At 72.2% G+C, this 57,052-nt stretch carries 52 protein-coding genes (1 of these 52 cut by a window edge); 31 read left to right on the plus strand and 21 right to left on the minus strand.

Translation table 11 applies throughout. From position 1 onward, the window contains the following. Positions 1-525, minus strand: a 525-nt coding sequence (locus IF89_RS0130170) for a GNAT family N-acetyltransferase (protein ID WP_063831367.1), incomplete at its 3' end; no start/stop codon positions are given. A gap of 38 nt (positions 526-563) precedes the next feature. Between IF89_RS0130170 and IF89_RS0130175 the strand changes: the two genes are divergently transcribed. Beyond that, positions 564-1,367: an exodeoxyribonuclease III gene (locus tag IF89_RS0130175; protein ID WP_030774828.1), complete on the plus strand. Its 804-nt coding sequence runs from the start codon at positions 564-566 to the stop codon at positions 1,365-1,367. Here the strand turns inward: IF89_RS0130175 and IF89_RS0130180 are convergent. Next, positions 1,349-2,023 (minus strand): MerR family transcriptional regulator, encoded by a 675-nt coding sequence (locus tag IF89_RS0130180; protein WP_030774830.1) that lies wholly within the window; start codon positions 2,021-2,023, stop codon positions 1,349-1,351. The genes IF89_RS0130175 and IF89_RS0130180 overlap by 19 nt on opposite strands. A gap of 184 nt (positions 2,024-2,207) precedes the next feature. Here IF89_RS0130180 and IF89_RS0130185 point away from each other — a divergent pair, with 184 nt between their 5' ends. The 3 genes from IF89_RS0130185 to IF89_RS0130195 are packed head-to-tail and all read left to right on the plus strand — an operon-like array spanning position 2,208 to position 5,652. Continuing rightward, the gene (locus IF89_RS0130185; protein WP_043194607.1) at positions 2,208-3,839 is read left to right on the plus strand and encodes a flavin-containing monooxygenase; all 1,632 of its coding nucleotides are present in this window, start codon (positions 2,208-2,210) and stop codon (positions 3,837-3,839) included. After that, positions 3,836-4,771, plus strand: coding sequence for an alpha/beta fold hydrolase (locus tag IF89_RS0130190; RefSeq protein WP_030774833.1), 936 nt, complete (start codon positions 3,836-3,838; stop codon positions 4,769-4,771). Before IF89_RS0130185 ends, IF89_RS0130190 begins: the two co-directional genes overlap by 4 nt. After that, entirely contained in the window at positions 4,768-5,652 is an 885-nt protein-coding gene (locus IF89_RS0130195; protein ID WP_030774834.1) for an SDR family oxidoreductase, read from the plus strand. Before IF89_RS0130190 ends, IF89_RS0130195 begins: the two co-directional genes overlap by 4 nt. Before the next feature lie 76 nt (positions 5,653-5,728). Here IF89_RS0130195 and IF89_RS0130200 read toward each other — a convergent pair whose 3' ends face one another. Next, complete coding sequence (locus IF89_RS0130200) at positions 5,729-8,998, minus strand: S41 family peptidase (RefSeq protein WP_030774836.1); 3,270 nt, start codon at positions 8,996-8,998, stop codon at positions 5,729-5,731. Positions 8,999-9,149: 151 nt separating this feature from the next. Between IF89_RS0130200 and IF89_RS0130205 the strand changes: the two genes are divergently transcribed. After that, positions 9,150-9,740 carry a TetR/AcrR family transcriptional regulator gene (locus IF89_RS0130205; RefSeq protein WP_030774837.1) on the plus strand — a complete coding sequence of 197 codons (591 nt, stop codon included), beginning with the start codon at positions 9,150-9,152 and terminating at the stop codon, positions 9,738-9,740. Between the two features lie 134 nt (positions 9,741-9,874). Beyond that, positions 9,875-12,070 (plus strand): MMPL family transporter, encoded by a 2,196-nt coding sequence (locus IF89_RS0130210; RefSeq protein WP_030774838.1) that lies wholly within the window; start codon positions 9,875-9,877, stop codon positions 12,068-12,070. 88 nt (positions 12,071-12,158) lie between these two features. On the opposite strand, the gene IF89_RS0130215 is transcribed toward IF89_RS0130210, so the two are convergent. Next, positions 12,159-12,554 carry an SsgA family sporulation/cell division regulator gene (locus tag IF89_RS0130215; RefSeq protein ID WP_043194602.1) on the minus strand — a complete coding sequence of 132 codons (396 nt, stop codon included), beginning with the start codon at positions 12,552-12,554 and terminating at the stop codon, positions 12,159-12,161. A gap of 168 nt (positions 12,555-12,722) precedes the next feature. Here IF89_RS0130215 and IF89_RS0130220 point away from each other — a divergent pair, with 168 nt between their 5' ends. The 4 genes from IF89_RS0130220 to IF89_RS0130235 are packed head-to-tail and all read left to right on the plus strand — an operon-like array spanning position 12,723 to position 16,497. Beyond that, a complete protein-coding gene (locus IF89_RS0130220) occupies positions 12,723-13,787 on the plus strand; it encodes an energy-coupling factor ABC transporter permease (RefSeq protein WP_030774842.1) in 1,065 nt (354 codons plus the stop codon). Between the two features lies 1 nt (position 13,788). Continuing rightward, positions 13,789-14,550, plus strand: coding sequence for a cobalt ECF transporter T component CbiQ (cbiQ, locus tag IF89_RS0130225; protein WP_030774843.1), 762 nt, complete (start codon positions 13,789-13,791; stop codon positions 14,548-14,550). Further along, positions 14,538-15,311: an energy-coupling factor ABC transporter ATP-binding protein gene (locus IF89_RS0130230; RefSeq protein WP_030774845.1), complete on the plus strand. Its 774-nt coding sequence runs from the start codon at positions 14,538-14,540 to the stop codon at positions 15,309-15,311. Before cbiQ ends, IF89_RS0130230 begins: the two co-directional genes overlap by 13 nt. Positions 15,312-15,339: 28 nt before the next feature. Further along, the gene (locus IF89_RS0130235; protein WP_030774846.1) at positions 15,340-16,497 is read left to right on the plus strand and encodes a serine hydrolase domain-containing protein; all 1,158 of its coding nucleotides are present in this window, start codon (positions 15,340-15,342) and stop codon (positions 16,495-16,497) included. Positions 16,498-16,675: 178 nt separating this feature from the next. On the opposite strand, the gene IF89_RS0130240 is transcribed toward IF89_RS0130235, so the two are convergent. Then, a complete protein-coding gene (locus IF89_RS0130240) occupies positions 16,676-18,307 on the minus strand; it encodes a penicillin-binding transpeptidase domain-containing protein (RefSeq protein WP_030774848.1) in 1,632 nt (543 codons plus the stop codon). Positions 18,308-18,394: 87 nt separating this feature from the next. Here IF89_RS0130240 and IF89_RS0130245 point away from each other — a divergent pair, with 87 nt between their 5' ends. Next, a complete protein-coding gene (locus tag IF89_RS0130245) occupies positions 18,395-18,877 on the plus strand; it encodes a GNAT family N-acetyltransferase (protein WP_051807835.1) in 483 nt (160 codons plus the stop codon). 171 nt (positions 18,878-19,048) lie between these two features. Beyond that, on the plus strand, positions 19,049-19,312 hold the full coding sequence (locus tag IF89_RS38440; protein ID WP_043194604.1) for a hypothetical protein: 264 nt from the start codon (positions 19,049-19,051) through the stop codon (positions 19,310-19,312). Positions 19,313-19,530: 218 nt separating this feature from the next. Here the strand turns inward: IF89_RS38440 and IF89_RS0130255 are convergent, their stop codons facing one another. From IF89_RS0130255 to IF89_RS0130305, 11 genes are all read right to left on the minus strand, one after another. Further along, positions 19,531-20,790 (minus strand): tyrosine-type recombinase/integrase, encoded by a 1,260-nt coding sequence (locus IF89_RS0130255; protein ID WP_030774851.1) that lies wholly within the window; start codon positions 20,788-20,790, stop codon positions 19,531-19,533. Positions 20,791-20,863: 73 nt separating this feature from the next. Beyond that, positions 20,864-21,100, minus strand: coding sequence for a helix-turn-helix domain-containing protein (locus IF89_RS0130260; protein ID WP_030774853.1), 237 nt, complete (start codon positions 21,098-21,100; stop codon positions 20,864-20,866). Positions 21,101-21,587: 487 nt separating this feature from the next. After that, the gene (locus IF89_RS0130265) at positions 21,588-22,940 is read right to left on the minus strand and encodes a hypothetical protein (RefSeq protein ID WP_030774854.1); all 1,353 of its coding nucleotides are present in this window, start codon (positions 22,938-22,940) and stop codon (positions 21,588-21,590) included. A 1-nt stretch (position 22,941) separates the two neighbouring features. After that, on the minus strand, positions 22,942-23,826 hold the full coding sequence (locus IF89_RS0130270; protein WP_030774855.1) for a bifunctional DNA primase/polymerase: 885 nt from the start codon (positions 23,824-23,826) through the stop codon (positions 22,942-22,944). A 296-nt stretch (positions 23,827-24,122) separates the two neighbouring features. After that, complete coding sequence (locus IF89_RS0130275; protein ID WP_030774857.1) at positions 24,123-26,240, minus strand: cell division protein FtsK; 2,118 nt, start codon at positions 26,238-26,240, stop codon at positions 24,123-24,125. A 95-nt stretch (positions 26,241-26,335) separates the two neighbouring features. After that, the gene (locus IF89_RS0130280; protein WP_030774858.1) at positions 26,336-26,572 is read right to left on the minus strand and encodes a DUF6257 family protein; all 237 of its coding nucleotides are present in this window, start codon (positions 26,570-26,572) and stop codon (positions 26,336-26,338) included. Between the two features lie 96 nt (positions 26,573-26,668). Further along, a complete protein-coding gene (locus IF89_RS0130285) occupies positions 26,669-26,872 on the minus strand; it encodes a hypothetical protein (protein ID WP_420706982.1) in 204 nt (67 codons plus the stop codon). Beyond that, positions 26,869-27,249, minus strand: coding sequence for a DUF6251 family protein (locus tag IF89_RS0130290; RefSeq protein WP_030774861.1), 381 nt, complete (start codon positions 27,247-27,249; stop codon positions 26,869-26,871). Before IF89_RS0130290 ends, IF89_RS0130285 begins: the two co-directional genes overlap by 4 nt. Before the next feature lie 12 nt (positions 27,250-27,261). Then, entirely contained in the window at positions 27,262-27,591 is a 330-nt protein-coding gene (locus IF89_RS0130295; RefSeq protein WP_030774862.1) for an RRQRL motif-containing zinc-binding protein, read from the minus strand. Next, on the minus strand, positions 27,591-28,436 hold the full coding sequence (locus IF89_RS0130300; protein ID WP_030774863.1) for a DUF2637 domain-containing protein: 846 nt from the start codon (positions 28,434-28,436) through the stop codon (positions 27,591-27,593). Before IF89_RS0130300 ends, IF89_RS0130295 begins: the two co-directional genes overlap by 1 nt. Next, positions 28,433-28,702 (minus strand): DUF6284 family protein, encoded by a 270-nt coding sequence (locus IF89_RS0130305; protein WP_030774864.1) that lies wholly within the window; start codon positions 28,700-28,702, stop codon positions 28,433-28,435. The genes IF89_RS0130300 and IF89_RS0130305 overlap by 4 nt, the downstream gene beginning before the upstream one ends. Before the next feature lie 355 nt (positions 28,703-29,057). Between IF89_RS0130305 and IF89_RS0130310 the strand changes: the two genes are divergently transcribed. From IF89_RS0130310 to IF89_RS0130315, 3 genes are all read left to right on the plus strand, one after another. After that, positions 29,058-29,903 carry a sigma-70 region 4 domain-containing protein gene (locus IF89_RS0130310; protein WP_030774866.1) on the plus strand — a complete coding sequence of 282 codons (846 nt, stop codon included), beginning with the start codon at positions 29,058-29,060 and terminating at the stop codon, positions 29,901-29,903. Position 29,904: 1 nt separating this feature from the next. After that, positions 29,905-30,717, plus strand: a complete 813-nt coding sequence (locus tag IF89_RS42580) for a hypothetical protein (protein WP_078628608.1) — start codon at positions 29,905-29,907, stop codon at positions 30,715-30,717. Positions 30,718-30,806: 89 nt separating this feature from the next. Then, positions 30,807-31,382: a hypothetical protein gene (locus IF89_RS0130315; protein ID WP_030774867.1), complete on the plus strand. Its 576-nt coding sequence runs from the start codon at positions 30,807-30,809 to the stop codon at positions 31,380-31,382. A gap of 120 nt (positions 31,383-31,502) precedes the next feature. Here IF89_RS0130315 and IF89_RS0130320 read toward each other — a convergent pair whose 3' ends face one another. Further along, complete coding sequence (locus IF89_RS0130320) at positions 31,503-33,272, minus strand: phospholipid carrier-dependent glycosyltransferase (protein ID WP_078628609.1); 1,770 nt, start codon at positions 33,270-33,272, stop codon at positions 31,503-31,505. 78 nt (positions 33,273-33,350) lie between these two features. Between IF89_RS0130320 and rsmI the strand changes: the two genes are divergently transcribed. The 13 genes from rsmI (at position 33,351) to IF89_RS0130385 (ending at position 49,508) form a co-directional block, all read left to right on the plus strand. Then, on the plus strand, positions 33,351-34,268 hold the full coding sequence (rsmI, locus tag IF89_RS0130325) for a 16S rRNA (cytidine(1402)-2'-O)-methyltransferase (protein ID WP_030774871.1): 918 nt from the start codon (positions 33,351-33,353) through the stop codon (positions 34,266-34,268). Between the two features lie 160 nt (positions 34,269-34,428). Further along, the gene (locus IF89_RS38445) at positions 34,429-34,962 is read left to right on the plus strand and encodes a hypothetical protein (protein WP_420706983.1); all 534 of its coding nucleotides are present in this window, start codon (positions 34,429-34,431) and stop codon (positions 34,960-34,962) included. A 10-nt stretch (positions 34,963-34,972) separates the two neighbouring features. Continuing rightward, the gene (locus IF89_RS0130335) at positions 34,973-35,851 is read left to right on the plus strand and encodes a TatD family hydrolase (RefSeq protein ID WP_030774873.1); all 879 of its coding nucleotides are present in this window, start codon (positions 34,973-34,975) and stop codon (positions 35,849-35,851) included. A gap of 358 nt (positions 35,852-36,209) precedes the next feature. Further along, entirely contained in the window at positions 36,210-37,511 is a 1,302-nt protein-coding gene (locus tag IF89_RS0130340) for a resuscitation-promoting factor (RefSeq protein ID WP_078628614.1), read from the plus strand. A gap of 100 nt (positions 37,512-37,611) precedes the next feature. Next, complete coding sequence (gene rsmA, locus IF89_RS0130345; protein WP_030774875.1) at positions 37,612-38,523, plus strand: 16S rRNA (adenine(1518)-N(6)/adenine(1519)-N(6))-dimethyltransferase RsmA; 912 nt, start codon at positions 37,612-37,614, stop codon at positions 38,521-38,523. A 17-nt stretch (positions 38,524-38,540) separates the two neighbouring features. After that, complete coding sequence (locus IF89_RS0130350; protein ID WP_030774876.1) at positions 38,541-39,446, plus strand: 4-(cytidine 5'-diphospho)-2-C-methyl-D-erythritol kinase; 906 nt, start codon at positions 38,541-38,543, stop codon at positions 39,444-39,446. Between the two features lie 108 nt (positions 39,447-39,554). Then, complete coding sequence (locus IF89_RS0130355; protein ID WP_030774877.1) at positions 39,555-40,895, plus strand: acyltransferase family protein; 1,341 nt, start codon at positions 39,555-39,557, stop codon at positions 40,893-40,895. A 28-nt stretch (positions 40,896-40,923) separates the two neighbouring features. After that, the gene (locus tag IF89_RS0130360; protein ID WP_030774878.1) at positions 40,924-42,726 is read left to right on the plus strand and encodes an ABC-F family ATP-binding cassette domain-containing protein; all 1,803 of its coding nucleotides are present in this window, start codon (positions 40,924-40,926) and stop codon (positions 42,724-42,726) included. A 153-nt stretch (positions 42,727-42,879) separates the two neighbouring features. Beyond that, the gene (locus IF89_RS0130365) at positions 42,880-44,535 is read left to right on the plus strand and encodes a PQQ-binding-like beta-propeller repeat protein (protein ID WP_030774879.1); all 1,656 of its coding nucleotides are present in this window, start codon (positions 42,880-42,882) and stop codon (positions 44,533-44,535) included. Positions 44,536-44,578: 43 nt separating this feature from the next. Beyond that, positions 44,579-46,312 carry a PQQ-binding-like beta-propeller repeat protein gene (locus IF89_RS0130370; RefSeq protein WP_030774880.1) on the plus strand — a complete coding sequence of 578 codons (1,734 nt, stop codon included), beginning with the start codon at positions 44,579-44,581 and terminating at the stop codon, positions 46,310-46,312. A gap of 127 nt (positions 46,313-46,439) precedes the next feature. Beyond that, positions 46,440-47,132, plus strand: a complete 693-nt coding sequence (locus IF89_RS0130375; RefSeq protein WP_030774881.1) for a response regulator transcription factor — start codon at positions 46,440-46,442, stop codon at positions 47,130-47,132. 135 nt (positions 47,133-47,267) lie between these two features. Further along, on the plus strand, positions 47,268-48,227 hold the full coding sequence (gene galE, locus IF89_RS0130380; protein WP_030774882.1) for a UDP-glucose 4-epimerase GalE: 960 nt from the start codon (positions 47,268-47,270) through the stop codon (positions 48,225-48,227). Between the two features lie 513 nt (positions 48,228-48,740). Further along, positions 48,741-49,508 carry a LuxR C-terminal-related transcriptional regulator gene (locus IF89_RS0130385; protein ID WP_030774884.1) on the plus strand — a complete coding sequence of 256 codons (768 nt, stop codon included), beginning with the start codon at positions 48,741-48,743 and terminating at the stop codon, positions 49,506-49,508. Here IF89_RS0130385 and IF89_RS49125 read toward each other — a convergent pair. Next, positions 49,467-49,964, minus strand: coding sequence for a MarR family winged helix-turn-helix transcriptional regulator (locus IF89_RS49125; RefSeq protein ID WP_030659599.1), 498 nt, complete (start codon positions 49,962-49,964; stop codon positions 49,467-49,469). The genes IF89_RS0130385 and IF89_RS49125 overlap by 42 nt on opposite strands. A gap of 161 nt (positions 49,965-50,125) precedes the next feature. Between IF89_RS49125 and IF89_RS0130395 the strand changes: the two genes are divergently transcribed. Together IF89_RS0130395 and IF89_RS0130400 are read left to right on the plus strand one after the other, a co-directional pair. After that, on the plus strand, positions 50,126-50,983 hold the full coding sequence (locus IF89_RS0130395; protein ID WP_030774885.1) for a trans-aconitate 2-methyltransferase: 858 nt from the start codon (positions 50,126-50,128) through the stop codon (positions 50,981-50,983). 2 nt (positions 50,984-50,985) lie between these two features. Further along, entirely contained in the window at positions 50,986-51,360 is a 375-nt protein-coding gene (locus IF89_RS0130400) for a VOC family protein (RefSeq protein ID WP_030774887.1), read from the plus strand. A 95-nt stretch (positions 51,361-51,455) separates the two neighbouring features. Here the strand turns inward: IF89_RS0130400 and IF89_RS0130405 are convergent, their stop codons facing one another. Further along, positions 51,456-52,130, minus strand: a complete 675-nt coding sequence (locus tag IF89_RS0130405; RefSeq protein WP_030774888.1) for a TetR/AcrR family transcriptional regulator — start codon at positions 52,128-52,130, stop codon at positions 51,456-51,458. Further along, positions 52,130-53,110, minus strand: coding sequence for an acyl-CoA desaturase (locus tag IF89_RS0130410; protein WP_030774889.1), 981 nt, complete (start codon positions 53,108-53,110; stop codon positions 52,130-52,132). The genes IF89_RS0130405 and IF89_RS0130410 overlap by 1 nt, the downstream gene beginning before the upstream one ends. Positions 53,111-53,482: 372 nt before the next feature. Here IF89_RS0130410 and ppc point away from each other — a divergent pair, with 372 nt between their 5' ends. Beyond that, positions 53,483-56,251 carry a phosphoenolpyruvate carboxylase gene (ppc, locus tag IF89_RS0130415; RefSeq protein ID WP_078628610.1) on the plus strand — a complete coding sequence of 923 codons (2,769 nt, stop codon included), beginning with the start codon at positions 53,483-53,485 and terminating at the stop codon, positions 56,249-56,251. 79 nt (positions 56,252-56,330) lie between these two features. Here the strand turns inward: ppc and IF89_RS47150 are convergent, their stop codons facing one another. Further along, positions 56,331-57,052 carry the 3' portion of an LPXTG cell wall anchor domain-containing protein gene (locus IF89_RS47150; protein ID WP_078628611.1) on the minus strand. 43 nt of this gene lie beyond the right edge of the window, so 722 of the gene's 765 nt are visible here — the last part of the coding sequence; the start codon falls outside the window, past its right edge — the gene reads right to left on this strand; the stop codon is at positions 56,331-56,333.

Here is a 57,052-nt window from a genome sequence, read left to right on the forward strand (position 1 = left end):
GGTGGGAGGGGAGGTCGGGCCGGCGGGGGTGGGTGTCTGGAGGGGCTTGGCCATGCAGCGGCTGGAGTCGTAGAAGCGGTAGAAGCCGAACTTCGGGGACGGGGTGTAGCCCTCCGAGAGGTAGAGGGCGATGGCCTCCGGCTGCCGGTCACCCGTCTCCAGGACCATCCGCATGCGGCCCGCCGCGCGGGCGTCCGCCTCCAGGGCCGCCAGGATGCGGCGGGCCAGGCCGAGGCCGCGGGCCTGCGGGACGACGTACATCCGCTTGAGCTCGGCGTCGCCGTCCGAGTAGCCCTCGTCGTTCTTTTCCTGGCTGCGCCAGCCCCCGGTCGCCACCGGGGTGCCCGAGGTGTCGTACGCCACGATGTACAGGCCCCGCGGCGGGGCGAACATCGCCGGGTCCAGGTAGGTGGCGTCGCCCTCGCCCTGGTACCGCTCCTGGTATTCGAGCTGGACCTGGTCGTTGAGCATGACCGCGTCCGGGTGGTCGTACGGCACGGTGCGGAGCTCGATCCCATGAGACATCCGAACATCGTACGGAACCGTCCCGCTATGGTGCTGGGATGCTCACTGTGACCTCCGTGAATGTGAATGGGATTCGGGCCGCCGCCAAGAAGGGCTTCGGGGCGTGGCTCGCGGGATCCGACGCCGACGTCGTCTGCCTGCAGGAGGTTCGCGCCGAGGAGGGGCAGATCCCGGACGAGGTGCGTAGGCCCGAGGGCTGGCACACCGTCTTCGCGCCGGCCGCGGTGAAGGGACGGGCCGGGGTCGCGCTGTACACGCGCCGCGCGCCCGAGCAGGTGCGGGTCGGCTTCGGCAGTGCGGAGTTCGACGCGTCCGGGCGGTACCTGGAGGTCGACCTGCCCGGTGTGACCGTGGCCAGCCTCTACCTGCCCTCCGGCGAGGCGGGGACGGCGAAGCAGGACGAGAAGTACCGGTTCATGGAGGAGTTCCTCACCTACCTCGCCGCGCTGAAGGTGCGGGCCGCCGCCGACGGGCGCGAGGTCGTGGTCTGCGGTGACTGGAACATCTGCCACCGGGAGGCCGACCTCAAGAACTGGAAGACCAACCGCAAGAGCGCCGGCTTCCTCCCCGAGGAGCGCGCGTGGCTGGGGAAGGTCTACACGCAGGCCGGCTACGTCGACGTGGTGCGCGAGCTGCACCCCGACACCGAGGGGCCGTACTCCTGGTGGTCCTACCGCGGCCGCGCCTTCGACAACGACGCCGGCTGGCGGATCGACCTCCAGGTGGCGACGCCGGGGCTGGCCGCGAAGGCCGTCAAGGCCTTCGTGGAGCGGGCCGAGACGCACCCCGAGCGGTGGTCCGACCACGCCCCCGTGACCGTCGTCTACGAGCTCGGGGTCTGACCCGGCGCGGAAGCCAGCAGGCGGTCCATCGCCATGGTCAGCTCCGCCTCGACCACGCTCTTGGCCAGCGGACGCAGTCGAGCGAGCGCGTCCGGCGAGATGTGGTCCGAGATCAGCTCGGTGAACAGCAGCGCCATCGCGTCCGCGTGCTCGCGGACGCGGCGCCCGGTCTCCAGGACCGCCGCCAGCGGCACTCCTTCGCGGACCAGTGCCGAGGAGACGTCCAGCAGGCGGCGGCTGACGTGCACGATCGCGTCGCCGTCGACGGCGAGGTACCCCAGGTCGAGGGAGGCCGCCAGGTTCTCCGGGGTGACCTCGCCCTCGAAGTAGTCGGCCAGTTCCTCCGGGGTGAGCCGCACCGGGGTCTCCTCCGACCAGCCGATGCCGAGCAGTTCGCCGAGCTGGCCGACGTCGCGGCCCTTCTCGAAGGCGGCGGTCAGCTCGGCGATGCCGCCGAGGGTGTGGCCGCGCTCCAGCAGGCCGGCGATGGTGCGCAGCCGGGCCAGGTGGTGGTCGTCGTACCAGGCGATGCGGCCCTCGCGGCGAGGCGGGGGGAGCAGCTTGCGCTCGCGGTAGAAGCGCAGGGTGCGCACCGGTATGCCGGCCGCCTCGGCCAGTTCCTCGGTGCGGTACTCGCGCACCTGCCTGCCTTGCATCTCGTCGTCCTTCGCCACGGACGCAGCCTATGGCGTACCGGCAGTAACTTTCCGGGTCCGCCCCCTACCCATGGGTACGGGGGCTGCTCTACCCTCCCGATTGTGCCAGTGATTGCTGGCAGTGTTTCGATGTGGTGTGCGGCGTTGCGTGGCTGGGACTGCGATGGAGCGGAAGGCGGCGGACATGGGTGACACGGGCGGGACGGGGAGGGCGCGCGAGCACGTGCGCGTGGCCGTGATCGGGTCCGGCTTCAGCGGACTGGGTGCCGCCGTACGGCTGCGCCGCGAGGGCATCACCGACTTCGTCGTGCTGGAGCGGGCCGGCTCGGTCGGCGGCACCTGGCGCGACAACAGCTATCCGGGGTGCGCCTGCGACGTCCCCTCGCACCTGTACTCCTTCTCCTTCGCGCCCCACCCCGACTGGCCCCGGTCCTTCTCCGGGCAGCCGCACATCCGGGCGTACCTGGAGCACGTCGCCGACACCTTCGGGCTGCGCCCCCACATCCGGCTCGACTCCGAGGTGCGGATGATGCGCTGGGACGAGGCCGGGCTGCGCTGGGAGATCGAGACGGCACAGGGCGAACTCACCGCCGACGTGGTGGTCTCGGCGACCGGCCCGCTGTCCGAGCCGAAGCTCCCGGAGATCCCCGGACTCGCCGGCTTCCCGGGCAAGGTCTTCCACTCGGCACGCTGGGACCACGACTACGACCTGCGCGGCAAGCGCGTCGCCGTGATCGGCACGGGCGCCTCCGCCATCCAGATCGTGCCGGCCATCGCCCCGGACGTGGAGCGCCTCACCCTGTTCCAGCGCACCCCGGCCTGGGTGATGCCGCGCACCGACCGCGCCATCACGGCGGTGGAGCGCTGGCTGCACCGCCGGCTGCCCTTCACCCAGGCGGCGCGCCGCGGGCTGACCTGGGCGATCCGGGACCTCCAGGTCGGCGCCTTCACCAAGCGGCCCCACCAGCTGGGGCTGGTCGAGGCCCTGGCCAAGGCCAACCTGGCCCGGTCGATCAAGGACCCGGCGCTGCGCGCCAAGCTGACCCCCTCCTACCGGATCGGCTGCAAGCGGATCCTGCTCTCCAGCACCTTCTACCCGGCGCTGGCCCGGCCCGACGTGGACCTGGTCGCCTCAGGGCTCAAGGAGGTGCGGGGCTCGGTCCTGGTCGCCGCCGACGGGACGGAGGCCGAGGTCGACGCGATCGTCTTCAGTACCGGCTTCCACGTCACCGACCTGCCCATCGCCGAGCGGGTCGTGGGCGCCGACGGCCGCTCCCTCGCGGTCGCGTGGAAGGACGGGATGGCCTCGCTGCGCGGCGCGACCGCGGCCGGCTTCCCCAACTGGATGACGATCATCGGCCCGAACACCGGGCTGGGGAACACCTCGATGATCCTGATGATCGAGTCGCAGCTCAACTACATGGCCGACTACCTGCGCCAGCTCGCCGTCCTCGGCGGGAACGGCGAGCGGGTCGCCCTGGCCGCCCGGCCCTCCGCCGTCAACGCCTGGAACCGCACGGTGCAGGCGCGGATGGAGCGGACCGTGTGGAACACCGGCGGCTGCACCAGCTGGTACCTGGACGCGAACGGGCGCAACACCACCGTCTGGCCCGGCACGACCGGGGAGTTCCGACGCGAGACCCGCACGGTCGACCTCGCCGAGTACGAGGTCGTACGGGTACGGGGGCGCGGGCGCGAACGGATCGCGGTCCCCGCGCCGCTGCCCGCCGCCGGCGCGGAGCCCGCCGCCGCCCCGGGCACGGAGCCCGCCGCCGCCCCGGCACCGCTGGCCGCGCGGGCGGAGGGCGCCGCGTGAGCCGGCCGGCGCACGTCACCTCCGGCCCCTACGCACCGCCCGCCGCCCGGCGTGAACTCGTCGCCGTCTCCGCCGACGGGGCCCGCCTGCACGTCGAGGTGCACGGGGACGAGGGCGCGCCGCCCGTGGTGCTGGCCCACGGCTGGACCTGCTCCACCGCGTTCTGGGCCGCGCAAATACGGGCCCTGGCCGCCACCCACCGGGTCGTCGCCTACGACCAGCGCGGACACGGGCGCAGCCCCGCCGCCCGGGAACACAGCACCACCGCACTCGCCGACGACCTCGTGGCCGTGCTCGGCGCCACCCTCGCCCCGGGGGAGCGGGCGGTCGTCGCCGGGCATTCCATGGGCGGCATGACGATCATGGCGGCCGCGGCCCGGCCGGAGTTCACCGAGCACGCCGCGGCCGCGCTGCTGTGCAGCACCGGCAGTTCCGCCCTGGTCGCGCAGGCGCGGGTGGTGCCGGGGCGCGCCGGGCGCGCCCGGACCCGTATCACCGGCGCGGTCCTGGGATCACGCGCCCCCCTCGGGCCGGTCACGCCCCTCGCCCGGAAGGTCCTGAAGTACGCCACCATGGGCCCCGGCAGCGCCCCCGACAAGGTCGAGGCGTGCGCCCGCATCGTCCACGCCTGCCCCACCGGTGTGCGGCACGCCTGGTCCGCGGTGCTGGCCGGGCTCGACCTCGACGCCGACGTGGCGCGGCTGACCGTCCCCACCGCCGTGATCGGCGGCACCGCCGACCGGCTCACACCGATCGGCCACGCCCGCAGGCTCGCGGCGGCGCTGCCGCACTGCGTGGGCCTCACCGAGCTCACCGGCGTGGGGCACATGACCCCGATCGAGGCACCCGAAGCCGTCACCCGTGCCCTCGGCGAGCTGACCGCACGCCATCTCGCCACCACCGAGAAGGACGAGAAGGAGATGACCACGTGAGTGCCCGCAGGAGTCTGGAAGGCCAGGTCGCCGTCGTCACCGGGGCCGCCCGCGGAGTGGGCGAGCTGCTCGCCCGCAAGCTGTCGGCCCGCGGTGCCCGGATCGCTCTCGTCGGCCTGGAGCCCGAAGCCCTCAAGGAGGTCTCCGGGCGCCTGCACACCGACAGCGAACACTGGTACGCCGATGTCACCGACCACGAGGCGATGGCACGCGTCGCCCAGGAGGTCAAGGAGCGCTTCGGGAAGGTCGACATCGTCGTCGCCAACGCGGGCGTCGCCGCGGGCGGGCCGTTCGTCCACTCCGACCCCGACGCCTGGCGCCGCGTGATCGAGGTCAACCTCGTCGGCGGGGCCGTCACCGCCCGTGCCTTCCTGCCCGTGCTGGCGGCGAGCCGCGGCTACTTCCTCCAGATCGCCTCGCTCGCCGCCATCACCCCCGCGCCGATGATGACCGCCTACTGCGCCTCCAAGTCGGGCGTCGAGGCGTTCGCCCACTGCCTGCGGTCCGAGGTGGCGCACCAGGGCGTCAAGGTGGGTGTCGGCTACCTCTCGTGGACCGACACGGACATGGTGCGCGGTGCCGACCAGGACGAGGTCATGCGGGAGCTGCGGCAGCGGCTGCCGTGGCCGTCGAACCGTACGTACCCGCTGGGGCCGGCCGTCGACCGGATCGTCGCCGGCATCGAGCGGCGCTCGCCGCACGTGTACGCGCAGTGGTGGCTGCGCGGGATGCAGGGGGTGCGCGGCTACCTGCCGGGGATCATCGCGACGGTCGGGCAGCGCGAGATGAAGCGCTTCGAGCCCCGGCTGGCCGGTGTCTCCAGGGGCCTCGTCGGGGCGGGCGGCGCCGCCGACGAGCGGGAGCGCACCCGCAGCCGCTGACCGGGCGGGCTCCCGCGCCGGGAGGGGGCGCGGCCGTCGCCGGCGGCCGCGCCCTTCCCGGTTCCGGTTGCGCCGCTCACTCCCTCGGCGGCAGCTTCGGACGGCGCCGGTCCGGTACGTCCGTGTATCCGGGCGGCATTGCGGGCGGGTCCTGTTCGAGGAGTTCCAGCGCCAGGTGCACGGCGTCGTCCATCTGGGCGTGGCGGCCCTCCGCCCAGTCCAGCGGGGTGCGCAGGATCTCCAGGTCCGGCTCCACGCCGTGGTTCTCCACCGACCAGCCGTATTCGGGGAACCAGGCGGCGTTCATCGGGACGGTGATCACCGTGCCGTCCCCGAGGGTGTGCCGGCCGGTCATGCCGACCACGCCGCCCCAGGTGCGCTGGCCCACCACCGGCCCCAGGCCCAGGAGTTTGAAGGCCGCCGTGATCATGTCCCCGTCCGAGGAGGTCGCCTCGTCGGCGAGCGCCACGATCGGGCCCCGGGGTGCGTCGGAGGCGTAGCTGACGGGTTGGGCGTCGCGCGTCAGGTCCCAGCCCAGGATGGACCGGGTGAGCTTCTCCACCACCAGCTCGCTGATGTGGCCGCCCGCGTTGCCGCGTACGTCCACGATCAGCGCGGGCCGGGACATCTCCATCCGCAGGTCGCGGTTGAACTGGGCCCAGCCCGAGCCGCCCATGTCGGGGATGTGGAGGTAGCCGCACCGGCCGCCGCTGAGCTCCCGGACCACTTGACGGCGCTTGGACACCCAGTCCTGGTAGCGCAGCGGCCGCTCGTCGATCAGCGGGACGACGGCGACCCGGCGGGGGCGGTCCGAGCCCTCGGCCGGTTGGAAGGTCAGCTCGACCGTGGTGCCGCCCGCGCCCGCCAGCAGCGGGTAGGGGCCGGTGACCGGGTCCACGGGCCGGCCGTCGACGTGGGTGAGTACCGCGCCCTCGCGGATGCCGGTACCGGCCAGCGGGGAGCGGGCCTTGGAGTCGGAGGACTCGCCGGGCAGGATCCTGCTGACGACCCATGCTCCGTCCCGGGGCACCAGGTTGGCGCCGAGCAGGCCGATGGCCCGCTGGTAGTGCGGGGGGCCCTCGTTGCGGCGGGCGGGCGAGACGTAGGCGTGCGAGGTGCCGAGTTCGCCCAGGACTTCGCGCAGCAGGTCGGCGAACTCGTCGGGGGAGGCGACCCTTTCCACCAGGGGGCGGTACTGGCGCAGTACGCCGTCCCAGTCGATGCCGCACATGTGCGGATCCCAGAAGTACGCGCGGATGATCCGCCCGGCCTCCTCGAAGGCCTGGCGCCACTCGGCGGCCGGGTCCACCTCGTGCAGGATGCGCCGCAGGTCGAGGTAGACCGTGGAGTCGCCGTCGCCCGACTCGGTGGCGGGCACCGCGCGCAGGTCCCCGTCGTCGTTGATCACGAGGCGGGTGCCGTCGCCGCTGACCGCGAACCAGTCCAGCCCCGAGGCCAGTTCGCTCTTGCGGGCCTTGGTCAGGTCGAAGTGCTCCAGGGTGGGCTTGCCGCTGAGGTCGTTGGGGTTGGCGAAGGTCTCGCCCAGCGCGCCCGAGATCGGCCAGCGCAGCCAGACCAGTCCGCCGCCGTGCACCGGGTACAGGGCCGAGTACTTGGACGCGCTCACCGGGAAGGGGGTGACCCGGCTCTCCAGCCCCTCCACCTCCACGGTCACGGCGCCGCTGTCGCCCGAGCCCTCCGAGTCCGCGTCGGCCGGGTCCAGTCCGCCGGCCGCGGGCCGCCCCTCGGCGGACAGCGCGAAGGGCGAGGGGGTCGCGGAGGACAGCGGGACCAGGTACGGGCGGCAGCCCAGCGGGAAGGACAGGTCCCCGGTGTGCACGTCGTACACCGGGTCGAAGCCGCGCCAGGACAGGAAGGCCAGATAGCGCCCGTCCCGGGTGAAGACCGGGTTCTCGTCGGCGAAGCGCCCGTTGGTGACGTCGACGACGGTGCGTGCGCCCGGCCCGGAGATGCGGGCCATCTTGATCTGCCGCAGTGAGCGCCCGATGCCGGGGTGCGACCAGGTCAGCCAGGCCCCGTCGGGGGAGAAGGCCAGGTCGGTGACGGGGCCGTTGATGGACCGGATCAGCTCGGTGACCTCGCCGTCGGAGTCCTCCGTCGCGTCGACGAGCAGCAGCCGCCCGTCGTTCGAGGCGACGGCGAGGCGCTCCCCGTCCGGGTCCGCCAGCAGCTCGGTGACGCGGCCCAGCTCGCCCGAGGCCAGCCGGCGCGGCTGCCGCTCCCCGGAGGCCCGGGGGAGGTAGGCGATCTCGATGGCGTCCTCGCCCTCGGCGTCGGTGACGTAGGCGACCTGGCCGCCGCTGCCGAGCATCTCCGGCAGCCGCACCCGCACGCCCGGGGTGTCGGCGATGGTCCGGGCCGGCCCGTCGCGGTGGGTCAGCCAGTACAGGCTGCCGCGCACCACGACCGCGCTGGCGCGCCCGGTGGTGTCCACGGAGAGCGAGTCGACGTGGCTGGCGGCCGGCACCTGGTAGGTGCGCCGTCCGGCGCGGGGGCCGCCGAGGCGGACCTGGAGCTTGCGCGGGGAGGCGTCCGCGGCGAGGGAGTCGACGAGCCACAGGTCTCCGGCGCACTGGTAGACGACGCGAGAGCCGTCGCTGGAGGCGTGCCGGGCGTAGAACTCGTCGTGGTCGGTGTGGCGGCGCAGGCCGGTGCCGTCGGGCAGGCAGGAGTAGAGGTTGCCGATGCCCTCGTGGTCGGAGAGGAAGGCGATCCGGCCGTTGACGAACATCGCGGAGTCCAGGTGGCCTTCCAGGTCCTCCAGGAGCTGGCGCCCGTGCAGCCAGAGCCGGCCCATGGCGCCGCCCCGGTAGCGCTTCCACGCGGCGGGCTCGTGCGGCGGTTTGCCGGTGAGGAGCAGGCTGCGGTGCTCGCCGTCGATGTCGGCGACCTGGATGTCGGACACGGGCCCCCACGGGAGGCGGCCGCCGGGGCTGCCGTCGGTCGGCAGCTTGTAGGCCCAGGAGAAGTACGAGAAGGGCTGTTCGTGCGAGGAGACCGCCAGGATGTTGCCGTCGGGATCCCAGCCGCAGACGCGGGTGTCGGTGGCGCCCCAGTGGGTCAGCTGCCGGGCGGGCCCGCCGTCGACGGGCGCCAGGTGGATCTCGGGATCGAGGCTGCGCCAGGTGGTGAAGGCGATGTGCCGGCCGTCGGGGGAGAAGCGAGGGTGGCCGACCCGCGTGCGGTCGACGGTGACCCGCCAGGCGCGTCCTGGGGTATGGCCGTCGGGGACCAGCGGGGCGACCCACAGGTCGTCCTCGGTGGCGAAGCACAGCAGGTCGTCGTGCAGGTGCGGGAACCGGAGGTACGCGACGTCGTGACTCACCCCCCAATGCTTTCCGTGTGAGAGGGGCGCGGCAACTCGTACTGGTGATCCATGCCACTGCCGTCAGCGAAACGGAACGGTTTCGTTTCGCTCGGCGGAGGGGTATCGTCGTAAGCGTACGGAACAGTTTCGTTCGGATGGAGGCACGGAGATGACCGAGGCGATGGCGGCCCGGCGCAGCCGGATCACCCCCGAACGGCAGGCCGAACTGCACGAGGCGGTCCTCGACCTCCTGCGTGACGTCGGCTACGAGGCGCTGACCATGGACGCGGTCGCCGCCCGTACGAAGTCCAGCAAGGCCACCCTCTACCGCCAGTGGGGGAGCAAGCCGGAGCTGGTCGCCAAGGCCCTGCGATGTACGCAGCCCGTCTCGCTGCGCGAGATCGACACGGGCAGCCTGCGCGGGGACTTCGCGCTCATGGTGGAGCACTCGGACGACGCGCAGATGGCCAAGGACACCGCGCTGATGCGGGGCCTGGCCCATGCGGTCCACGAGAGCCCGGAGCTCCACCAGGCCCTGCGGGACCTGCTGGTCGACCCGGAGATCACCGGGCTGCAGGTGATGCTCCAGCGCGCGGTGGACCGGGGCGAGATCGCCCCGGGGTGCCCGGCCCTGGACTTCGTGCCGCACATGCTGATCGGGGCGTTCATCGCGCTCCCCCTGATCGAGGACCGGCCGGTGGACCGGGCGTTCCTCGGTGACTTCATCGACGCCGTGGTCTTCCCCGCCCTCGGCGTCTGAACCTCCCCGTACCCAGTCCCCGGCGTCCCGCGCCGGCTTGCTGCTCCTGACACGCCGCTCTCGTCGTCGGGCCGGCTCCCCACGCCCTGATCCCTCCGGATCCATCCCACGACCTGAACGGGAGAACCACCGACGTGGCAACCTTCCTCTACCGACTCGGCCGGGGCGCCTTCAGGCGCCGCGGGCTCGTCGCCCTCCTCTGGGTGGCGCTGCTGTTCGCCGCCGGCTTCGGCGCGGCCTCCGCGTCCGCCCCGACCTCCGGCTCGTTCTCCATACCCGGCACGGAGGCCCAGAAGGCCTTCGACCTGCTGGACAAGAAGTTCCCCGCCATGGCCGCCGACGGCGCCACCGCGCGCATCGTCGTCAAGGCTCCCGCGGGCGCGAAGGTCACCGACCCCGGCCCCAAGGCCGAGGTCGAGAAGATCGTGAACGGGCTCAAGACCGGCCCGGGCGCGGAGCAGGTCTCCTCGGTGACCAACCCGTACGAGGTGCAGGCGGTCAGCCAGGACGGCTCCACCACCTACATCAGCGCCAAGTACACCGTCAGCGGCATGGAGCTGAAGGACGCCACCCGCGACGCGCTCAAGGAGTCCGGCGAGGACGCCAAGGCCGCGGGCCTGAACGTCCAGATCGGCGGTGACGCGCTGATGGTGGCTCCGGAGACCGGCTCCGGCGAGGTCATCGGCATCCTCGTCGCCGCGATCGTCCTCGTGATCACCTTCGGCTCGCTGATCGCGGCCGGCCTGCCGCTGCTGACGGCGATCATCGGCGTCGGCATCGGCGTCTCCTCCATCACGGCACTCGCCAACGTGCTGGACCTCGGCAACACCACCGCCACCCTCGCCACGATGATCGGCCTCGCGGTCGGCATCGACTACGCCCTCTTCATCGTCTCCCGCTACCGCGCGGAGCTCGCCGAGGGCCGCGAGCGCGACGAGGCCGCCGGCCGGGCCACCGGAACTGCCGGTTCCGCCGTGGTGTTCGCCGGCCTGACCGTGGTCATCGCCCTCGTGGGCCTGACCGTCGTGAACATCCCGATGCTGACCAAGATGGGCGTCGCGGCCGCGGGCACCGTCGTCATCGCCGTGCTCGTCGCGCTCACGCTGGTCCCGGCCCTCCTCGGCTTCGCCGGCCGGAAGGTCCTGCCCGCGGGCCGCAAGAGCAGGCTGTTCGGCAAGGGCAGGGCGGCCTCGGAGAAGAAGGCCAACGGCGGTACCCGCTGGGCCCGCTTCGTCCTGCGCCGCCCCGTCATGGTGCTGCTGGCCGGTGTGATCGGCCTCGGCGTCATCGCGGTCCCGGCGAGCAAGCTGGAGATGGGCCTGCCGGACGACGGCGCCCAGCCGGTCTCCACCACCCAGCGCCAGGCGTACGACCTGCTGTCCGAGGGCTTCGGCCCGGGCTTCAACGGTCCGCTGATGGTGGTCGTCGACGGCGACAAGGCCCTCGCGGACTCCACCGTCGACCGGATCAAGGGCCTGGAGGGCGTGGCCATGGTCACCCCGCCGACCCCGAACGAGGCCGGCGACGCCTCGGTGATCACCGTCATTCCGAAGGACCGTCCCTCCTCCACGCAGACAGAGGACCTGGTCCACGAGATCCGCGACGGCAGCGGCGACGACGTCCTCGTCACCGGCGCCACCGCGATGAACATCGACTTCTCGCAGAAGATGAACGACGCGCTGCTGCCCTATCTGGCGCTCGTCGTCGGCCTCGCCTTCCTGCTGCTGATGCTCGTCTTCCGCTCGATCCTGGTCCCGCTCAAGGCGGCCCTCGGCTTCCTGCTCTCGGTCGTCGCGGCCCTGGGCGCGGTCGTCGCCGTCTTCCAGTGGGGCTGGCTCGGCTCGGTCTTCGGGGTGGAGCAGACCGGCCCGATCATGTCGATGATGCCGATCTTCATGGTCGGCGTGGTCTTCGGCCTGGCCATGGACTACGAGGTCTTCCTCGTCACCCGCATGCGCGAGGCGTACGTCCACGGCGAGCGGCCGGGCCAGGCGGTCGTGACCGGCTTCCAGTACAGCGCGCGGGTCGTCGTGGCCGCCGCCGTCATCATGATCGCGGTGTTCGCGGGCTTCATCGGGTCCAGCGAGCAGATGGTCAAGATGATCGGCTTCGGTCTGGCCGTCGCGGTCTTCTTCGACGCCTTCGTGGTGCGCATGGCCATCGTCCCGGCGGTCCTCGCGCTGCTCGGCCACAAGGCCTGGTGGCTGCCCGCGTGGCTGGACCGGCTGCTGCCGAACGTGGACGTGGAGGGCGAGAGCCTGCGCAAGCACCTCGCCGGGTCCGCGCAGGGCGAGGGCCCGGACAAGGACCGCGAGCTGGTGAGCGCCTGACGGCTGCCGGTCGGCCCCCAGGGTTCCCGGCAGGACGGCCCGGCCCCGTACCCCCGAACCGGGGAGTACGGGGCCGGGCCCGTTGCGCCTAACGGGTGGGGGTGGAGGCGGCGTAGGTCCGGCGCAGGAAGCGGCGCAGTGCGGCGATGTCGAACTGGACCACCGCGACGCCCTCGGGGGAGTGGAACTCCACGACCGCCTGGACCCGGCCGCAGGGCCACACGCGGACGTCCCCGGTCCCCGTCGGAACCTGGAGGCCGGCTTCGAGCAGGGCCCGGGGGAAGACCCACTCGTTGTCGGTGCCCTCGGGGGACAGGCCCGCCGGGAAGACGATCCGTACGGCCAGGGGCTGGTCGGGGGTGAAGCGGAGGGCTACGGGGATCGCCCGGTAGAGGGGGTCGTCCGTGATTACACGGGCGCGGACCCGTTCTTCGACGGGGGCCGCGGTCGCGGTCGCTGGGAGATTCTCGGCGGTGGCTGACATCGACCAGACTCCTCGAATCGGAACATATCCGTCCGTTTACCCTCCAGCCTCGCACATTCCCACGAGAACGCGCGACGCTCTTTGTGATGCACCCGCTCTTGCCAACGGTTCGCAACTGAGCACTATTCTTGAACGGCTGAAGACCGTATATGAAGCGGAGCCCACTCCATGCATGTGCCCGACGGATTCATCAACGCACCCGTCTCGGTGGCCGCCGGAGTGGCGGCAGCCGCGGCGGGTGCCGTCAGCCTCCGCGGCGCCCGCCGTGAACTCGACGAGCGGACGGCGCCGCTCGCCGGCCTCGTCGCCGCCTTCATCTTCGCCGTGCAGATGCTGAACTTCCCCGTGGCCGCCGGCACCAGCGGCCACCTGATGGGCGGCGCCCTCGCGGCGATACTCGTCGGCCCCTACACCGGCGTGCTGTGCGTCTCCGTCGTCCTGCTGATGCAGGGCATCCTCTTCGCCGACGGCGGCCTGACCGCCCTCGGCGTCAACATCACCGTCATGGGCGTCGTCACCGTCGTCACGGCGCACCTGCTCTTCCGCGGCCTCCTGCGCGTCCTGCCGCCCACCCGGCGCTCCGTGACCGCGGCCGGTTTCGTGGCGGCCCTGCTCTCGGTACCGGCCGCGGCCGCCGCCTTCACCGCCGTCTACGCCCTCGGCGGCACCACCGACGTATCCCTCGCCAAGGTCCTCACCGCCATGGTCGGCGTGCACGTCCTCATCGGCATCGGGGAGGCCCTGATCACCGCCGCGACCGTGGGTGCCGTGATCGCCGTACGTCCCGACCTGGTGCACGGGGCCCGCGGGCTCACCACGCCGCTGAAGCTGCGCGTCGACGGCGCACTCGTCGACGCCCCGGCCGCCGCCACCGCGGCCGCCGCCGCCGGCGGCGCGGCCGGCTCGACCAGGAAGGTGTGGGCGACCGGCCTGGTCACCGCCCTCGTCCTTGCCGGCTTCGTCTCCTTCTACGCCTCCGCCAGCCCCGACGGCCTGGAGAAGGTCGCCGCCGACAAGGGCATCGACGAGAAGGCCGAGGAGCACGCCGCCGCCGGCTCGCCGCTCGCCGACTACAGCGTCGAGGACGTCGACGACGCGCGTCTGTCCGGCGGACTCGCCGGCGTCATCGGCGTCGGCGTCACCGTCGTCGCCGGCACCGGCATCTTCTGGGCCGTGCGCCGCCGCCGCAGCGACGACCTGACCGCCGCCTCCACCGCCACCCCGGTCGCCTGACATGGGTGCCGGCCACGCCCACAGGCTCTACCGCCCGGGACACTCGCCGGTCCACACCCTGCCGCCGCACTGCAAGCTCGCCGCGACGTTCGGCTTCGTCCTGGTCGTCGTGTCCACACCGCGGGAGGCGGTGTGGGCCTTCGGCCTGTACGCACTCCTCCTCGCCGGGGTCGCGGCCGTGGCCCGCGTCCCGGCCGGCGTCCTGCTGCGCCGGCTGCTGATCGAGGTCCCCTTCGTCGCCTTCGCCGTCCTCATGCCCTTCGTGGCCGAGGGCGAGCGCGTCGAGGTGCTCGGCATGTCGCTCAGCGTCTCCGGCCTGTGGGGCGCCTGGAACGTCCTCGCCAAGGGCACCCTCGGCGTGGCCGCGTCCGTCCTGCTCGCCTCCACCACCGAGCTGCGGGCCCTGCTGCTGGGCCTCCAGCGGCTGCGCCTGCCGCCGCTCCTCGTCCAGATCGCCTCCTTCATGATCCGCTACGGCGACGTGATCGGCGACGAGCTGCGCCGGATGTCCGTCGCCCGCCGCTCGCGCGGCTTCGAGGCGACCGGGATCCGGCACTGGGGGGTGCTGGCGAAGACCGCCGGCGCGCTGTTCATCCGCTCCTACGAACGCGGCGAGCGGGTCTACCTCGCGATGGTCAGCCGCGGCTACGCCGGCTCCATGCCCGTCATCGACCAGGTCGCGGCCACCCGCGGCCAGTGGGCGTACGCGGCCGCGCTCCCGGTGACGGCCCTCGCCGTCTGTCTGATGGGATGGACCCTGTGACCCCTACGCCCTCCCCCGCACCCTCGCTCGAAGTCGCCGGGCTCGCCTACGCCTACCCGGACGGCCACCAGGCCCTCTTCGGCGTCGACCTCACCGTCGGGCGCGGCGAACGCGTCGCCCTGCTCGGCCCCAACGGCGCCGGCAAGACCACCCTCGTGCTGCACCTCAACGGCATCCTCGGCGGGGGCATCGGCTCGGTGGCCGTGGCCGGGCTCCCGGTGGAGAAGCGCAACCTCGCCGAGATCCGGCGCCGGGTCGGCATAGTCTTCCAGGACCCCGACGACCAGCTCTTCATGCCCACCGTCCGTGAGGACGTGGCCTTCGGACCGGCAGCGGCCGGGCTGCGCGGCGCCGAGCTGGAGGAGCGGGTCGCGGCCGCCCTCGACCAGGTCGGCATGGCCGGCTTCGCGGACCGGCCGCCGCACCACCTGTCCTTCGGGCAGCGCCGCCGGGTGGCCGTGGCGACCGTACTGGCCATGCGGCCGGAGATCCTCGTCCTGGACGAGCCCTCGTCCAACCTGGACCCGGCCTCACGCCGCGAACTCGCCGACATCCTGCGCGCGCTCGACGTCACCGTGCTGATGGTGACCCACGACCTGCCGTACGCGCTGGAGCTGTGCCCGCGCTCCGTGGTCCTCAGCGAGGGTGTCATCGCCGCCGACGGCCGCACCCAGGACCTGCTGTGCGACGAGGAGCTGATGCGGGCCCACCGGCTGGAACTCCCCTTCGGCTTCGACCCCCGATCGGTCTCGGTGGCATAAGCACCGGCCGGCGTTTGTTGCACCGCACGTGGACATCCAGGGTGTGGTGGCGGAGGGCTTCGAGCCCGTCAGGGACGCGTTCGTACGCAACTTCGAGGTGCTCGGCGACCGGGGTGCGGCCGTGGCCGTGTACCGGGACGGCCGCAAGGTCGTCGACCTGTGGGGCGGCACCCGGGACGCCGACGGCGCCGAGCCGTGGAGCGAGGACACCGCACAGATCGTCCGCTCCGCCACCAAGGGCGTGGCCGCCGCCGTCCCGCTGCTCCTGCACCAGCGCGGGCTCCTCGACCTGGACGCGCCGGTCGGCGCGTACTGGCCGGAGTTCAAGGCGGGCGGCAAGGAGCGGATCCTCGTACGGGACCTGCTCGCGCACCGCGCGGGCGTACCGGCCCTGGACCGGGCACTGACCGCCACCGAGGCCGCCGACGGGGTGTCCGGGCCGCGCGCCGTCGCCGCCCAGCAGCCCTTCTGGGAGCCGGGCACCGGGCACGGCTACCACGCGCAGACCTACAGCTGGCTGCTGTCCGAGCTGGTGCTCCGGCTGACCGGCCGCACGCTGGGCTGCGTCCTGGCGGAGGACATCGCCGAGCCGCTCGGCCTGGACTTCTGGATCGGCCTGCCCGAGGCCGAGGCCGGCCGGGTGGGACGGGTGGCTGCCGTCGAGCCGCCGGAGGGCGCGGGGACGCTGCGGACCAGGCCGCGCAGGAACGTTTCTGAGGCCTATGCCGACCCCGGCTCCCTCACGCGCCGCGCCTTCGCCGCGATCGACCCGCTGCCGGACGAGAACGACGCCGCCTACCGCGCCGCCGAACTGCCCGCCTCCAACGGCATCGGCACGGCCCGCGCCCTGGCCCGCTTCTACGCGGCCACCGTCGGCGTGGTGGAGGACGGCGCCCGCATCTTCACCCCGGCCACCACCGGGCTCGCCGCCCGGGAGCACTCCTCGGGTCCGGACCGGGTGCTGGTCGTCAACACCCGCTTCGGCGCCGGATACATGCTGCACGGCCCCGCCTCACCGCTGCTCTCGCCCGCCTCCTTCGGCCACCCCGGCCGCGGCGGCTCCCTGGCCTTCGCGGACCCGGAGGCCGGCATCGGCTTCGGCTACGTCACCAACGCCCTGGCCAGGTCGGTCACCGCCGACCCCCGCGCCCAGGCCCTGGTCCGGGCCCTCGGGTCGGTCCTCTGACGGCTGCGGTGGCGAGGGCTGCGACCGCTGCCACTGCTGCCGGTGCGGGCTGCGAGTGCGGCGGCTGCCGCTGCTGCGAAGGCGTCGGGTGCGAGCTACCGCTGCTGTGCCGGCTGCTGCTTGCCGGCTGCTCGCGCACGTCGGTGACGGTCGCGCCGGCGTACGCACCTGCTCGCCGTCAGCCCGCGTTCAGCACCGCCGCGACGATGGGGCCGGCCGCCTCACCGCCGTGGCCGCCGCCCTCGACCATCGCGGCCGCGGCCACGTCGCCGCTGAAGCCGGTGAACCAGCTGTCCGGGCTGTCCTCGGCACCGCCGACCTCCGCCGAGCCGGTCTTGGCGCCCTTGTCCGCACCGCGGACCGGGGCCATCGCCTCGCGCGCCGTGCCGCTGGCCGCCGTCAGTCTCATCATCGAGACGAGCTGCTGCTGCACGGAGGACTTCATCCGGCGCTGAGCCGTCGCGACCGTCCGGCCGTCCAGCTCGGGCGAGACCAGCAGCGGCTGGCGGAAGACGCCGGTGCGGGCGGTCGCGGTGATGGAGGCGACGTTGAGCGGGTTCATGGTGATCCGGCCCTGCCCGATGTAGGCGGCGGCCGCCGACGCGCCCGTCGCCGCCGGGACCTTGCCGTCCGTGGACTTGATGCCGGTCTTCCAGTCCAGGCCGATGCCGAAGACCTCGGTGGCCTCCTTGGGGAGCGCGGAGTCGTCGTCGACGGGCTTGATCTGCTTGATGAAGGCGGTGTTGCAGGACCGCGCGAAGGAGGTCGCGAAGCTGGTGCCGGGCGGCAGGTCGAAGTTTTTGAGGTTGTGGAACTCCCGGCCCCACGTCACCGTCTTCGGACACTCCGCCGGTTTGTCGGCAGCCACCAGGCCGCGGTCCATCAGCATCGCGGCCGTGACGATTTTCATCGTGGACCCGGGGGCCCGGTTGCCCCTCATCGCCGCGTTGAAGCCGTCCTTGCGGTTGTTCGCGACGGCCAGGATGTGTCCGGTGCTCGGCTGCACGGCGACCACGGAGGCCTCCGGGAACTTGGCGACGGCCTGTTCCGCGGCCGCCTGCACCGTCGCGTCCAGATACGTCTTCAGGGTGCTCGGCTCGCCCTCGACCAGCGTCAGCAGGCTCCGCCCGGGCGTGTCCTTCGCGGCCGGCTCGATCCACACCTCGGCCCCGGCCCTGCCGCCCGCTTTGCTGCCGTAGCTCTGGCGCAGCTCGTCCAACACCTGGCGCAGGGAGGGGTACTTCTCCGCGGTCAGCTCCGCGCCGTTGCGGTCCACGGCCTTGACCGGCGGGCTCGCGGGCGCGCCGGCGCGCAGCTTCTCGTCCTTCTGCAGCTGCGGGTGGATCACTGCCGGCTGCCAGTCGACCAGCGGTTTGCCGGTGGTCAGCCCGCGCACCACGGTGAGTCGGGAGTCGTAGGCGAAGGGCTTGGTCGTGCCCTCGTAGGTGATCTCCGCCTCGACCTTGAAGGGCACCGTGGTGCCGCTCGGCGGGCCGGGAGTGATCACCGCCCTGGAGACGTACGCCTTGGTCCGGTACTCCCCGATCGCCGTCTGCGCCGCAGCGGGGTTGTTGGTCAGATCGGCCGCTCCCCGCTCGTCCCCGGCCGCCCATGCGGCGAGGAAGGCCTTCGCGGCCGCCACGGCCTCCTTCTCCTCGACCGGCCCGCTGCCCGCGGACAGGGCGGAGACCCCGTCCTCGCCGCCGTCCCCGCCTGCCTCCCCCACCAGCGCGTACACCCCGTACCCGGCACCGCCGACCATCGCGAGGAACACCCCGCCGATGATGGCGCCCTTGGCCGCCCCGTTCACTGTCGTCCTCCCCCGTCGTCACGCTCCTGAACGCGTTCAAAGAGCCCTTGGCTCCGACCTTACTCTTCGCAGTCGCGACGTGCGTGGTTGTTACCGGACCGGAACCTCCCTAAAGCCGCCCGCGGCCCGCTCGAAGGGGCCCGCCGCCTCCTCGCGGACGGCCGTTTCGACGGCGACGACACGAGGACCCTCTGGACCAGCGCGGGCGACGACGACCTCGGCCTGGTCCGCCTGAGGGACCTCGGCGACAGCACGCCCGTCCTCGACCTGCGCATCCGCACCCGGCGCCGGGGGCGGGGCGCCGGCAGCCGAGCCCCGGCCCGGCTGACGGCGTACCTGTGCGAGGAGTTCCGGGCGATCCGGCGGATCGAGGGCACCACCGGGCAGGACAACGAGGCGATGCGCCGCACCTCCCGGCGGTGCGGCTACGTCAAGGAGGCCCACAATCGGGACGGATGGCCCGCCTCCGACGGCACCGAGGTCCACGACGCCATCGGCTGCGTGATCCTGCCCCGGGACTGGCTCGCAGGCACGACGACACCGCCGGCCTGGGCCGACGAGCCCACGTGACCGGCCGACGTGCAGTCACCTGGGCCGTGTTTTAGCGTCGGAAGGGCGAGGGCGACCGCTGCGCCGAGCCGGTCGCCCGCCCCGGAGACTCCTGCCCCGCGAGGCCGCCCCCGCCCGTGGTCCGGCGTACCCGCGGGCCGCGTGACCGACCGAGAGAGCAGGTGCATCCGCATGCGTCCGTCGGCTCGTATCCCCAGCATCCTCGCCGGCCTGGCCCTCGCCGTCGGCGGCGCCGTCGTCGCCGCCCCGTCCGCGCAGGCGGACGCCAAGGCGTGCGAGCAGTACGTCGCCCAGCACAGCCCCGAGGCCGCGGACGGCGCCGCGGAGGCGTGCTACGAGGGCCGGATCGGCAACCAGACCAGCTGCGTCGCCAGCCTCGTCGCGGTCGGCGCCGGCAAGGACACGGCCAACACCGCCTGCGAAGCCTCCCGCTGACACCGCACCAGCAACGAACGCGGGCCCCGGCGTTCATCGGATGCCGGGGCCCGCGTCCGTGCCGCTAGACCCAGGTGTCCAGCCACATGCGGCCGCGCCAGGAGTCCATGGGCACGGTCTGGCCCGTGTAGATCGGCCAGAAGTAGATGAAGTCCCGACGACCCTAACCCGCAGAGCCCTGACCAGCCTGAACGCTGCTGGCCGGGGCTCTGAGGAGGTCACTGGGCCGTCTCTGGGCCGTGATCATGGTCCTGGGCCGCCTTGAACAGCCCGTCGACAGCCTTCCGCGTCCGCCCCTCGCTGCTGGGCATCAGGTGCGTGTACGTCCGCAAGGTGAAGCCCGGGTCGGCGTGACCGAGGTACTGACTCAGGGCCCGGATGTTCTCGCCGGCGTCCAGCAGGACGGACGCGTAGAAGTGCCGCAGGGCATGCATGCCGTGCTGAGGGGCGGAGGCATACCGCTCACCCTCCTTGGCCGGAGGGATGATGCCCGCGACCGCAAGGGCGGGCTTCCACATGTGGTCGTTGAAGTGGCTGACCCGGATGAACGTGCCGCCCAGGCTGGAGAAGACGAGCGACCGCGTCACGAGGGGGCCGTCCGGCGTCCGCCAGGGCAGGGTGACCGCCACCGGGGGGTGGAGCTTGGAGTGCGCGCGCAGTGCAGCCGCAACAGAGCCGGGCAGTGGCACAGAGCGCGCCTTGGCGCCCTTCGGCGGGGCAAAGACGTACTTGCCCCGGATGCGCTTGAGCTGGTGCTCCACATGGAGCCAGGCGCCTTCGTAGTCGATCTCCTCCTCGGAGAGCCCGAACACCTCGCCCTGTCGCAGGCCGCATCCGCCGCCGGCGTCGACAGTGGTACGCAGATGTTGGGGCAGAGCGGCGCGCACTCCCAACACCTGTGCCGGCGTCCACGGCGTGACGCGCGGCGGCGCGGGCTTGGGGACCTGCACCGACCGGGCCCGGCACGGGTTCTTGGACAGCAACCCGTCATCTACCGCGGCAGCGAATGCGGCATTGACCGTGCCGAAGATGATCCGGCGGTGCGAGGAGGCCGGGACGTTCTCCTCCAACTCACCCAGCCAGGTCCGGATGTGGCCCGGCTGAAACGACGGCATGGGGCGGGTGCCGATGTACGGATAGGCGTGCAGCCTCAGCCGCCGCTCCGCCGCCTCACGACTGTTGATCTCCGTCGTGTGGGTCTTCACCCACTTCTCGGCGAACTGCCGAAAGGTGATGCGGTTGGCACGCGGGTCCACGTACTGACCCCGGGACATGTCGGCCGCGGTCTCGTTCAACCACAGCTCAGCGAGGCGCTTCTGCTTGTCCGGGAAGGACCTGCTCTTCTCGGTGCCGTCGGGCCCGACGTACCGGGCGCGGTAGCGAGCACCGGTGCCGTAGCGGTCGGTCTTGACCCGCCGGGTCTTGCCATCGGGCGCGGTCTCGGTCTTGTACCAGCGGTCTTGGATGTGGCCGGCCACGTGGTGCCCTTCTAGGAACGCGAGCGGGGGGCGGCCCGTGTGGGCCGCCCCCCCCGTGGTGGGAGTGGGTGCTCTAGGCGGCGCGCTGGGCGTCCGCGGTCATTTGGTCGTTGATCCAGCCGCGTACGGCTGTGGGGTCGTAGCGCAGGTGCTTGCCGACGCGGAAGCCGGGCGGCCCGGTGCGCTTCTTGCGCCACTGGTAGACGGTCTCCAGGGGCACGGCGAGCAGTTCGGCGATGTCGTCGGGGGTGAGGTAGCGGTCGGGGAGTCCGCCGCGCAGGGTGGCGCGGGGGTCGCTCTGGGCGGGCATTGCTCCTCCGGCGGGTGTGGCGTGGTGAGCCCAGCCGAAGCGCGGCGGGGCACTTGGGGCGGCCGTGTGTGTCCGAGGTTGGGATTTCTGCGTCACTGCGTCATCTGCGTCACTCGGGGCTTTGACCTGCGGGTTTGAGTGACGCAGGGCTTTGACGGCTGCGTCACTGGTGACGCAGCCGTCCGTCACGGGGTGACGCAGGTGACGAACGGTGACGCAGAAAATGGGGCTCTGCGTCACCGCTGTCGTTGCAGGTCAGGACCGGTTTTCGGGGCCGTCGTGACGCAGGTGACGCAGCGTCTTCCTACTTAGGAAAAAGAGAAGCGGCTTGTGTCTGTTGGTGTGTGCGCCTTCGGGCGAAATGCGGAGCCGCAAGCGGCACGCCCGTTGGGCGGCGGCGCGGCCGCCGAAGAACAAGAAGAGCACCGGCCCGCCAGGGCGGCGGGTGCTCCTATTGCTTGTGCGGCCGCCCCCGCCGGCGCGCGGTCTAGAAAAGGTCCTTCTGCTCGTCCTGCCGGGGCTGGGGCCGGGTCATGGCGATGTAGCGGGCGGTGTTGATGCGGCCCCAGTCGACGAGGACGCCGCGGGCGGCGAGGACGGGTTGGAGGCGCTTGAGGCGGTCGGAGAGGACCTTGCCGGTGGTAGGCCAGCCCTTGGGCTGGGGCCGGAAGTCCTCGCCGGTGTAAAGCTGAGTGAGGGCGTGCAGCCACTCCGCGGACGTCATCCGGACCTCGGTGCCGGGCTCGATGTCGGCGGCGTGCTTGAGGACGGTCTGCGCGAGGAGGTCACCCTCGATGACGTCGTCGTTGAGGTCATCCAGGCTGGCCCGGTAGGCGTCCAGCGCACCGAAGCTGCGGGCAGCGTCCAACTGCGCGCACAGATGGGCGAAGTCAGCCATCCGCAGGTCGGTCGGGATGTCCGCTTGGGCGGCGCGGACACTGACGGCCAGGTCGAGCACGGAGCCCAGGATCACCGGCAGGTCCCGTGCGAACTCCGTCCACAGCTCCTCCTCGGTGCGCCGGATGCGGGGGCGTTCGAGGCGGAGGGGGAGGAGGCGTTCGGCGAGGTCGGGGCGGATGACGCCGACGTCGATGCCGGTGAGGAGCAGGGGGCGGCGGTAGCGGGAGCGGACGACGTCCCCGTCGGTGAACAAGGCCCGTTTGATGTTCTCGGCGCCGGTGACGATGCAGCACATGAGGTCGGAGAGGTCCGGGCCGAGGTGGGAGAGGTTGTCCAGGCCGGTGATCCACCCGGCGGCAACGGCGGTGATCAGGTTCTCTTCGTCCTTGGGCGGGCGGCGCAGGTCGCCGCTCATGCCCTCGATGATGCGGACGAGCATCTTGCCGGCGGTGGACTTGCCCGCCCCCTGGGGCCCGGTGAGGAACGGGGCCGGGACGGGGACGTCGGGGCCGAGGCAGCCGACGAGCCACGCCAGGGCCAACCCTTCGCTCTGGGCGCTGGCGAAGTTGACCAGCCGCATCAGCAGGTCGATGCCCTTGCCGTCGGTGTCCTTGACGGGGAGGGGGAGTTCGCCGGTGAGCTGAGTGCGCCGCCAGCACACCTCCCGCGGGTCGGGGGTGAGGATGTCCCAGCCGTTGGGGTGGATACGGACGGACCGGCCGTCGTCCCGTCCCAGGTCCAGCCAGGTGGCTCCGTCGAATCCGGGGGCGACGCGGATGTGGACGGGCTGGACGTCCTCGGTGAGCGCGAGTGCTTCGATCAAGTCGAGTGCCTCCTTCAAGGCGGTTCCGTTGAAGACGACGGTGCGGAAGTAACGGAACTGCTCCTGTGCGTACTTGGTGATGACTTCGCGGGCGGGGTTCTTCTCGTCCTCAGGCATGTCACATCCCCAGAGCAGCAACGGCGTTGGACCACGCGTCCTCGCAGTGCCGCAAGGACTCACCCCGGCCCTGCGCCGCGGTGAACAGACGCTTGATGTGGGCGTCGGTGAGGCATCCGCACCGGCCGTGCGCGGACAGCACCGCCAGGAACATCCGGTACACCGTCCTGTGGATGCCGTCTGGGGTCTGCTCGATCCGCTGCTCGGCCATGGCGATCCCACGTTCCAGGTAGGCGGGCGAGCGGTGAGGGCACTGCCCGCCGCCGACCGGCGCGGCCACGCCTACGGGGCGCGCTGCGGGCCGGGCCGCGGCGGGCTCCTTCACGGCGAGCGCCCGCACGACATCCGGGAGCTGCGCCACAGGGCCGATGCCGGGTCCGAGCCAGCGGACGTAGGAAATCAGCGACTTGATGTCGACGCCGGGGCGTACGGCGTTGCGGGAGGTCATGGTTCCGAGGTAGATCCAGTGCTCCCCGCGCGTGGTCGCCACGGTCCTGGTCCCCGGGAGGTTCTGGCGGGCCCACGCGACCGCGTCGGCGTTGTCGAGGTCGACGACGGTGACCCCGGCGCCACCGGGGTGGTAGGCGACGGCCGCGGCCTGCCGCCAGGCCGGGGCCCACGCGGCGGAGGTGAGGATGTTCGGGTCGGTGGTGGCGGCAGCCCAGGCGTGGCAGGGCGCCGGGCACGTGCAGGAGCCGGGGGTCTTCATGTTCGGCCGGCCGCCGCAGGCGTTCTTCCGGCAGGCGCGGCAGTTGCCCATGGGGCCCTTGCCTGCCCGCAGCGGCAGCACGGGCAGCCCCTGTTCGGCGAGCTGCAGCGCGGTGTGGAGGGTGGCGGGTAAGGCCACGGCGCCGCGGTCTCGCGGGATGTCGGTCGGGTGGGTCATGCTGGTCTCTCCAGTTCTTGAGTGTTCTGGATGAGAGCGGCCCTGGATCTTGGCGGATACGGGGGCCGCTCTCGGCATGTCCGGGCGTGTTAAGCGGAATCCCTGCCAGTCGGAGGTCAGGGAGGCTCGGGCACCCCCTGCCGGGAAGGCCGTGGAGGGGGTTTCGGGGGTCTGACCTGCGGCGCCTCCCTGCCTCCCTGATGGATCATTTGTGCAGGTCAGTGCCGGGGAGGGGGGTCAGGGAGGGGGTGAGGGAGTTCTCCCTGCCTCCCTGGCCCGGAGCGGGTCGCCTCCCTCTACTCGGCGGCGGAAGTGGAACCGTCGGCGGTGCGGGAGGTGACGACGCGGGCGACGCGTTCGCGGGCAAGGGTCATGCGGCCTTCGGACTTGTACGGCTCGGCGCCGGTGCCCTCCAGCGCGCGCTTGAGGTCGATGAACGTCCACTTGCCGTAGGTGTCCTGGTCGAGGGCGGTGAGCCGCTTGAGGACGTCTTGGGTGAGGACGCGGGTCTCGGTGCCGAGGACGGTGAGGATGTCGGCGAGCGGGTCCCGCTGCTCGCCGGGCTCGGCGACGGGTGTGGTGGTGATGCCGGCGCGCAGGGCCTTGGCGCGGTCGGCGATTTCGGTGGCCTGGTCGGTGTCGATGTAGTAGGTGCGGACGGTGATGGAGGTCTGGCCGGCGGGGATGGTGATGCCGTCGGAGGCGACGACGACGGTGCCCTTGTCGAGGCCGAGTCGCAGTTGGTGGGGTGCGGCGCCGCCGTCGACGGCGTTGTCGCCGAGGGCCATGCGGGCCTGGGACTCGGTGCCCAGGACGAGGGAGATGCGGGTGTGGGCGCCTTCGCGGACGAGCTTGGGGAGGTTCTGGTCGGTGGGGTCCTGCGTGCCCTCCCACAGCAGCACGTCCACAGCCCGGCCCTGGTTGTGGATCTTCCGGACGGCCATGAAGTAGCGGGAGGTGGCCTTGGATCCGCCGTAGGGGTGCTTGTCGTCGTCGAGGGCGGGGCACATGAACGCGACCTGCGCTTCGTCCACGATCCCGATCAGCGGCGTGAACACGGTTCCGGCCGGGGCCTGGATGCGGCGGTCCATCTCCGCGACGAGGCCTTCGACCATCTCGGTCGCCTTGACGACGTGTGCGTCGGTCGGGCCCTGGATCAGGGTCGTGGCGAGACCGCCGTCGAACATGCCCCAGTCCCCGACGCCCTTGAGGTCGGCGATCCGGAACTCGATCGAGGTGTCGAAGGCGGCCCACAGTGCGAGTGCGCGCAGGGCGGCGGTCTTGCCCTGGTTGGACTTGCCCGTGATCAGCAGCATCCGCTGGTACAGGCTGAGCGTGGCCGCGTCCCCGCGCAGGTCCTGGCCCCAGATGGCCTTGCCGGTCTTGTAGTTCGCGGCGACGGCCTTTTCGAGGACCAGCGGGGACGGGCCGATCGGCTCGTCCAGCGCACCGGAATCGGCGATCCACAGGCGGATCGTGCGGGCCGCAACAGGGATGGTGATGAACACTTCATGCTGGTGGCGGGCCAGGTTCTCCGCGAGCTTGCGTCGCCGCCCCTGCACCTCCTCCGTCGACACCCCCGACGGCAGGGTGACGTCGACTTCCACGCCGCATCCGGCGATCCGGATCGGGCCGAGCATCTGCGCGCCAGCGTCGCCCATCTCGTTGATGCCTTTACGCAGCGGGCTGATGCCGAGGTCGCGCAGGGCGGTGACGACGATCGATGGAGTGATTGGGGCGCCCACGGTGTCCCGCTGCTTGGCCGGGAGTGTCCACTGCGGGGCCGTCTGCTGCTTGCGGCCGACACCCCAAAGTGCGAGGAGGGCCAGCCACGGGCCGACCGTGACCGCGGGTCCCCACACGACGGTGCCCACCATCACGATCCAGTGGATCGCCGCGATCACCGTCGCGAGCGGGGCGAGGATCCACGACGGGTCTTTCGTGGCTATGGCCAGCACGATCCCGAGCAGGAGGAGTCCGCCGAGGGTGAGGCCGGTGGCGTATCCGGCGCTCTTCACCGCGTCCTGCGGGGCCTTGAGGAGGTCCATGCGGCGGTGGTGGCGTGCGGCGCGGTAGCGGGTGAGGCGGTCTTCCCACTCCTTGGCCTCCTCGAAGTTCCCTCCGGCCTCGGCGGCGCGGATCATGCGCTCGTACCGGGAGGCGGTTCGGCCCTCCCAGGTGCGGCGGGCCGTGACGCGGGTGCCGCCGATGACGTACATGCCGTGCCGGGCCACCAGCCGCGCCGCCGCACGGGTCCGCTCGTCCGTGACGATCCGCCGGACGCCGCGTGCGGAGCGCGTCCACACCCGCACCCGCCGGACCGCCTCCGGGGCCGGGGCGGTGGGGGTGTCGCCAGGGAGTGTGTAGGTGCCGGTGGTGGGGTCTTTGAAGAGGGGGACGACGTTGTCGGTCATGCTGAGAACTCCTGCTCTCGCTGACAAGGCGGGTGGGTAGGGACCGGGGCGGCCGGCGTTCTTTGGCGAGAAGGGGCGGCCGCCCCGGGGCACAGCTACTTGCGGGTCTTGCCGTTCTTCGCGCGGGCCTTGCGGGCGGCCTTCTCGGCCTCCGCGGCATCGGCGGCCTGCTGGGCCTCGCGTTCGCGGGCGCCGTCGATGATCCGGTCGACCTTCTTCTGCAGGTCGCCCAGGTGGACGTTCTCCCCGGCGATCCCGCGCTTGGCCATCCGGGCCGTGTACCAGCCGATCTGCGTGATCTCACGAGCGGTGAACTTCGGGTCCTGCGCCATCACGGGTCTCCTCTCGGAGTCCGGGCTGTCCGGCTCCCCACCCTCCCCGCCACGCTGGCGGGGAGGGCAGGCAGGCGTCAGGTCTGCGACGGCCGGTCAGGGACCGGTCTTGGTGAGTTCGTGGCCGTGGCACAGGACCGGGCCGATCAGGAGGCCGATACCGGCGACGGTCCAGCGGCCGGCGGTCAGCGGGCCGGGCGGGACCTCGTCCACGATCCGTCCCGTGCGGCCCACGGCCCGCGGGTCGTCGGCACACGCAACGATGCACACCTTGTCTCCGGCCGCGAACACGCCGCTCACCGCCTCTTCCGGCGAGCCTTGGCGACGTTCTTGACGGCCGCCCCGGCCTCGGGGCGGCCGATCGACTTCACGACCGTGTGGACGCCCCAGCCCAGGATCAGGGCGAGGAACGCGAGCATCGCGATGTTCGCGGCGATCGCGGTGAGCGCGCCGACGAGGAGCGGGCCGAAGTACACCCCGGCCGCGACCGCGCCGGCCCCGACTCCGGAGCCGAGCGCGATGCGCTGGACGGTCTTGTCCGGGGCGGCCTGATGGATGTGCTGATGCACGACCTGCGGCCCGGCGTACGTGGCGGGCAGCGTGTCGGCGTAGACGTGGGTGCCGTCCGGGAGCTGTACAACGGTGGGCGGCCGGTGGGGTTCGGGCAGGTGGTTCACGGTCAACTCCCGTCAAGGGGCTTCGGGGTAGGCGCAGGGGGCGCACATGCCGAGCGAGACCGGGATGACGTATCCGGCATCGGCGCGGCAGGCGGGGCAGGTGCGGCGGGCCGTATTCGCCCGGTCCAGAGCCGCGTGCTTGGCCGGGGTCATCGGGCGGACGGGCTTGGCACGGTCGACGCGGTAGAGGAACGCGGTCAGCGGAGTGCGCCGACGGCGCGGACGCTCCAGCTGGGCGACGACGTCCTGACCGCCGGGCCGGAGCCCGGCCGCGCGGAGCTGTCGTCGGGTGGCCAGCCCGTCCGGGGCGAGCCGCCAGGGGTAGACCGGCAGGGTGGCCATCAGCTCACCACCGCTGCCGCGTCGCGCTCGCGCTCGGCCTTCAGGGTTTCCCGCACGACGCGGGCCTTGGCCGCGGAGGTGTGCAGGGCCTTGCGGATGCCCTCACCGGTCAGCTTCTCGACCGGCCACGACTCCGTCAGGCTGCGGGCCTCCGCCAGAAGCTCCGCCTCCGACCGGACCGGTCGGGCCGACCGCGCCGCCACCGGCACTCGACCGGTCGCCCGACGCGGACGCGACACCTCCGCCGCAGCCACCGGCACCCGCACCTCGACCGGCACGGCCGACACATCGACCGAACCGACCGGCACGGGCTCCGGGGCGGGCAGGGCGGTGGGCTCGTCCACCACAGGTTCGCCCAGCTCAGCCATCGACTGATTTGTGTCGGTCTGCACCGATTCGCGCTCGCCGGGGTCGACTGGCGGGCGGTGGTGGAGGACTTTGGCGACGAGGTCGGAGCCGAAGTAGATCGACCCGACCGGAAGCGACGTCGCCAGCAGGACGAGTGCCCAGTTGGTCCAGTCGCCCTCGGCCAGTCGACTCCAGCCGATCGACTCCGAGTGCAGGTCCGGGACGAGTCCGTGCACGTAGTTCAGGACCAGCGACGCGAGCGTGTAGGAGGCCAGCACCCGCAGCGCGAACTTCCGCGCGTCCCCCGTCAGCACGAGGGCGGCGACGAGGGCCAGGGCCATCAGCCCGTCGACGACGAAGGGGTAGAGCCACGCGGCCGTGGTGTCCGCGCCGATGGCCCGGGCCACGTCCCGCAGCGCGTTCCAGGACACCCGGAACGCCATGCCGACCACGGCCACCAGGGCCAGCACCAGCAGAACCCGTCCCGTGCGGTTCATGCCGCGCCACCCGAGGACGGAAGGTGGGCGGCCCGGTTCTCCAGCGCGGTCCGGGCGGCGAGCACGCGCCGGCAGGCTCGGCGCAGCCGCTGGACGTCGACCTCGGTGGGTGTGCGGCCCAGCGTCATGATCTCCGCGTCGAGCAGGTCGCGTTCCGCCAGGATCAGCGGCAACTCGGCCTCGATCGCCTCAAGCTCCGCATCCGACGGCTCCAGACCGTCGGACCACGGGGTAACAACGTCGTGAAGTGCAGCGATGGACTTCATGGGTCTTGCTCCTTCTACGGAGGAACGGGACCGAACAGCAGCCCCGGTGTTCCAGCACCGGGGCTGCACTTCGTTTGCATGGAGGTTGTTTCGATGTGTGCTTGTGTCTCTTTCCGAGAGCGCGCTCCCGGGGGTAGGCAGAGACTGCCGTCCGGTTGACAAGGGGTCCGGCGCCCTCGGCCCTAAGGCCTCTATGCATGCGTTATTGCAGCTCAACCCATAGATAGCCCCCCATGCACTGCTGTGCTTAGGGGGTCTATGCGCTGACCTCGTAGTCAAGGTAGGCAGTCCTGGCGTAGTCGTCAAGCCCCCCTCGCGGTATGGTGGCTAGACCCCCTAAGCGTGGAGGTTGTGGATGCACCCGGAGATGCAGCGAGTAGCCGAAGTCGTGGCGCCGGTCGACCGAGCCAAGGCCGCGATCGATCTGATGGCGGACTATCAAGGGCGTGTCGTTGAGCTGTCCCGGATTCGACGGGAAGCCATCGAGGAAGCCTCGGCGGCCGGCATGTCTCAGTCGGAGATCGCTGCTCTATTGGGGGTCAGTCGCGGCCGCGTTGGGCAGTTGGCCTCGCAGGGCCCGCCCCCGGAGCGTGCCTTCTTTGGTGCTGGCCTCATGACTATCTCGCTCGGTGGCAAGTACGAGGCGGGTAAGTCGGCTTCAGAGAACCCTGGCGAGGTGGTTGCGAGGGAGGATCTGGGTAACTTTGACCGCCTCAGGAAGCTGCTGTCGACATTGAAGCTTGACGCTCAATACGAGGTCATCCCACCGAGCGGCATGGTGAACCTGAACCGCGACAATCACGTCGTCGTGTGCGGACCGCGTCTCTCGCCTATCATCTCGCAGGTGCTGGAGGGGGATGATTACCTGCGCTTTGAGAAAGACAGTGCATGGCATCTCGTGGACCTGAATACTGACGAGCGCTATCGGTCTCCGATGGATGAGGATGGAACGGCGGGAGATTTCGGTTACCTTGCCCGCTTGCCTCGTTTGGATGGGCGAGGGACCTTCCTGTATGCCGCTGGCATCCATGCCATTGGTGCCAACGGAGTCGTTCATTATCTGGAAAACAACCTGCCCGAGCTTTATCGCGACGTGCGGACCCGTCGCTTCTCCACCGTAATCTCCTGCCGATACGACCCGAAGACGCTGGAAGTCGTGGAGAGCAAGAGGGTTACCCCCATCTACCGACACGAGGCGTGACATGCGCATCAGCGTTTCGACGCGGCCTGGCGGCCCGGCTCCGAACGAGGACTGGGTGGGGTGTACCCCATCGCTGGCCGCAGTGCTCGACGGGCTCAGCACCGCAGGCTTGGATACTGGCTGCCGGCATGGAGTTCCGTGGTACGTCGCGCAACTCGGCGGGCATCTGCTTGCGTCCCTCGCCACGCCGGATAAATCCCTAACCGAAGGGTTGGCGGAGGCGTTGGAGCAGGTCGCGGGACTCCATCCTGAGTGTGACTTGCGAAATCCGGGAACGCCCTCCGCGACGGTGGCGCTCTTGCGTGAAGGGGTGGAAAGCTTTGATTACCTCGTTCTCGCTGATTCTCCGATTGTTCTGGAGAAAGGCGATCAAATCTCAGTGCTCACGGATCTCCGCGTTGACGAAGTCTGTCGCGACCTGAAAGTCGAGACGGAACAATACCGGACGGGTACGCCGGAGCATAGCGCGAGTGTGGCCAAGCTTGTTGCTGCACAGCGTGCTATCCGAAACACTCCCGAGGGGTACTGGGTTGCTTCGGCTAAATCTGACGCGGCCTTCCACGCTCTAACCGGGTCGGTGGATGCGAACGAAATTCGCTCAGCTGTGGTTCTATCTGACGGTGTTTCGCGGCTTGTTACCGAATACCAGATGGCCACATGGGAGACGGTGTTTGATCAGCTTCGAGCGGCGGGCCCCGATTCGCTGATCGGCGCAGTCCGCCAGGTCGAGGCTACCGACCCTCACGGGCAGCGCTGGCCTAGGTACAAGTCTGGCGATGACGCTTCGGTTGCCTTCTGCCAGCCTGCGGGGTAGGGCTAGGGCAGGAGTCAATCCCGAAGGTGTCCGGACCTGTTGTGGCGAAACCGTGGTCCGGACACTCTGCTGCTCGGCACAATCTGCTTATGACGCAGTGGTTGCTACCGGTCCTCTCCGCCGTCTTGGGATACCTGGTGCATTGGGCTCAGCAGGCCTTGGTGTGGAGGCATGAGCACCGTCAAGAGCAACGGGAGCAGATTCTTACGATTCGGGAGAAATTGGTCCTCCTGAGAGAGGTTGCAGCCTCTGAGGACTATGACGCCAGCACGCGTCCCATCCTGCAGAGGTTGGCGAGCGACGTTGGATTGCTGAGGGACAGGAAGCTTCGGGAACGCGTTGCTCGGGATGTCCGCCTCGTCGGACGAGCTTGGAAGCGCCCGCGCAGGAGGTCGGCCACAGACGGCGCTCTTTGGGTGAACACGTTCGTTGATGACGCCTACGAGTGTCTGTCGTCGACGCTCCGCGGCGAACGCCTGCCGCACGAGTCCGAGCAAACCCTGATCTTCGTCTTTGACGAGAGTCCAGCGGGGGAGGCAGCCATGACGCAGTGGATGATGAGCTCCGAGGAGGTCGCTGACGCCAACTGGCAGGAGGCTTTCACGGCTTGGCGGGTGGCCAACGCGGGTCGAGGCCGTCGCCCTTTCTTGGCTCGTTGGACGTAGGCCGGGCCGTATGTGGGCCGTCTGTGGGCCGTCGAGGGGCGGCCCAGGACGGCTTGCGACGGCCAGCAACAACCACGACGGGCCCGGCACCTCTCGGTGCCGGGCCCGTCGTTTGCGCTGTTAGACCCAGGTGTCCAGCCACATGCGGCCGCGCCAGGAGTCCATGGGCAAGGTTTGGCCCGTGTAGATCGGCCAGAAGTAGATGAAGTTCCACACGATCAGCAGGACCAGGACGCCCGCGCCGATCGCGCCCAGGGCGCGGCGGCGTTCCGAGGAGCCGGCCGGGCCCAGCAGGGCGCCGATCATCATCGCCACCGCCAGGCACAGGTACGGGACGAAGACCACCGCGTAGAAGTAGAAGATCGTCCGCTCCTGGTAGTTGAACCAGGGCAGCAGGCCCGCGCCCAGGGCGCACGCGATCGCTCCCGCCCGCCAGTCACGGCGGAAGAACCACCGCCACAGCACGTACAGCAGCGCGAAGCAGCCCGCCCACCACAGCAGCGGCGTCCCCAGGGCCAGCACCTCGCGGGCGCACTTGCCCGCCGCGGTCGCCGGGCAGCCGTCGGTGCCCGGCTCCGGGGACTCGTAGAAGAACGAGACCGGCCGGCCCAGGACCAGCCAGCTCCACGGGTTGGACTCGTAGGTGTGCCCCGAGGTCAGGCCGACGTGGAAGTTGTACACCTCGGTCTCGTAGTGCCACAGGCTGCGTACCCACTCCGGCAGGAACGACAGCGAGCTGTCCCGGTCGTTCTTCGCCGCCCAGTCGCGCAGGTACCCGCCCTTGCCGTTGTCCGGGCTGAGGATCCAGCCCGACCACGACGCCACGTAGGTCGCGACCGCCACCGGCACCGTCGACACGAACGCGGGCAGCGCGTCGCGCCGCAGCATCGCCGCGTACGGCGCGCCCGCGCCGGCGGTCCGGCGGGCGGCCGCGTCCCACAGCACGGTGAGGATGCCGAAGAAGGCCAGGACGACGAAGCCGTTCCACTTCGTGCCGGCGGCCAGCCCGAGGCAGACCCCGGCCAGGATCCGGTACGGGCGCCAGCCCAGCCGCAGCGTCTCCGCGATCTTCGTGTCGGGCCGGGTCCGGCCCTCCTCGTCCACCGGGAGGGCGTCCGCGAGCCGGGCGCGGGTACGGTCCCGGTCGATGAGCAGCGCCCCGAACGCGGCGAGCACGAAGAACATCAGCACCAGGTCCAGCAGCGCCGTGCGGCTCATCACCAGGTGCAGGCCGTCCACCGCCAGCAGCGCGCCCGCCAGGCAGCCCAGGAACGTCGAGCGGAAGAGCCGGCGGCCGATCCGGCACAGCATGAGCACCGACAGGGTGCCGAGCACGGCGGTCATGAACCGCCAGCCGAACGGCGTGAGGCCGAACATCCACTCGCCGAGCCCGATCACCCACTTGCCGACGGGCGGGTGCACGACATAGCCCGGATCCACCGGCAGGGCCACCCCGTCCGGGTTGGCGAGGATCGACTTGTCGATGTCCTTGGGCCAGTTCGCCTCGTAGCCCTGCTTGATCGTGGCCCAGGCGTCCTTGGCGTAGTACGTCTCGTCGAATATCACCGCCTTCGGGCTGCCCAGGTGCACGAACCGCAGCACGCCCGCGACCAGCGCCACCAGCAGCGGCCCCGCCCACGACACGATGCGCTGCCAGGTCCCCCACACCTCGGGCGGAAGCCCGAAGGTCATCCACAGCTGCCGGGACGGCTTCGTGTACGGGGGCACCAGGCGGGTGCGGACGTCCCGGCGCGGCGACGCGGCGGCGGTCGGCGCGTAGCCGAAGCGGCGCAGGTCGCGCAGCCAGGTGGACGGCTCTCGTGTGCCGTCCGCCCGTGCGCAGGACAGGGCCCCCGCGGGGCTGGGCGGCGGCGTCGCGGTACTGGTCACCGGCACATCGTAGGGAAGAGATCTGTGTGCGCCCCAGTGGCGTGGGGTGGCGGGCCGCGGGACTGAGAGGATGAGCGGGTGACGACTGACCAGCCCCACGGCACCGAACCCACCTCCCCGAGCGCCGCGAACGACGGCACGGCGGGCACGCTCGTCCTCGCCGGCACCCCGATCGGCGACCTCGCCGACGCCCCGCCGCGCCTGGCGGCGGAGCTGGAGCGGGCCGACGTCGTGGCCGCCGAGGACACCCGGAGGCTGCGCCGGCTGACCCAGGGGCTGGGCGTGCACACCACCGGGCGCGTCCTGTCGTACTTCGAGGGCAACGAGTCGGCCCGTACCCCTGAGCTCGTCGAGGCGCTGGCCGGCGGGGCGCGCGTCCTGCTGGTGACGGACGCCGGTATGCCGTCGGTCTCCGACCCCGGCTACCGGCTGGTCGCGGCCGCCGTGGAGAAGGACATCAGGGTCACCGCGGTGCCCGGCCCGTCGGCCGTGCTCACCGCGCTCGCGCTGTCCGGGCTGCCCGTGGACCGGTTCTGCTTCGAGGGCTTCCTGCCGCGCAAGGCCGGCGAGCGCCTCGGCCGGCTCCGCGAGGTCGAGGGCGAGCGGCGCACGCTCGTCTATTTCGAGGCTCCGCACCGGCTCGACGCCACCCTGGCGGCGATGGCCGAGGTCTTCGGCGCCGACCGGCGCGCCGCGGTCTGCCGCGAGCTGACCAAGACGTACGAGGAGGTCAAGCGCGGCGGGCTGGGCGAACTGGCCGCCTGGGCCGCGGAGGGCGTGCGCGGGGAGATCACCGTCGTGGTGGAGGGCGCCCCCGAGGCCGGCCCCGGCGACGTGGACGACGCGGAGCTGGTGCGCCGGGTGCGGGTGCGCGAGGAGGCGGGGGAGCGCCGCAAGGAGGCCATCGCGGCGGTCGCCGCCGAGGCCGGGGTACCCAAGCGCGACGTCTTCGATGCGGTCGTCGCGGCAAAGAACGCGGCACAGAAGGCGCCATGAGCCGGTAAAGAGCCGCCGTGGAGGGCAAAGCCCGGGACGCGTGTCGGGCCCTTCGGGAATGACTCGCCCAAAGGCCGTCCAACACTGGACAGGGCATGATGCGCTCCCGCCCGCGGAGGCGTCCACTGGCAGTGGCACCAGTGGAACCGGAGGAGCTGGCATGAGCGACACCGCACACACCGCACACACCGCAGCCGCCGCAGAGGGCGCAGGGACCCCGGCACCGGCCCGGGCTTCCGTACCCGCACGTCCCGCCGCTCCCGACGACGTGCAGACGGTGCACGAGGCGTACTCCTTCGCGTGCATGCGCTGCGGGTACGCATGGGAGCAGGCCTACCGGATCGAGCACCACGTCGACGGCCGAGGCGAGCCGTTCATCGTGTACACCGTCGACGGCGAGCGGGTGCCCTCCCCGCTGTCCGCCCCGACCTGCATGAACTGCGGCGGACACGTCGTACGGATCATGCGGGCGGGGCAGGTCTCCTCGGTGCTCGGCATGATCGACCACCTGTACCACCACCGCATCGCGCCCGGCATCGCCGGACCGGTACCGGCCGGGGCGGACGCCCCCCGCACCGCGAAGCCCCGCAGGGGCGCCGCGCACCACGACGCCCCCGGCCCCGTCGCCCTCACCCGGGCCGACAAGCACGGGGGCCTGCTCCCACGGCTCCTGGGGTTGTTCCGCCGGTCATAGGATCGGCTCCATGAGCCCTTCCTCCTCCAAGGACGCACCGCCGCCGCTGCCCGAACCCCTCCGGGTGGCGGTCGCGGACTCGCACACCCACCTGGACATGCAGTCGGGGACCGTGGAGGAGGGCCTGGCCAAGGCCGCCTCGGTCGGCGTGACCACCGTCGTCCAGGTCGGATGCGATGTGAAGGGCTCCCGCTGGGCCGCCGAGACCGCCGCCGCCCACGCCAACGTCCACGCCGCCGTCGCCCTGCACCCCAACGAAGCGCCCCGCATCGTCCACGGCGACCCCGACCACTGGTCCCGCCAGGGCCCCCGGGCCGGCGGCGGCGAGGCCGCGCTCGACGAGGCCCTCGCGGAGATCGAGGCGCTCGCCGCCCTCGACCACGTGAAAGCGGTCGGCGAGACGGGCCTGGACCACTTCCGCACCGGCCCGGAGGGCATGGCCGCGCAGGAGCGTTCCTTCCGCGCGCACATCGAGATCGCCAAGCGGCAGGGCAAGGCCCTCGTCATCCACGACCGCGACGCCCACGCCGACGTGCTGCGCGTACTGCGCGAGGAGGGCGCCCCCGAGCGGACCGTCTTCCACTGCTACTCCGGGGACGCCGACATGGCCCGCGAGTGCGCCGCCGCCGGCTACTACATGTCCTTCGCCGGAACCGTCACCTTCAAGAACGCCGCTCCGCTGCGCGAGGCGCTGGCGGTGGCCCCGCTGGAACTGGTCCTCGTCGAGACGGACGCCCCGTACCTCACCCCGGCGCCGTACCGCGGACGGCCCAACGCGCCGTACCTCATTCCGCTGACGGTCCGGGCGATGGCCGCGGTCCGCGGCATCGACGAGGACGCGATGGCCACGGCCCTGGCGGCCAACACGGCCCGGGCGTTCGGCTACTGACCGCCGCCCACCCGGCCGACACGTAGGGTAGTCGTACGACTTTGGTGCGTGACGACTCCTCCGCTAGGGTGCCGTGCCCCGACCAGCGGGTGCCGGACCACAGGGAGCGAGCGTCGTGAGCGAAACGCAGGGCAGTCACCGCCGAGGCGCTCCCGCCCCGGAGTCCTACGATGCCGGGCCGTCCACCTGGGACACCCAACCCGCCTTCCCGGTGCCCGCCCCGCGGGTCGAGGACCGGCGGGCCGGACGCCGCCGGCGTGCCGCGGACCCCGCCGCGCGGGCCGACGCCCCGGCACGGGAGGGCGATCGGCCCGGGCCGGCCGGTCCGGCGCCGGGGACGGGCCGCCGGCGCGCCCCCGTGCCGACCCCCACGATCGCCGACACCGCCGGCCGCCGGGCCCGCGGCCGTACCGCCGTCGAGGAGCCGCCGCCCGGCACCGGCCGGCGCCGCGGGCCCGCCGCGCCCGCCGCCGCGCCCGTATCCGCGCCCGCGGGGGCCGGACACGGCCGCCGCCGGGCCGCGGGACCGGTGCTCGTCGGCCCCGCCCCCGCCGCCGCCCCCGCCCCAGGCGTGAACTGGCGGCGGATCGTGCCGCAGGCCCTGGTCGTCGCCTTCCTCGCCGGCGGCACGACGGCCTTCGTCGCCACCGACAAATCGGTACGCCTCACCGTGGACGGGGTGCCCCGGGAACTGCACACCTTCGCCGGGGACGTGGAGGAACTGCTCGCCGCCGAGGGCCTCGACGTCGGCCCCCACGACGTCGTCGCCCCCGCCCCCGGCGAACCCCTCGACGACGGCGAGGAGGTGGTCCTCCGCTACGGCCGCCCCCTGAGACTGACCCTCGACGGGGAGGAGCGCCGGGTGTGGACCACCGCCCGCACCGTCGACGGCGCCCTGCGGCAGCTCGGCATCCGCGCCGAGGGCGCCTACCTCTCCGCCCCGCGCACCGCCCCCGTCCCGCGCGCCGGCCTGGCCCTCAGCGTCCGGACCGAGCGCAGCGTCACCTTCATGGCCGACGGCCGCGAACGCACCATCCGCACCAACGCGGCCACCGTGCAGGAGGCCCTGGACCAGGCCGGGATCACCCTCCGCGGCCAGGACACCACCTCGGTGCCGCCCACCGCCTTCCCGCGCGACGGCCAGACCGTCACCGTGCTCCGGATCACCGGCACCCGCGAGGTCCGCGAGGAGCGCATCCCCTTCGCGACCGAGCGGGTCAAGGACGCCGAGCTGTTCGCCGGGACGGAGGTCGTCGAGCGGGCCGGCCGGCCGGGCGCGCGCCGGGTCACCTACAGCCTGCGCACCGTCAACGGGGTCCGCCAGAGGCCCCGTGCCGTCGCCGACGAGGTCGTGCGCGAACCCGTCACCCAGCTGGTCAGGGTCGGCACCAGGCCGCTGCCGAGCTCCGTCTCCGGCGCGGACGGCCTCAACTGGGCGGCCCTCGCCCAGTGCGAGTCCGGCGGCCGCGCCTCCGTCACCGACGCGTCCGGGACGTACGGCGGCCTGTACCAGTTCGACGTCCGCACCTGGCAGGGCCTCGGCGGCAGCGGGCGCCCCCAGGACGCCCCCGCCGCGGAGCAGACCTACCGGGCGAAGAAGCTCTACGTACAGCGGGGCGCGAGCCCGTGGCCCCACTGCGGGCGCAGGCTCACCTCGTAGGCGGCCGCAGGGGCCCGCTGCCGCGGGCGCGTGCCCGTGGGCGGCGCCGGAGGTCCACGTCGTCGTCGGGACCGCCCGGCCGATCTGAGACGCTTTACCGGTGAGCACCGCAGAGCAGCAGCCCGATAACCCCGCGCCCAGCACCCCCGACGCCCTCCTCGGCCCCGCCGACGTACGGGAGCTGGCCGCCGTACTCGGCGTACGCCCGACGAAGCAGAAGGGGCAGAACTTCGTCATCGACGCCAACACGGTGCGCCGGATCGTGCGCACCGCCGAGGTCCGCCCGGACGACGTGGTCGTCGAGGTCGGCCCCGGCCTGGGCTCGCTGACGCTCGCGCTGCTGGAAGCCGCGGACCGGGTCGTCGCCGTCGAGATCGACGACATCCTGGCGGCCGCCCTGCCCGCCACCGTCGAGGCCCGCATGCCGGCGAAGAAGGACCGCTTCGCGCTGGTCCACTCCGACGCGATGCTCGTCACCGAGCTGCCCGGACCGGCGCCGACCGCGCTGGTCGCGAACCTGCCGTACAACGTGGCCGTGCCCGTCCTGCTGACCATGCTCGACCGCTTCCCGAGCATCGAGCGGACCCTCGTCATGGTGCAGGCGGAGGTCGCCGACCGGCTGGCTGCCGAGCCCGGCAACAAGGTCTACGGGGTGCCGTCCGTCAAGGCCAACTGGTACGCGCACGTGAAGCGGGCCGGAGCCATCGGCCGCAAGGTGTTCTGGCCCGCCCCCAACGTCGACTCCGGGCTCGTCTCGCTCGTACGCCGCACCGAGCCGATCAGGACCAGCGCGTCGAAGGAGGAGGTCTTCGCGGTCGTCGACGCGGCGTTCGCGCAGCGCCGCAAGACCCTGCGCGCCGCCCTCGCCGGCTGGGCCGGCTCGGCGGCCGGCGCGGAGGCCGCGCTGGTCGCCGCGGGAGTCTCCCCGCAGGCCCGCGGGGAGTCCCTGACGGTGGAGGAGTTCGCCGCGATCGCCGAGCACAAGCCCGCACAGGAGAGGCCCGCACTGTGAGCCCGCGCCGCGACAGCATGCGCACGACGCCCGTCACCGTACGGGTCCCCGCGAAGGTCAACGTCCAGCTGGCGGTGGGCGCGGCCCGCGCCGACGGCTTCCACGACCTGGCCAACGTCTTCCTCGCGGTCTCGCTGTTCGACGAGGTCACGGCAACCCCCGCCGACGCGCTGACGGTGACCTGCGAGGGCCCGGACGCCGACCAGGTCCCCCTGGACCGCACCAACCTGGCCGCGCGGGCCGCCGAGATCCTCGCCGCCCGCAACGGCCTCCCCCCGCTGGTCCACCTGCACATCGCCAAGAACATCCCCGTCGCGGGCGGCATGGCCGGCGGCAGCGCCGACGGCGCGGCGGCCCTCCTGGCCTGCGACACCCTGTGGGGCCTGGACACGCCGCGCGAGGAACTCCTCGACCTCTGCGCGGAACTCGGCAGCGACGTCCCCTTCAGCCTCGTCGGCGGCGCCGCGCTCGGCACCGGCCGCGGCGAGGTCCTCTCGCCGGTGGCCGCCGGTGCCTTCCACTGGGTGTTCGCGGTGGCCGACGGCGGCCTGTCCACGCCGGCGGTGTTCCGCGAGTTCGACCGCCTCACCGCCGACGTGGCGGTCCCCGAGCCGCAGGCCTCCCCGGCCCTCCTCGCCGCCCTCGCCTCCGGCGACCCGCAGGCCCTGGCCGCCACCCTCGCCAACGACCTCCAGCCGGCCGCCCTCTCGCTGCGCCCCTCGCTGCAAGCGACCCTGGACGCCGGTCTCGGCGCCGGCGCCCTGGCCGCCCTGGTATCCGGCTCGGGCCCCACGACCGCCTTCCTCGTCTCCGACGAGGAGGCCGCTGCCAAGGCCGCCGCCGCCCTCGAAGCCTCCGGCACCTGCCGCGCCACCCGGATCGCCTCCAGCCCCGCCCCGGGTGCCACGGTCCTGACGGCCTGACCCCCGGGTCCGGCGCCCGGCCCCGGGCCTTCCGGGGCCGGCTACTCAGGGCGCGGTTGAGTACCCGCACCCTGTCGGCGGGGCCCGGGCGGCGGACATCGTGGCTCCATGACAGCCACCGCACGCGCCCTGGCCGCCGCCACGCCCGCCGACCGCGACCGGTACGTCGACCTGTTGCGCGTCGCCTCGCTCGGCACCGTCATCGCCGGGCACTGGCTCATGGCCGCCGTCAGCGGGGACGGCATCGGGAACCTGCTCGCCCTCCTGCCCGCCCTGCAGGTGCTCACCTGGGCGCTGCAGATCATGCCCGTCTTCTTCTTCGTCGGCGGCTTCTCGCACGCCTTGTCCTACCGCTCCCTGGCCCGCCGCGGCGAAGGCCCTGTGTACGCCGCCTTCCTGCGGGCCCGGCTGCGCCGGCTGCTGCGGCCCACCCTGGCCTTCGTCCTGGTGTGGGCCGCCCTCGCGCTCGCCGTGCAGCTCGCCGGGCGCGGCGACGGCCCGCTCGGCGGCGCCGCCCTGCGGCTGGTGACCCAGCCGCTGTGGTTCATCGGGATCTACCTGGCCATGGTCGCGCTCACCCCGCCGCTGCTGAAGCTGCACGAACGCCACGGCTGGGCGGTGTTCGCCGCGCTCGCCGGCGCCGCCGCGCTGGTCGACGTACTGCGCTTCGCGCTCGGTGTCCCGTACGTGGAGTTCCTGAACTCCGCCCTCGTCTGGCTCGCCGTGCACCAGCTCGGCTTCCTGCGGGCCGACGGGCGCATCCGCCGGCCCGCGGTACTCGCCGCCGCCGGCCTCGCCGGAGCCGCGCTGCTGGTGGCCTGCGGCCCGTACCCGCTGTCCATGGTGGGAATGCCGGGCGAGAAGGTCTCCAACATGGCCCCGCCCACCCTGGCCCTGCTCTGCCACGGCCTGTGGCTCGTCGGCGCCGTGCAGCTTGCAGCCCGCCCCGCCGGGGCCTGGCTGGAGCGCCCCCGGGTGTGGCGGGCGGTCGTCGCCGCCAACGGGATCGCCATGACCGCGTTCCTCTGGCACCTCACCGCGATGCTCGCCGTGTACGCGGCCCAGCTCGCCCTCGGCATCGACCTGCCGGCGCCCGCCACCGCCGCCTGGTGGGCGCAGGTGCCCGTCCGGATCCTCGCCGCGGCCGCGCTGACCGGCGTGTTCGTCGCGCTGTTCCGCCGCTTCGAGGCCCCGGCACCGGCCCCGGTGCCCTCCCCGGCCGGCCGTCCGGCCCCCGCCTCGGGGCCCTGCGCCGCCGCCGGCACCACCCTGTGCCTGCTCGGAGTCCTCGGCCTGTCGATGACCGGCCTCGGCGGCCTGCTCGACGGCCGCACCGCCACGCTCATCGCCTTCCCCGTGACCGCACCGGCCGCGATCGGCATGGCGTGGGCGGGCGCCTGGCTGGTGGAACGATCCGCCCCGGCCCGGAGGGTTAGGCTGAGGGGCTGATCCACACCCCTTCCCTGGAGCGCGTCTGATGGCCGTCAATCTGGTCAATGTCGAGGCAGTCAGCAAGGTGTACGGCACACGTACCCTGCTGGACGGTATCTCCCTCGGCGTGTCCGAGGGGGACCGGATCGGCGTCGTCGGCCGCAACGGCGACGGCAAGACCACCCTGATCCGGATGCTCGCCAAACTGGAGGAGCCCGACAGCGGCCGCGTCACGCAGTCCGGCGGCCTGCGCATGGGCGTCCTCACCCAGCACGACTCCCTGGACCCCGCCGCGACCATCCGCCGCGAGATCATCGGCGACATGGCCGACCACGAGTGGGCCGGCAACGCCAAGATCCGCGACGTCCTCACCGGACTCTTCGGCGGCCTGGACCTGCCCGGTTTCAACCAGGGCCTCGACACCGTCATCGGCCCGCTCTCCGGCGGCGAGCGCCGCCGCATCGCCCTCGCCCAGCTGCTCATCGCCGACCAGGACCTCCTCGTCCTCGACGAGCCCACCAACCACCTCGACGTCGAGGGCATCTCCTGGCTGGCAGCCCACCTCCGGACGCGCCGCTCCGCCCTCGTCTGCGTCACCCACGACCGCTGGTTCCTCGACCAGGTCTGCACCCGCATGTGGGACGTGCAGCGCGGCGACGTCTTCGAGTACGAGGGCGGCTACAGCGACTACGTCTTCGCCCGCGCCGAGCGCGAGCGCATCGCCGCCACCGAAGAGACCAAGCGGCAGAACCTGATGCGCAAGGAGCTGGCCTGGCTGCGCCGCGGCGCCCCCGCCCGCACCTCCAAGCCGCGCTACCGCATCGAGGCCGCCAACGAGCTCATCGCCGACGTCCCGCCGCCGCGCGACAAGTCCGAGCTGATGCGCTTCGCCAACGCCCGCCTCGGCAAGACCGTCTTCGACCTTGAGGACGTCACCGTCCAGGCCGGCCCCAAGACCCTCCTCAAGCACCTCACGTGGCACCTCGGCCCCGGCGACCGCGTCGGCCTCGTCGGCGTCAACGGCGCCGGCAAGACCTCCCTGCTGCGCGCCCTCGCCGAGGCCGCCCGCACCCAGGGCGACGCGCAGCCCGCCGCGGGCCGGGTCATCGTCGGCAAGACCGTCAAACTGGCCTACCTCTCCCAGGAGGTGGGCGAACTCGACCCGTCCCTGCGGGTCCTGGAAGCCGTCCAGCGCGTCCGCGACCGTGTCGACCTCGGCAAGGGCCGCGAGATGACGGCGGGCCAGCTGTGCGAGCAGTTCGGCTTCACCAAGGAGAAGCAGTGGACGCCGGTCGGCGACCTCTCCGGCGGCGAACGCCGCCGCCTGCAGATCCTGCGCCTGCTGATGGACGAGCCGAACGTCCTCTTCCTCGACGAGCCCACCAACGACCTCGACATCGAGACCCTGACCCAGCTGGAGGACCTCCTCGACGGCTGGCCCGGCTCGATGATCGTCATCTCCCACGACCGGTTCTTCATCGAGCGCACCACCGACACCGTGATGGCGCTGCTCGGCGACGCGAGCCTGCGGATGCTGCCGCGCGGCCTGGACGAGTACCTGGAGCGCCGCCAGAAGATGATCGAGGCGGCCGCCCCGGCGCCGGCGCCGGCCGCCGCCGCGGCGAAGTCCACCGCGTCGGGGGACTCGCGCGCCGCGAAGAAGGAGCTCCAGAAGATCGAGCGGCAGCTCAACAAGCTGGCCGACCGCGAGGGCAACCTGCACGCCCAGATCGCCGAACACTCCACCGACTACGACAAGGTGGCCAAGCTCGACGCGGAGCTGCGCGAACTGCTGGCCGACCGCGACGACTTGGAGATGCGGTGGCTGGAGCTGGCCGAGGAGGCATAGATTCCGCCGGTCTGCGGGACCAACTGACCGGATAACGACGGCATCACGGGCCGGTCCTCCCTTGGGAACAGGGGGTGGACCGGTCCGTTGTATGCCTGGCGTCAGTGATAGAAAGGTCATTCTCCCCGACCCGCCGAAGCCGAAAGTGCGCTGATGACCGAGCCGCCCCAGCCGCCGAACCAGCCGCCGACACCTTCCGGTTACGGACACCTGCCCGGCCCTCCGCAGCAGGGCTACGGGTATCCGCAACAGGGCGAGAACCCGTACGCGCAGCAGCCGCCGTACGGGCAGCAACAGCAGCCGCCGCACGCGCAGCAGCCGCCGTACCCGCAGCAGCCGGCCACTGTCCCGGCGTATCCGGCCCACGGGCTGCAGCCGCCCGCGCCCGGCGCGTCCGGCATGCCGCCGAAGAAGAAGCGGGCGCTGATCGTCGCCGCCTCGGTCGCCGCCGTGCTCGTCCTCGGCGGTGTCGGCTACGCCGTGCTGGGCGGTGGCGACGAGGGCCCCCAGCAGCCCGTGGCCCAGGAGTCCGGCGACGCCGAGCCCTCCGGCTCCCCGTCCGTGGACCAGGGCGACGGCAGCGGCCCCGGCGGCAACCAGCAGACCGACCTCAACGCCGGCCGCAAGCAGGGCGAGGACAAGGTCCTCTGGCTCAAGACCACCAAGATCGACGGCCCCGGTGCCGGCGTCTCCACCAAGGGCCAGTGGGTCGTGGGCGACACCGTGGCCAAGACCGTCGGCAAGACGATCAAGGGGTATGCGGTCGCCGACGGCAAAGAGAAGTGGACGATCACCTTCCCCGCGGACATCTGCGGCGTGACCCGGCGGACCACCGACGACGGCAAGACCGTGGTCCTGTACGCCGACAGCACCTCGGAGACCGCCAACTGCAACCAGATCCGGATGGTCGACCTCAAGGCGGGGAAGGAGGGCTGGTCCAAGGAGGTGGCCAAGGAGAGCGCCTTCGACATGTTCATCGACCCGAGCCTGGCCATGACCGGGGACGTCGTCACCGTCAACCGCCTCACCCGCGCCACCGCCTTCAAAATCAGCACCGGTGAGAAGCTCTTCGGCAGCCCCTCCGAAGGCTGCGTGCCCGGCGCCTACGCCGCCGGCAGCGGCAAGCTCATCGGCGTCGCCACCTGCAACGACGCCGACATGACCGTCGAGGTCCAGGACGCCGACCCGGCCACCGGCAAGAAGACCTGGACCTACCGCCTGCCCAAGGGCTGGAAGGTCTCCCGCGTCTACGGGCTCGACCCGATCGTCCTGCACCTGACCAACGCGACCACCAAGGAGAGCTCCGTCGTGGTCCTCGGACCCGACGGCAAGCAGCGCACCACCCTCTCCGCCGAGGGCACGTTCTCCACCGAGTGCGGCATCAGCCACGACGACAGCCTCCAGGGCTGCGCCACCGCCGTCGTCGACGCGAACACCCTCTACCTGCCGACCAAGGCCGACATCGGCAAGGCCAACGAGATCGTCGCCTTCGACCTGACCACCGGCAAGGCCAAGTGGCGCGTGCCGGCGGGCGAAGGACGCACCCTCGAACCGCTCAAGGCCGCGAACGGGCAACTGATCGCCTACCGCACGGCCGAGCCCCGCCAGGGCGGCGAGGTCCTCTCCGTCCCCGCCGACGGCAGCACCCCCACCGCGCTCCTGCGCCACCCCTCGGGCCTCTCCGCGCCGATCGAGAGCTCCTTCTACTCCCCGCAGGTCGACTACGCGGACGGGCGCTTCTTCATCTCCACGTCCCGCCTGCTCGCCCAGGACAAGGACGAGAAGCTCCTGATGGTCTTCGGCAAGTGACATCCCCGGCAACGAGCCGCCCAGCGAGAGGCAACAGCAACCGATGAGCACCCCGCCGCCCCCCAGCCAGCCGCCGTCCGGCGGCTTCGGAGCGCCGCAGGATCCCCCGCCGGGCGGGTTCGGAGCCCCCCCGCCGCCCGCCGGACCCCCCGAGCAGCCCGCCGGGCCGCCCTCGGCACCGCCCGGCCCGCCCGCGGCCGCCCCGCAGCCCCCGGCCGGTTCGCCCGCGTACGGCTACCCGCAGGCCGACCCCGGCTACGGCTACCCGCAGCAGCCCCCCGCGCCCTCCCCCTACGGTGCGCCCGCGCCCCCCGCCCAGCCCCCGGCCGGCGGTGGCGGCGGCGACAAGCGCACCCAGCTGATGATCGTCGGCGCGGCCCTCCTGGCCATCGTCCTGATCGTCGGCGGCGGCCTCTGGTACACCTCCGGCGACAGCGGCGGCTCCACGACCACCGCCCAGGGCGACCCCAGCGCCTCCCCGGGCGGCGACAAGAACCAGCCCTCCACCCCCGGCACCGAGAAGGTCCCCGGAAACCCCAAGTCGAAGACGCTTCTCAACCAGCCGGCCCCCACCGTCGCCGACCTGGTCTCCGTCAACGGCTCCTGGCTGACCGACACCACCTACGTCAAGTCCGACGTCTCGAAGATCGTCGGCTACAACCTCGTCGACGGCGGCAAGAAGTGGGAGATCCCCCTCGCGGGCGAGATCTGCGGCGCCACCCACCACGTCAGCGAGAACAAGACCGCCGTCCTCTTCCGGCCCGCCCAGCCCACGCCCGAGAACAAGTACCCGCCGTGCACCGAGGTCGGCGTCATCGACCTGGAGGCCGGGAAGCTCGCCTGGTCCGGCAACGTCAAGAGCGCCAACGGCGGCGACAAGCCCGTCCACTTCTCCGAGGTCACCGTCAGCGGCAAGACCGTCGCCGCAGCCGGCGTCTCCGGCGGCGGCGCCGCCTGGAACCTGGCCGACGGCAAGAACCTGTGGCAGCCCAAGGTCGACGGCGAGAGCTGCCGCGACACCGGCTACGCCGGCGGTGAGGCCCTCGCCGTCATCCGCAAGTGCGGCCAGCACCCCAACTACACGCTGAACGCGCAGCTCCTCGACCCCGCCACCGGCGCGCCCACCGCCTCGTACAAGCTCTCCCAGGGCATCGAGTACGCCCACATCGTCTCCACCAAGCCGTTCGTCGTCGCCGCCGACGTCGGCGACAACGCCAAGGGCGGCAAGGGCGTCAGCGACCTGTTCGTCGTCGACCCCAAGGGCGAGCTGAAGGCGCGCATCCCGCTCGCCGCGGGCAGCTTCGCCGCCAAGTGCGCCTCCACCGACGTCGAGAAGTGCTCGCACATGGTCGTCGGCAACGGCAAGATCTACGTGCCGTCCGCGGAGCACCAGGGCCAGTCCCCGACCGGCCGCACCAACGAGCTGCTCTCCTTCGACCTGGAGACCGGCAAGCAGACCACCGACCGCGCCGACGCGGGCGAGCGGTACACCATGTACCCGCTGCGCATGGACGGATCGAACATCATCGCCTACAAGATCCCCCCGTACGACAAGGGCGGCCAGATCGTCAGCATCGACGGCAGGACGATGAAGGAGACCCTCCTCATGGAGAACCCGGCCGACAAGGACATCCGGCGCGCCGAGACCTCCTTCTCGCCCGAGTTCTCCTCCGAACTGCGCTACCGCAACGGCAAGCTCTTCATGTCCAAGCAGAACGTCAGCAAGCCCTACTCCAGCGACCCGGAGTACCTCTTCGTCTCGTTCACCGCGAGCTGAGCGCACTGCGCCGCCCGAAGCCCCCGAACGGTCCGTACCGATCGGGGGCTTCTGCGCGGTATCCCCCGCGCGCCGTCGAACAAGCGTGTAGCTTGCCGGGGCAGAAGGGTGGGGGGTGGGTTCCTCAATGGGCGTACGGGTCGTGGTGGTCGACGACCACCGGCTGCTGGCCGAGGCGCTGGCCTCTGCCCTGAAACTGCGCGGCCACCGGGTCCTGGCGGCCGCGGCCCCGGCGGCCGGCGCCGCCGAACTGGTCATCGGCCGAGCCCCGGAGGTCTGCCTCCTCGGCACCGCCCACCCCGCCGAGCCCGGCGCCTTCGAGCCCGTCGTCCGCATCAAGCGGGAGCGCCCGCAGATCGCCGTGGTCGTCCTCGGCCCGGTGCCCAGCCCGCGGGGGATCGCCGCCGCGTTCGCCGCCGGCGCCTGCGGCTACGTACGCCAGGACGAGCGCATCGAAGGAGTGGAGCGGGCGCTGGCCAAAGCCCGGGCCGGAGAGGTGGCGATCGCCCCGCAACTGCTCCAAGGGGCCTTCGCGGAACTGCTCAACCCCGCCGCCCAGCCCGACGACGAGGGCAGCCGGCTCCTGAGGCTGCTCACCCCGCGCGAGGTGGAGGTGCTGGTGCGGGTCGCCGAGGGAGAGGACACCCGGCTGATCGCCGCCGGCATGGCCATCGCCCCGAGCACCGCCCGTACGCACGTCCAGCGGGTCCTGATGAAACTGGGCGTGGGATCACGGCTGGAGGCGGCCGCGCTCGCGGCCCGCACGGGCCTGCTGGACCGCGCCCTGCCGGGCCCGGCGTCCACCGCGCCGCTCGGCTGAGCCGGCGGCCGCCGGCGGCCGCGGCCCTGCGCCGATGCCCCGCCGATTTCCCCCACGGGTGCCGCATCGGGTAAGCCAGTGCCCAAGCACGCGCAACCCGCACGCGCGTGGTCCCCCGCGAGAGGCAGTAAGCGAGTGAGCAAGTACCTGGTAACCGGTGGCGCCGGATACGTCGGCAGTGTGGTCGCGGCCCACCTCCTGGAGGCCGGCCACGAGGTCACCGTCCTCGACGACCTCAGCACCGGCTTCCGCGTCGGGGTCCCGGCGGGCGCGACGTTCGTCGAGGGCCGCATCCAGGACGCCGCGCAGTACGTGGACCCCTCCTTCGACGCGGTGCTGCACTTCGCGGCCTCCTCGCAGGTCGGCGAGTCCGTGGTGAACCCGGGCAAGTACTGGGAGAACAACGTCGGCGGCACCCTGGCCCTCCTGGCCGCCATGCGGGGGGCGGGTGTCCGCCGGCTCGTCTTCTCCTCCACCGCCGCCACCTACGGCGAGCCCACCGAGGGACTGCTCACCGAGGCCTCGGTGACCGCCCCCACCAACCCGTACGGCGCCTCCAAGCTCGCCGTCGACCACATGATCGCGGGGGAGTGCGCGGCCCACGGCCTGGCCGCGGTGTCCCTGCGCTACTTCAACGTGGCCGGCGCGTACGGCGCGTACGGCGAGCGGCACAGCCCCGAGACGCACCTGATCCCGCTCGTGCTGCAGGTCGCCCTCGGGGAGCGGGAGTCCATCTCGGTGTTCGGCGAGGACTACCCGACCCCGGACGGCACCTGCGTGCGCGACTACATCCACGTGGCCGACCTGGCGGAGGCCCACCTCGCCGCCCTCCGGGCCGCCACCGCCGGCGAGCACCTGATCTGCAACCTGGGCAACGGCAGCGGCTTCTCGGTCCGCGAGGTCATCGAGACCGTCCGCAAGGTCACCGGCCGGGAGATCCCCGAGGTCGTCGCCCCGCGCCGGGCCGGCGACCCGGCGATGCTCGTCGCCTCCGCCCGCACCGCCCACGAGCGCCTCGGCTGGACCCCGAACCGCTCGGACCTCACCGGCATCATCCAGGACGCCTGGGACTTCGCCCGCACCCACGCTGCCTGACCGGGGCTTCTTCGCCCGGGCAGCGGTTCCCTCGGGCCTCGGGCGGATGCGATCCGAGCCGCGCCTCGGGTGCGCGGCTCGTGCGGCAGGCGCCAGGGTGGGGCGTGCGCGCTGGGGCCGTGCGCCGCGGCCGGGCGCTGTGCGCGGGCGCCCGGCGTGCGCGCGCCGGGTGAAACACCCCCCGTGCAACTGCCCGGGGCACGCGCCTGCGCCGAGGCCGCACCGCCTCGCCGGGCCCGGCGGTTTCCGGCCACGGCCAGGTCCGTTCGGGGCGCGTGCTCCGCACAATCCCGGGGAAAACTTCTGCTATTCGGCCAACCGCGAGCCGCACCCGCCCCTACGCTGATGCGTGACACCGGTGGGGGCCGGTGTTGATTCAGGGGTCGAGACACGTCGGGTACGGCGTCCGGTCCGGGGTAGTGCACGTATGTCTCGGCGGCGGCCGGGGCCTGCGGATCACCCGGTCCCGGCGCCGTACCCGCCGCCGTCCGTTCCCCTACCCTTGGGGGTTTTGTGGTTCGTATCCGGGTTCTCGTCGTCGACGATCACCGCATCTTCGCCGAATCGCTCGCAGCCGCGCTCACGGCCGAGCCGGACGTGGACGTGTCCGCGGCCGGCAGCGGCCCCGCCGCGCTGCGCTGCCTCGAACGCGCGGCGGCCGAGGGCCGCCGCTTCGACGTCCTGCTGGTCGACGCCGACCTCGGCGCAGCTCCCGGGACGGTGCCCGCCCAGCGGGAGCCGGCGACCGGGCCCCCGCCGCCCGGCGCGGACGGCATCGCGCTCGTGGCCGGGGTGCGGGCGGCCCACCCCGGCGTCCGTACGGTCGTCCTGGCCGAGCGGGACGACCCGCGCCGGGCGGCCCTCGCACTCCAGGCGGGCGCTTCGGGCTGGGTGGCCAAGGACTGCTCGCTGTCGCGCCTGCTGGCCGTCGTCCGCGGAGTGCTGCGGGAGGAGACCCACCTGCCGCCCGCGCTGCTCACCGGGGTCCTGCGCGAACTGACGGCGGCGCGCAAGCACCGTACGGACAGCGAACGGCTCGTGGAGTCCCTCACCCCGCGCGAACACGAGGTGCTGCGCTGCATGGTGGCGGGGCTGGGCCGCAAGGACGTGGCAGCCCGGCTGTTCCTGTCCCCGCACACGGTCCGCACCCACATGCAGAACGTCCTGGGCAAGCTCGGGGTGCACTCCACCCTGGCGGCGGTCGCGCTGGCCCGCCGGGCGGGCGTACGACCGGCCGACCTAGCCGGGGATGTTGTCGAACGGAGCGGTCAACTGGCGTAGCAGCCCGGCGAGGTCACCGCGCTGGCTCTGCGAGAGCTGGGCCAGGATCGCCCGCTCCTGGGCCAGCAGCCCGGCGAGGGCCTGGTCGGCGCGGTCCCGGCCCTCGGGGGTGAGCCGCACGAGGACCCCCCGGCGGTCGCTGGGGTCGGGAAGCCGCTCGACGAGGCCCTTCTTGGCGAGCCGGTCGATGCGGTTGGTCATGGTGCCGGAGGTCACGAGGGTCTGCGTCAGCAGCTGGCCCGGGGAGAGCTGGTAGGGGGCGCCGGCGCGGCGCAGCGACGTCAGGACGTCGAACTCCCAGGGCTCCAGGCCGTGCTCGGAGAAGGCCAGCCGGCGGGCTCGGTCGAGGTGGCGCGCGAGCCTGCTGACGCGGCTCAGCACCTCGAGCGGTTCCACGTCGAGGTCAGGGCGCTCCCGCCGCCATGCCGCCACCAGTCGGTCGACCTCGTCCTCCATGCCGATCAGTGTAAGGGGTCTGTCGATGTGAAGTCTCTTCATCCCGAGTATCTTGAGAACAAGTATCTTGACATCGAGATATAAATGCAGTGAGCATGGGGCATGGAGGGGGCCGGAACGGCTTCCGCTTCCGATCGCCCCGCCAGCAGGGAGGCTCGAACATGTATTCCGATACCGGGCACGCAGGCACCCCCACGTCCACCGCGCCCTCCGCACCCACCTGGGATCCCCAGCAGTACCTCCGGCACGCGGGCCACCGCACACGGCCCTTCCTGGACCTGCTCACCCGCATACCCGAACTGCCCACCCGCCCCGCCCGCATCGCCGACCTCGGCTGCGGCCCCGGCAATGTCACCGAACTCCTCGCCACCCGCTGGCCCGAAGCCGCCATCACCGGCTTCGACCTCTCCCCGGAGATGCTCCAGCGCGCCACCGAGCAGTACGCCGGCCCCACCGCCGGCGGCGGCAGCCTCGACTTCCGTCACGGCGACATCGCGGGCTGGCTCCCCGAAGAGCCCTACGACCTGATCGTCTCCAACGCCGCCCTCCAGTGGGTCCCCGGCCACCCCGGCTCCTTCGGCGCCTGGATCAACGGACTGCGCCCCGGCGGCACCTTCGCCTTCCAGATCCCCGGCAACTTCACCGCCCCCAGCCACGCCCTGCTCGCCGAGCAGTGCGACACCCCGCGCTGGCGCGGCCGGCTCGCCGGACACGGCGCCCGCTACATCCACCTCCTGGAACCCGCCGAATACCTTGCCCGGTTCACCGCCCTCGGCTGCGCCGCGGACGTCTGGGAGACCACCTACCACCAGCTCCTCCACGGCCCCGACCCCGTACTCGACTGGGTCAAGGGCACCGCCCTGCGGCCCGTCCTCACCGCCCTCGGCGACGACCGCGAAGCCGTCGACGCCTTTCTCACCGAATACCGCGACCGGCTCCGCGCGGCCTACCCGAGCGGGCCGCGCGGAACCGTCTTCCCCTTCCGCAGGATCTTCGCCGTGGCCCGCAAGGAGGCCTGAGCGTGCTCACCGCCCTCGACCACGTCCAACTCGCCGCGCCGCCGGACGCGGAGGACCGGCTCCGCGCCTACTACACCGGTGTCCTGGGCATGACGGAGATCGCCAAGCCGCCCGTCCTCGCCGCCCGCGGCGGCTGCTGGTTCGCCGCCGGGCCCGTGCACCTGCACCTCGGCGTCGAAGCCGACTTCCGGCCCGCCCGCAAGGCGCACCCCGGCCTCCGGGTCACCGGCATCGAGGCGTACGCGCAGAGACTGCAGGAGCGCGGCGCCGACGTGGTCTGGGACGAGAACCTGCCGGGCCACCGCCGCTTCTACTCCGAGGACCCCGTCGGCAACCGCCTCGAATTCCTGGAACCGTACGAAGCCAGGACCCCCTAGGGGGTGTCTTTCGCACGACACGACGGCGCCCCACACGACGGCGCCCCGCCACCGGACCCGGTGGCGGGGCGCCGTCGCGCCGAGCACGGGGCCCGCTAGCTCTTGCGGCGGCCCACCAGCTGCGGCTTCGCCTCCAGCCCGTCCAGCCCGTGCCACGCCAGGTTCACCAGGTGCGCCGCCACCTCTGCCTTCTTCGGCCTGCGCACGTCCAGCCACCACTGCCCCGTCAGCGCCACCATCCCGACCAGCGCCTGCGCGTACAGCGGCGCCAGCTTCGGATCGAAGCCGCGCGCCTTGAACTCCAGCCCCAGGATGTCCTCGACCTGCGTGGCGATGTCACTGATCAGCGACGCGAACGTCCCCGTCGACTGGGCGACCGGCGAATCCCGCACCAGGATCCGGAAACCGTCCGTGTACGACTCGATGTAGTCCAGCAGCGCGAACGCCGCCTGCTCCAGCAGCTCCCGCGGATGCCCCGCCGTCAGCGCACCCGTCACCCCGTCCAGCAACTGGCGCATCTCCCGGTCCACCACCACCGCGTACAGCCCCTCCTTGCCGCCGAAGTGCTCGTACACCACCGGCTTGGACACCCCGGCCTTGGCCGCGATCTCCTCCACCGACGTGCCCTCGAAACCCTTCTCCGCGAACAGGGCCCGGCCGATGTCCAGCAATTGCTGGCGCCGCTCCGCGCCCGTCATCCGCACCCGCCGGCCGCGCCTGCTGGGCTTGTCGCTGCTGGAGGTACCGCCGTCGATCGCCACGCCCCCCATCATGCCGGGTTCGGACGGTTTTCCCTGCGCCGGGCGTCGATCCGGGCCGCCGACGGCCAGCGCACGTCCGTGGCCCACCCCAGCTGCTCGAACCAGCGGATCAGCCGCGCACTGGAGTCGACCTGCCCCCGCAGCACACCGTGCCGCGCCGACGTCGGATCCGCGTGGTGCAGGTTGTGCCACGACTCACCGCACGACAGCACCGCAAGCCACCACACGTTGCCGGACCGGTCGCGCGACTTGAACGGGCGCTTGCCCACCGCGTGGCAGATCGAATTGATCGACCACGTCACATGGTGCAGCAGCGCCACGCGCACCAGGGAACCCCAGAAGAACGCCGTGAACGCCCCCCACCACGACATCGTCACCAGACCGCCCACCAGCGGCGGAATCGCCAGCGAGAAGACCGTCCAGAAGATGAAGTCCCGCGAGATCCGCCGGATCGCCGGATCCTTGATCAGGTCCGGCGCGTACTTCTGCTGATCGGTCTGCTCCTCGTCGAAGAGCCAGCCGATGTGCGCCCACCACAGGCCCTTCATCAGCGCCGGCACCGTCTCGCCGAACCGCCACGGCGAATGCGGGTCACCCTCGTGGTCCGAGAACTTGTGGTGCTTGCGGTGGTCCGCCACCCACCGCACGAGCGGGCCCTCCACCGCCATCGACCCCATCACCGCCAGCACGATCCGCAGCGGCCGTTTCGCCTTGAAGGAACCATGCGTGAAATAGCGGTGGAAGCCGATGGTGATGCCGTGGCACGCCAGGAAGTACATGAACACCATCAGCCCCAGATCCAGCCAGCTCACCCCCCAGCCCCAGGCCAGCGGCACCGCCGCCAGCAGCGCCACGAAGGGCACGGTGATGAACAGCAGCAGCGCGATCTGCTCGATCGACCGCTTGTTCTCGCCGCCCAGCGTCGCGGACGGCACAGGAGAGTCCGAGGGTGCCGAAGCGCCCCCGATCAGATCCGGACTGGTGGTCATGGGGGTCCCCTGGAGGGTGAGAGGAGTCGGGAGGCTCGCCGGGCACAAGACCTACGGTCCCGTAACCTACGGCAGGGTAAGTATGGCGCAGCCGGTTCCCGGCACAACAGGAACGCAACCGCCACCCGCGGAGCCGCTCCCGCGCCACGCGCGCCGCCCGACCCCGACTGACTCGGTCAGTGAGACGTTTGCCCAGGCACGGGCACGGGACACCTATCCTGGTCCCCGTCGGACAGCGCGGTCCGCACGGGCAGCCCGAGCCACACCTCAGCCGGCGGCGGTCCCCCGGACGGAGTCCGGCGGGGTCCCACGCCGTGCACGGCCGGGAGCCCACCGCCCAGTAGCGCTCGAACACTGCAAGGAGCCGCACCTGTGAGCAGTGCTGACAAGGCCCCCCTGGCCACCCAGCAGGCCCCCGTCACCCCGGCCGCCACCGCCAACGCGGAACTGCGCGCGGACATCCGCCGCCTCGGCGACCTCCTCGGGGAGACCCTCGTACGCCAGGAGGGCCAGGACCTGCTCGACCTCGTCGAACGCGTCCGCGCCCTCACCCGCACCGACGGCGAGGCCGCCGCCGCCCTCCTCGGCGACACCGACCTGGAGACCGCCGCCAAGCTGGTGCGCGCCTTCTCCACCTACTTCCACCTCGCGAACATCACCGAGCAGGTCCACCGCGGCAAGGAACTGCGCGCCCACCGCGCCGCCGAGGGCGGGCTCCTCGCCCGCACCGCCGACATGCTCAAGGACGCCGACCCCGAGCACCTGCGCGAGACGGTCAAGAACCTCAACGTCCGCCCCGTCTTCACCGCCCACCCCACCGAGGCGGCCCGCCGCAGCGTCCTCAACAAGCTGCGCCGCATCGCCGCACTCCTGGAGGAACCCGTCACCGGCGCCGGCGACCGCCGCCGCCACGACCTCCGCCTCGCCGAGAACATCGACCTCGTCTGGCAGACCGACGAACTGCGCGTCGTCCGCCCCGAGCCCGCCGACGAGGCCCGCAACGCCATCTACTACCTCGACGAACTCCACGCCGGAGCCGTCGGCGACGTCCTGGAGGACCTCGCCGCCGAACTGCGCCGCGTCGGCATCGAGCTGCCCCCCGGCACCCGCCCCCTCACCTTCGGCACCTGGATCGGCGGCGACCGCGACGGCAACCCCAACGTCACCCCCGACGTCACCCGCGACGTACTGATCCTCCAGCACGAACACGGCATCACCGACGCCCTCGAACTCGTCGACTTCCTGCGCAGCCTGCTCTCCAACTCCATCCGCTACACCGGGGCAACCGAGGAACTCCTCGCCTCCCTCCAGGCCGACCTCGAACGCCTCCCGGAGATCAGCCCCCGCTACAAGCGGCTGAACGCCGAAGAGCCCTACCGGCTCAAGGCCACCTGCATCCGCCAGAAGCTCCTCAACACCCGTGAGCGCCTCGCCAAGGGCACCCCCCACGAAGAGGGCCGCGACTACCTCGGCACCGCCGACTTCCTCACCGACCTCACCCTCATCCAGACCTCCCTGCGCGAGCACCGCGGCGGCCTCTTCGCCGACGGCCACATGGACCGCACCATCCGCACCCTCGCCGCCTTCGGCCTCCAGCTCGCCACCATGGACGTACGCGAGCACGCCGACGCCCACCACCACGCCCTCGGCCAGCTCTTCGACCGGCTCGGCGAGGAATCCTGGCGCTACGCCGACATGCCCCGCGACTACCGGCAGAGGCTCCTCGCCAAGGAACTCCGCTCCCGCCGCCCCCTCGCCCCCACCCCGGCACCCCTCGACGCCGCCGGCGCCAAGACCCTCGGCGTCTTCGCCGCCGTCAAGGACGCCTTCGAGAAGTTCGGCCCCGAAGTCATCGAGTCCTACATCATCTCGATGTGCCAGGGCGCCGACGATGTCTTCGCCGCCGCCGTCCTCGCCCGCGAAGCCGGCCTCATCGACCTCCACGCCGGCTGGGCCAAGATCGGCATCGTCCCGCTCCTGGAGACCACCGACGAGCTCCGCGCCGCCGACGTCATCCTCGACGACATGCTCGCCGACCCCTCCTACCGGCGCCTGGTCTCCCTCCGCGGCGACGTCCAGGAGGTCATGCTCGGCTACTCCGACTCCTCCAAGTTCGGCGGCATCACCACCAGCCAGTGGGAGATCCACCGCGCCCAGCGCCGCCTGCGCGACGTCGCCCACCGCTACGGCGTCCGCCTGCGCCTCTTCCACGGCCGCGGCGGCACCGTCGGCCGCGGCGGCGGCCCCTCCCACGACGCGATCCTCGCCCAGCCCTGGGGCACCCTCGAAGGCGAGATCAAGGTCACCGAACAGGGCGAGGTCATTTCCGACAAGTACCTCGTCCCCTCCCTCGCCCGCGAGAACCTCGAACTGACCGTCGCCGCCACCCTGCAGGCCTCCGCCCTGCACACCGCGCCCCGCCAGTCCGACGAAGCCCTCGCCCGCTGGGACGCGGCCATGGACACCGTCTCCGACGCCGCCCACGCCGCCTACCGCGCACTCGTCGAAGACCCCGACCTGCCCGCCTACTTCTTCGCCGCCACCCCCGTCGACCAGCTCGCCGACCTCCACCTCGGCTCCCGGCCCTCCCGCCGCCCCGACTCCGGAGCCGGCCTCGACGGACTGCGCGCCATCCCCTGGGTGTTCGGCTGGACCCAGTCCCGCCAGATCGTCCCCGGCTGGTACGGCGTCGGCTCCGGCCTCAAGGCCCTGCGCGACGCCGGCCACGAGGACGCCCTCACCGAAATGGGCGAGCGCTGGCACTTCTTCCGCAACTTCCTGTCCAACGTCGAGATGACACTGGCCAAGACCGACCTGCGGATCGCCCGCCACTACGTCGACACGCTCGTCCCCGACCACCTCAAGCACGTCTTCACCCGCATCGAGGCCGAGCACGAACTCACCGTCCGCGAGGTCCTGCGCATCACCGGCGGCGAGAAGCTCCTCGACTCCCACCCCGTCCTCCAGCAGACCTTCGCCGTCCGCGACGCCTACCTCGACCCCATCTCCTACCTCCAGGTCTCCCTCCTGGCCCGCCAGCGCGCGGCCGCAGCGCGCGGCGAAGCCGCCGACCCGCTGCTCTCGCGCGCCCTGCTCCTGACCGTCAACGGCGTCGCCGCGGGCCTGCGCAACACCGGCTGACCCGCCGCCGTACCCACGGAAAAAAGGGGGCCCCGCGCCGCACCGGCGCGGGGCCCCCTCTTTCTCCGTCCTACGCTGCTCAGCCCTGGGCACCCGACCGGCGGCGGCGCACCACGAGGAACCCACCGGCCGCGATCAGCGCCGCCGCCATCGTGGCCAGCAGCCCGATCGGAGCGTCGGAACCGGTCTGCGCCAGATCGCCACCGGTCGTACCGCCGGAGGCCGACGCCGACACGGACGGCGCGGGGGAGGAAGCCGACGACGACGCCGACGCGCTCGCCGAGGACGACGGACCCGTGCTCGTCGACTTCGACGGCGAAGCCGACGTGCTGGTGCTCGGCGACGTCGACGCCGAGGTCGAGGTCGACGGCGCGGGCTCGGTGGAGGACTGCGACGGCGTCGGCCCGGGCGTGGCCGTCGACAGGCACGCGTGCGACAGGTTGAACCACTCCAGCTTCTTGCCGCCGCCCGTCGTGCCCTCGACCTCGGCGACCGCCGAGACCAGCTTCGCCCCCGGCTCCGACGCCGCGTACGCGTGGTTCTCGTTCGGCGGACCGAAGACGGTGACCACCTGCTGGCCGCCCGGCTCGAACGTCACCGTCAGCTTGACGAAGGACACCTCGTTCGGGCTGCCCGGCGCAATGAAGTGCCAACCGTCCTTCGTGGCGGGGACGGAGGCGCAGGTCTCGCCGGGCTTGCCCTTGTACTGGGCCGCGTAGATCGGCAGGTCCTTCGCCTGGTGCAGCGGCACCTCGTAGGAATCGGCGGCGAACGCCGGGCCGGCGGACGCGGAGAGGAGCA

Origin of the sequence: Streptomyces sp. NRRL F-2664, assembly GCF_000719345.1 — a bacterium.
Lineage (GTDB): Bacteria > Actinomycetota > Actinomycetes > Streptomycetales > Streptomycetaceae > Streptomyces.

Bases quoted from the DNA above. Each gene is read 5' to 3' on its own strand.
- IF89_RS0130175 (WP_030774828.1), top strand. From the start codon at position 564: ATGCTCACTGTGACCTCCGTGAATGTGAATGGGATTCGGGCCGCCGCC.
- IF89_RS0130180 (WP_030774830.1), bottom strand. From the start codon at position 2,023: ATGCAAGGCAGGCAGGTGCGCGAGTACCGCACCGAGGAACTGGCCGAG.
- IF89_RS0130185 (WP_043194607.1), top strand. From the start codon at position 2,208: ATGGGTGACACGGGCGGGACGGGGAGGGCGCGCGAGCACGTGCGCGTG.
- IF89_RS0130205 (WP_030774837.1), top strand. From the start codon at position 9,150: ATGACCGAGGCGATGGCGGCCCGGCGCAGCCGGATCACCCCCGAACGG.
- IF89_RS0130215 (WP_043194602.1), bottom strand. From the start codon at position 12,554: ATGTCAGCCACCGCCGAGAATCTCCCAGCGACCGCGACCGCGGCCCCC.
- IF89_RS0130220 (WP_030774842.1), top strand. From the start codon at position 12,723: ATGCATGTGCCCGACGGATTCATCAACGCACCCGTCTCGGTGGCCGCC.
- cbiQ (WP_030774843.1), top strand. From the start codon at position 13,789: ATGGGTGCCGGCCACGCCCACAGGCTCTACCGCCCGGGACACTCGCCG.
- IF89_RS0130230 (WP_030774845.1), top strand. From the start codon at position 14,538: ATGGACCCTGTGACCCCTACGCCCTCCCCCGCACCCTCGCTCGAAGTC.
- IF89_RS38440 (WP_043194604.1), top strand. From the start codon at position 19,049: ATGCGTCCGTCGGCTCGTATCCCCAGCATCCTCGCCGGCCTGGCCCTC.
- IF89_RS0130260 (WP_030774853.1), bottom strand. From the start codon at position 21,100: ATGCCCGCCCAGAGCGACCCCCGCGCCACCCTGCGCGGCGGACTCCCC.
- IF89_RS0130265 (WP_030774854.1), bottom strand. From the start codon at position 22,940: ATGCCTGAGGACGAGAAGAACCCCGCCCGCGAAGTCATCACCAAGTAC.
- IF89_RS0130270 (WP_030774855.1), bottom strand. From the start codon at position 23,826: ATGACCCACCCGACCGACATCCCGCGAGACCGCGGCGCCGTGGCCTTA.
- IF89_RS0130275 (WP_030774857.1), bottom strand. From the start codon at position 26,240: ATGACCGACAACGTCGTCCCCCTCTTCAAAGACCCCACCACCGGCACC.
- IF89_RS0130280 (WP_030774858.1), bottom strand. From the start codon at position 26,572: ATGGCGCAGGACCCGAAGTTCACCGCTCGTGAGATCACGCAGATCGGC.
- IF89_RS0130295 (WP_030774862.1), bottom strand. From the start codon at position 27,591: ATGGCCACCCTGCCGGTCTACCCCTGGCGGCTCGCCCCGGACGGGCTG.
- IF89_RS0130300 (WP_030774863.1), bottom strand. From the start codon at position 28,436: ATGAACCGCACGGGACGGGTTCTGCTGGTGCTGGCCCTGGTGGCCGTG.
- IF89_RS0130305 (WP_030774864.1), bottom strand. From the start codon at position 28,702: ATGAAGTCCATCGCTGCACTTCACGACGTTGTTACCCCGTGGTCCGAC.
- IF89_RS0130310 (WP_030774866.1), top strand. From the start codon at position 29,058: ATGCACCCGGAGATGCAGCGAGTAGCCGAAGTCGTGGCGCCGGTCGAC.
- IF89_RS42580 (WP_078628608.1), top strand. From the start codon at position 29,905: ATGCGCATCAGCGTTTCGACGCGGCCTGGCGGCCCGGCTCCGAACGAG.
- IF89_RS0130315 (WP_030774867.1), top strand. From the start codon at position 30,807: ATGACGCAGTGGTTGCTACCGGTCCTCTCCGCCGTCTTGGGATACCTG.
- IF89_RS38445 (WP_420706983.1), top strand. From the start codon at position 34,429: ATGAGCGACACCGCACACACCGCACACACCGCAGCCGCCGCAGAGGGC.
- IF89_RS0130335 (WP_030774873.1), top strand. From the start codon at position 34,973: ATGAGCCCTTCCTCCTCCAAGGACGCACCGCCGCCGCTGCCCGAACCC.
- IF89_RS0130350 (WP_030774876.1), top strand. From the start codon at position 38,541: ATGCGCACGACGCCCGTCACCGTACGGGTCCCCGCGAAGGTCAACGTC.
- IF89_RS0130355 (WP_030774877.1), top strand. From the start codon at position 39,555: ATGACAGCCACCGCACGCGCCCTGGCCGCCGCCACGCCCGCCGACCGC.
- IF89_RS0130360 (WP_030774878.1), top strand. From the start codon at position 40,924: ATGGCCGTCAATCTGGTCAATGTCGAGGCAGTCAGCAAGGTGTACGGC.
- IF89_RS0130365 (WP_030774879.1), top strand. From the start codon at position 42,880: ATGACCGAGCCGCCCCAGCCGCCGAACCAGCCGCCGACACCTTCCGGT.
- IF89_RS0130370 (WP_030774880.1), top strand. From the start codon at position 44,579: ATGAGCACCCCGCCGCCCCCCAGCCAGCCGCCGTCCGGCGGCTTCGGA.
- IF89_RS0130375 (WP_030774881.1), top strand. From the start codon at position 46,440: ATGGGCGTACGGGTCGTGGTGGTCGACGACCACCGGCTGCTGGCCGAG.
- IF89_RS49125 (WP_030659599.1), bottom strand. From the start codon at position 49,964: ATGGAGGACGAGGTCGACCGACTGGTGGCGGCATGGCGGCGGGAGCGC.
- IF89_RS0130395 (WP_030774885.1), top strand. From the start codon at position 50,126: ATGTATTCCGATACCGGGCACGCAGGCACCCCCACGTCCACCGCGCCC.
- IF89_RS0130405 (WP_030774888.1), bottom strand. From the start codon at position 52,130: ATGGGGGGCGTGGCGATCGACGGCGGTACCTCCAGCAGCGACAAGCCC.
- IF89_RS0130410 (WP_030774889.1), bottom strand. From the start codon at position 53,110: ATGACCACCAGTCCGGATCTGATCGGGGGCGCTTCGGCACCCTCGGAC.